General features: G+C 33.7%; 56 protein-coding genes (2 of these 56 cut by a window edge). 26 read left to right on the top strand and 30 right to left on the bottom strand.

Annotated features, from left to right (window positions below; all coding sequences use genetic code 11):
- Nucleotides 1-550, bottom strand: partial view of an ABC transporter ATP-binding protein gene (locus EV143_RS14860; protein ID WP_133508727.1) — the start only. Its footprint begins 1,229 nt before the window's first position; the window shows 550 of its 1,779 coding nt (coding positions 1-550); it begins with the start codon at nucleotides 548-550; its stop codon lies off the left edge, out of view.
- Between the two features lie 86 nt (nucleotides 551-636).
- Here EV143_RS14860 and EV143_RS14865 point away from each other — a divergent pair, with 86 nt between their 5' ends.
- From EV143_RS14865 to EV143_RS14880, 4 genes are all read left to right on the top strand, one after another.
- Nucleotides 637-1,215, top strand: coding sequence for a non-canonical purine NTP diphosphatase (locus EV143_RS14865; protein WP_133508728.1), 579 nt, complete (start codon nucleotides 637-639; stop codon nucleotides 1,213-1,215).
- A 204-nt stretch (nucleotides 1,216-1,419) separates the two neighbouring features.
- A complete protein-coding gene (locus tag EV143_RS14870; RefSeq protein ID WP_133508729.1) occupies nucleotides 1,420-3,348 on the top strand; it encodes a DEAD/DEAH box helicase in 1,929 nt (642 codons plus the stop codon).
- Between the two features lie 88 nt (nucleotides 3,349-3,436).
- Complete coding sequence (locus EV143_RS14875; protein ID WP_133508730.1) at nucleotides 3,437-4,210, top strand: carboxypeptidase-like regulatory domain-containing protein; 774 nt, start codon at nucleotides 3,437-3,439, stop codon at nucleotides 4,208-4,210.
- A 94-nt stretch (nucleotides 4,211-4,304) separates the two neighbouring features.
- Nucleotides 4,305-4,643 (top strand): DHCW motif cupin fold protein, encoded by a 339-nt coding sequence (locus EV143_RS14880; RefSeq protein WP_133508731.1) that lies wholly within the window; start codon nucleotides 4,305-4,307, stop codon nucleotides 4,641-4,643.
- Nucleotides 4,644-4,901: 258 nt separating this feature from the next.
- On the opposite strand, the gene EV143_RS14890 is transcribed toward EV143_RS14880, so the two are convergent.
- Nucleotides 4,902-6,362, bottom strand: a complete 1,461-nt coding sequence (locus tag EV143_RS14890; RefSeq protein ID WP_133508732.1) for an aminoacyl-histidine dipeptidase — start codon at nucleotides 6,360-6,362, stop codon at nucleotides 4,902-4,904.
- Between the two features lie 224 nt (nucleotides 6,363-6,586).
- Here EV143_RS14890 and EV143_RS14895 point away from each other — a divergent pair, with 224 nt between their 5' ends.
- The 3 genes from EV143_RS14895 to EV143_RS14905 all read left to right on the top strand — a co-directional run bounded on the left by EV143_RS14895 (nucleotide 6,587) and on the right by EV143_RS14905 (nucleotide 8,932).
- Nucleotides 6,587-7,648 carry a DUF3810 domain-containing protein gene (locus tag EV143_RS14895; protein ID WP_133508733.1) on the top strand — a complete coding sequence of 354 codons (1,062 nt, stop codon included), beginning with the start codon at nucleotides 6,587-6,589 and terminating at the stop codon, nucleotides 7,646-7,648.
- Nucleotides 7,649-7,796: 148 nt separating this feature from the next.
- Nucleotides 7,797-8,291, top strand: coding sequence for an RNA polymerase sigma factor (locus tag EV143_RS14900; protein ID WP_133508734.1), 495 nt, complete (start codon nucleotides 7,797-7,799; stop codon nucleotides 8,289-8,291).
- An 8-nt stretch (nucleotides 8,292-8,299) separates the two neighbouring features.
- A complete protein-coding gene (locus EV143_RS14905; protein WP_133508735.1) occupies nucleotides 8,300-8,932 on the top strand; it encodes a hypothetical protein in 633 nt (210 codons plus the stop codon).
- Between the two features lie 151 nt (nucleotides 8,933-9,083).
- Here EV143_RS14905 and EV143_RS14910 read toward each other — a convergent pair whose 3' ends face one another.
- Together EV143_RS14910 and EV143_RS14915 are read right to left on the bottom strand one after the other, a co-directional pair.
- On the bottom strand, nucleotides 9,084-9,893 hold the full coding sequence (locus tag EV143_RS14910) for a lysophospholipid acyltransferase family protein (protein ID WP_133508827.1): 810 nt from the start codon (nucleotides 9,891-9,893) through the stop codon (nucleotides 9,084-9,086).
- A 124-nt stretch (nucleotides 9,894-10,017) separates the two neighbouring features.
- Nucleotides 10,018-10,668, bottom strand: coding sequence for an NUDIX hydrolase (locus EV143_RS14915; protein ID WP_133508736.1), 651 nt, complete (start codon nucleotides 10,666-10,668; stop codon nucleotides 10,018-10,020).
- Between the two features lie 91 nt (nucleotides 10,669-10,759).
- Here EV143_RS14915 and EV143_RS14920 point away from each other — a divergent pair, with 91 nt between their 5' ends.
- Complete coding sequence (locus EV143_RS14920; protein WP_133508737.1) at nucleotides 10,760-11,194, top strand: DUF4268 domain-containing protein; 435 nt, start codon at nucleotides 10,760-10,762, stop codon at nucleotides 11,192-11,194.
- A 71-nt stretch (nucleotides 11,195-11,265) separates the two neighbouring features.
- On the opposite strand, the gene EV143_RS14925 is transcribed toward EV143_RS14920, so the two are convergent.
- The 14 genes from EV143_RS14925 to guaA all read right to left on the bottom strand — a co-directional run bounded on the left by EV143_RS14925 (nucleotide 11,266) and on the right by guaA (nucleotide 29,483).
- Nucleotides 11,266-11,448 carry a hypothetical protein gene (locus tag EV143_RS14925; RefSeq protein ID WP_133508738.1) on the bottom strand — a complete coding sequence of 61 codons (183 nt, stop codon included), beginning with the start codon at nucleotides 11,446-11,448 and terminating at the stop codon, nucleotides 11,266-11,268.
- Between the two features lie 161 nt (nucleotides 11,449-11,609).
- Nucleotides 11,610-12,026 carry a hypothetical protein gene (locus EV143_RS14930; protein WP_133508739.1) on the bottom strand — a complete coding sequence of 139 codons (417 nt, stop codon included), beginning with the start codon at nucleotides 12,024-12,026 and terminating at the stop codon, nucleotides 11,610-11,612.
- A gap of 20 nt (nucleotides 12,027-12,046) precedes the next feature.
- Complete coding sequence (locus EV143_RS14935; protein WP_133508740.1) at nucleotides 12,047-12,991, bottom strand: NAD(P)H-dependent flavin oxidoreductase; 945 nt, start codon at nucleotides 12,989-12,991, stop codon at nucleotides 12,047-12,049.
- Nucleotides 12,992-13,001: 10 nt separating this feature from the next.
- Nucleotides 13,002-14,609 carry a S8 family serine peptidase gene (locus EV143_RS14940; RefSeq protein WP_133508741.1) on the bottom strand — a complete coding sequence of 536 codons (1,608 nt, stop codon included), beginning with the start codon at nucleotides 14,607-14,609 and terminating at the stop codon, nucleotides 13,002-13,004.
- A 44-nt stretch (nucleotides 14,610-14,653) separates the two neighbouring features.
- Entirely contained in the window at nucleotides 14,654-15,841 is a 1,188-nt protein-coding gene (gene mnmA, locus EV143_RS14945) for a tRNA 2-thiouridine(34) synthase MnmA (RefSeq protein ID WP_133508742.1), read from the bottom strand.
- 137 nt (nucleotides 15,842-15,978) lie between these two features.
- Entirely contained in the window at nucleotides 15,979-16,698 is a 720-nt protein-coding gene (locus tag EV143_RS14950; protein WP_133508743.1) for a toxin-antitoxin system YwqK family antitoxin, read from the bottom strand.
- Between the two features lie 94 nt (nucleotides 16,699-16,792).
- Entirely contained in the window at nucleotides 16,793-18,703 is a 1,911-nt protein-coding gene (gene yidC / locus EV143_RS14955; RefSeq protein ID WP_133508744.1) for a membrane protein insertase YidC, read from the bottom strand.
- Nucleotides 18,704-18,785: 82 nt separating this feature from the next.
- Nucleotides 18,786-20,399 (bottom strand): CTP synthase, encoded by a 1,614-nt coding sequence (locus EV143_RS14960; RefSeq protein ID WP_133508745.1) that lies wholly within the window; start codon nucleotides 20,397-20,399, stop codon nucleotides 18,786-18,788.
- 237 nt (nucleotides 20,400-20,636) lie between these two features.
- Nucleotides 20,637-20,873: a DUF3820 family protein gene (locus EV143_RS14965; RefSeq protein WP_133508746.1), complete on the bottom strand. Its 237-nt coding sequence runs from the start codon at nucleotides 20,871-20,873 to the stop codon at nucleotides 20,637-20,639.
- Between the two features lie 178 nt (nucleotides 20,874-21,051).
- Nucleotides 21,052-22,980: a glucosamine-6-phosphate deaminase gene (nagB, locus tag EV143_RS14970; protein ID WP_133508747.1), complete on the bottom strand. Its 1,929-nt coding sequence runs from the start codon at nucleotides 22,978-22,980 to the stop codon at nucleotides 21,052-21,054.
- Nucleotides 22,981-23,386: 406 nt separating this feature from the next.
- Nucleotides 23,387-23,788 (bottom strand): OsmC family protein, encoded by a 402-nt coding sequence (locus EV143_RS14975; RefSeq protein WP_133508748.1) that lies wholly within the window; start codon nucleotides 23,786-23,788, stop codon nucleotides 23,387-23,389.
- Nucleotides 23,788-25,881: a PBP1 and LysM peptidoglycan-binding domain-containing protein gene (locus EV143_RS14980; RefSeq protein WP_133508749.1), complete on the bottom strand. Its 2,094-nt coding sequence runs from the start codon at nucleotides 25,879-25,881 to the stop codon at nucleotides 23,788-23,790. The genes EV143_RS14975 and EV143_RS14980 overlap by 1 nt, the downstream gene beginning before the upstream one ends.
- A 95-nt stretch (nucleotides 25,882-25,976) precedes the next feature.
- Nucleotides 25,977-27,893, bottom strand: coding sequence for a LysM peptidoglycan-binding domain-containing protein (locus tag EV143_RS14985; RefSeq protein WP_133508750.1), 1,917 nt, complete (start codon nucleotides 27,891-27,893; stop codon nucleotides 25,977-25,979).
- 60 nt (nucleotides 27,894-27,953) lie between these two features.
- Nucleotides 27,954-29,483 carry a glutamine-hydrolyzing GMP synthase gene (gene guaA / locus EV143_RS14990; protein ID WP_133508751.1) on the bottom strand — a complete coding sequence of 510 codons (1,530 nt, stop codon included), beginning with the start codon at nucleotides 29,481-29,483 and terminating at the stop codon, nucleotides 27,954-27,956.
- Between the two features lie 251 nt (nucleotides 29,484-29,734).
- Here guaA and EV143_RS14995 point away from each other — a divergent pair, with 251 nt between their 5' ends.
- On the top strand, nucleotides 29,735-30,262 hold the full coding sequence (locus EV143_RS14995; RefSeq protein ID WP_133508752.1) for a hypothetical protein: 528 nt from the start codon (nucleotides 29,735-29,737) through the stop codon (nucleotides 30,260-30,262).
- 289 nt (nucleotides 30,263-30,551) lie between these two features.
- Nucleotides 30,552-32,288, top strand: a complete 1,737-nt coding sequence (locus EV143_RS15000; RefSeq protein WP_133508753.1) for a thiamine pyrophosphate-dependent enzyme — start codon at nucleotides 30,552-30,554, stop codon at nucleotides 32,286-32,288.
- Between the two features lie 86 nt (nucleotides 32,289-32,374).
- Here the strand turns inward: EV143_RS15000 and EV143_RS15005 are convergent, their stop codons facing one another.
- The gene (locus EV143_RS15005) at nucleotides 32,375-33,088 is read right to left on the bottom strand and encodes a hypothetical protein (RefSeq protein WP_133508754.1); all 714 of its coding nucleotides are present in this window, start codon (nucleotides 33,086-33,088) and stop codon (nucleotides 32,375-32,377) included.
- 293 nt (nucleotides 33,089-33,381) lie between these two features.
- Between EV143_RS15005 and EV143_RS15010 the strand changes: the two genes are divergently transcribed.
- The 15 genes from EV143_RS15010 to EV143_RS15080 all read left to right on the top strand — a co-directional run bounded on the left by EV143_RS15010 (nucleotide 33,382) and on the right by EV143_RS15080 (nucleotide 46,685).
- On the top strand, nucleotides 33,382-34,293 hold the full coding sequence (locus tag EV143_RS15010; protein WP_133508755.1) for a DnaJ C-terminal domain-containing protein: 912 nt from the start codon (nucleotides 33,382-33,384) through the stop codon (nucleotides 34,291-34,293).
- On the top strand, nucleotides 34,286-34,591 hold the full coding sequence (locus EV143_RS15015; RefSeq protein WP_133508756.1) for a chaperone modulator CbpM: 306 nt from the start codon (nucleotides 34,286-34,288) through the stop codon (nucleotides 34,589-34,591). The genes EV143_RS15010 and EV143_RS15015 overlap by 8 nt, the downstream gene beginning before the upstream one ends.
- 162 nt (nucleotides 34,592-34,753) lie before the next feature.
- Nucleotides 34,754-35,140, top strand: coding sequence for a RidA family protein (locus EV143_RS15020; protein ID WP_133508757.1), 387 nt, complete (start codon nucleotides 34,754-34,756; stop codon nucleotides 35,138-35,140).
- A 216-nt stretch (nucleotides 35,141-35,356) separates the two neighbouring features.
- Nucleotides 35,357-36,601 carry a voltage-gated chloride channel family protein gene (locus EV143_RS15025; protein ID WP_133508758.1) on the top strand — a complete coding sequence of 415 codons (1,245 nt, stop codon included), beginning with the start codon at nucleotides 35,357-35,359 and terminating at the stop codon, nucleotides 36,599-36,601.
- A 253-nt stretch (nucleotides 36,602-36,854) separates the two neighbouring features.
- Nucleotides 36,855-37,859, top strand: a complete 1,005-nt coding sequence (locus EV143_RS15030) for a DHH family phosphoesterase (protein ID WP_133508759.1) — start codon at nucleotides 36,855-36,857, stop codon at nucleotides 37,857-37,859.
- Between the two features lie 5 nt (nucleotides 37,860-37,864).
- Complete coding sequence (gene gldI, locus EV143_RS15035; RefSeq protein ID WP_133508760.1) at nucleotides 37,865-38,572, top strand: gliding motility-associated peptidyl-prolyl isomerase GldI; 708 nt, start codon at nucleotides 37,865-37,867, stop codon at nucleotides 38,570-38,572.
- A 16-nt stretch (nucleotides 38,573-38,588) separates the two neighbouring features.
- A complete protein-coding gene (locus EV143_RS15040) occupies nucleotides 38,589-39,665 on the top strand; it encodes a peptidylprolyl isomerase (protein ID WP_133508761.1) in 1,077 nt (358 codons plus the stop codon).
- Nucleotides 39,666-39,692: 27 nt separating this feature from the next.
- Complete coding sequence (locus EV143_RS15045; protein ID WP_133508762.1) at nucleotides 39,693-40,832, top strand: peptidylprolyl isomerase; 1,140 nt, start codon at nucleotides 39,693-39,695, stop codon at nucleotides 40,830-40,832.
- A 204-nt stretch (nucleotides 40,833-41,036) separates the two neighbouring features.
- Nucleotides 41,037-41,933, top strand: a complete 897-nt coding sequence (locus EV143_RS15050) for an EamA family transporter (RefSeq protein WP_133508763.1) — start codon at nucleotides 41,037-41,039, stop codon at nucleotides 41,931-41,933.
- 87 nt (nucleotides 41,934-42,020) lie between these two features.
- The gene (locus EV143_RS15055; RefSeq protein WP_133508764.1) at nucleotides 42,021-42,377 is read left to right on the top strand and encodes a DoxX family protein; all 357 of its coding nucleotides are present in this window, start codon (nucleotides 42,021-42,023) and stop codon (nucleotides 42,375-42,377) included.
- A 30-nt stretch (nucleotides 42,378-42,407) separates the two neighbouring features.
- Nucleotides 42,408-43,115, top strand: a complete 708-nt coding sequence (aqpZ, locus tag EV143_RS15060) for an aquaporin Z (RefSeq protein WP_133508765.1) — start codon at nucleotides 42,408-42,410, stop codon at nucleotides 43,113-43,115.
- Between the two features lie 31 nt (nucleotides 43,116-43,146).
- On the top strand, nucleotides 43,147-43,386 hold the full coding sequence (locus EV143_RS15065; RefSeq protein WP_133508766.1) for a GlsB/YeaQ/YmgE family stress response membrane protein: 240 nt from the start codon (nucleotides 43,147-43,149) through the stop codon (nucleotides 43,384-43,386).
- A 113-nt stretch (nucleotides 43,387-43,499) separates the two neighbouring features.
- Entirely contained in the window at nucleotides 43,500-44,327 is an 828-nt protein-coding gene (locus tag EV143_RS15070; protein ID WP_133508767.1) for a sterol desaturase family protein, read from the top strand.
- A gap of 122 nt (nucleotides 44,328-44,449) precedes the next feature.
- Nucleotides 44,450-44,728, top strand: a complete 279-nt coding sequence (locus tag EV143_RS15075; protein WP_133508768.1) for a DUF2805 domain-containing protein — start codon at nucleotides 44,450-44,452, stop codon at nucleotides 44,726-44,728.
- A 100-nt stretch (nucleotides 44,729-44,828) separates the two neighbouring features.
- Nucleotides 44,829-46,685 (top strand): M61 family metallopeptidase, encoded by a 1,857-nt coding sequence (locus EV143_RS15080; protein WP_133508769.1) that lies wholly within the window; start codon nucleotides 44,829-44,831, stop codon nucleotides 46,683-46,685.
- A gap of 169 nt (nucleotides 46,686-46,854) precedes the next feature.
- Here the strand turns inward: EV143_RS15080 and EV143_RS15085 are convergent, their stop codons facing one another.
- Both EV143_RS15085 and EV143_RS15090 read right to left on the bottom strand, forming a co-directional pair.
- A complete protein-coding gene (locus EV143_RS15085; protein WP_133508770.1) occupies nucleotides 46,855-47,298 on the bottom strand; it encodes a hypothetical protein in 444 nt (147 codons plus the stop codon).
- A 174-nt stretch (nucleotides 47,299-47,472) separates the two neighbouring features.
- Nucleotides 47,473-49,758 (bottom strand): GH92 family glycosyl hydrolase, encoded by a 2,286-nt coding sequence (locus tag EV143_RS15090; protein ID WP_133508828.1) that lies wholly within the window; start codon nucleotides 49,756-49,758, stop codon nucleotides 47,473-47,475.
- A 191-nt stretch (nucleotides 49,759-49,949) separates the two neighbouring features.
- Here EV143_RS15090 and EV143_RS15095 point away from each other — a divergent pair, with 191 nt between their 5' ends.
- Nucleotides 49,950-50,573, top strand: coding sequence for a M949_RS01915 family surface polysaccharide biosynthesis protein (locus EV143_RS15095; RefSeq protein ID WP_133508771.1), 624 nt, complete (start codon nucleotides 49,950-49,952; stop codon nucleotides 50,571-50,573).
- 44 nt (nucleotides 50,574-50,617) lie between these two features.
- Here EV143_RS15095 and EV143_RS15100 read toward each other — a convergent pair whose 3' ends face one another.
- The 9 genes from EV143_RS15100 to EV143_RS15140 form a co-directional block, all read right to left on the bottom strand.
- On the bottom strand, nucleotides 50,618-51,226 hold the full coding sequence (locus EV143_RS15100; protein WP_133508772.1) for a GNAT family N-acetyltransferase: 609 nt from the start codon (nucleotides 51,224-51,226) through the stop codon (nucleotides 50,618-50,620).
- 120 nt (nucleotides 51,227-51,346) lie between these two features.
- Nucleotides 51,347-51,703: a hypothetical protein gene (locus EV143_RS15105; protein WP_133508773.1), complete on the bottom strand. Its 357-nt coding sequence runs from the start codon at nucleotides 51,701-51,703 to the stop codon at nucleotides 51,347-51,349.
- A gap of 174 nt (nucleotides 51,704-51,877) precedes the next feature.
- Nucleotides 51,878-53,056: an AIR synthase related protein gene (locus EV143_RS15110; protein ID WP_133508774.1), complete on the bottom strand. Its 1,179-nt coding sequence runs from the start codon at nucleotides 53,054-53,056 to the stop codon at nucleotides 51,878-51,880.
- A 152-nt stretch (nucleotides 53,057-53,208) separates the two neighbouring features.
- Nucleotides 53,209-54,693, bottom strand: coding sequence for a carboxypeptidase regulatory-like domain-containing protein (locus EV143_RS15115; protein WP_133508775.1), 1,485 nt, complete (start codon nucleotides 54,691-54,693; stop codon nucleotides 53,209-53,211).
- Nucleotides 54,694-54,750: 57 nt separating this feature from the next.
- Entirely contained in the window at nucleotides 54,751-56,112 is a 1,362-nt protein-coding gene (locus tag EV143_RS15120) for a CsgG/HfaB family protein (protein ID WP_133508776.1), read from the bottom strand.
- Nucleotide 56,113: 1 nt separating this feature from the next.
- The gene (locus tag EV143_RS15125) at nucleotides 56,114-56,518 is read right to left on the bottom strand and encodes a curli production assembly/transport component CsgF (protein WP_133508777.1); all 405 of its coding nucleotides are present in this window, start codon (nucleotides 56,516-56,518) and stop codon (nucleotides 56,114-56,116) included.
- A gap of 16 nt (nucleotides 56,519-56,534) precedes the next feature.
- Nucleotides 56,535-56,891: a CsgE family curli-type amyloid fiber assembly protein gene (locus tag EV143_RS15130; RefSeq protein WP_317128077.1), complete on the bottom strand. Its 357-nt coding sequence runs from the start codon at nucleotides 56,889-56,891 to the stop codon at nucleotides 56,535-56,537.
- Entirely contained in the window at nucleotides 56,861-57,265 is a 405-nt protein-coding gene (locus tag EV143_RS15135; RefSeq protein ID WP_133508779.1) for a hypothetical protein, read from the bottom strand. The genes EV143_RS15130 and EV143_RS15135 overlap by 31 nt, the downstream gene beginning before the upstream one ends.
- Nucleotides 57,266-57,267: 2 nt before the next feature.
- Nucleotides 57,268-57,671, bottom strand: partial view of a hypothetical protein gene (locus tag EV143_RS15140; RefSeq protein WP_133508780.1) — the 3' portion only. The gene runs 118 nt beyond the window's last position; only the last 404 of its 522 coding nucleotides appear in the window; its start codon lies beyond the right edge, outside the window — the gene reads right to left on this strand; the stop codon is at nucleotides 57,268-57,270.

Raw genomic sequence — 57,671 nt, forward strand, 5'->3', positions numbered from 1 at the left:
AAAAATAAATCGGAATGATACACAAACTTACCAAACCTACATATACATTGGCATAAAACATCAAAACCAAAGCCACAAAAGCATTGGTAAACAAAGGCAAAATATCAATAAAGAAATTCTGAACCAGTCTTGTTAAGCTGCTGATTCCTAAATCGATTCTGGTTTGAAGCTTTCCGCTTTCATTTTCGTTTGAAGTATAAAATTCCATTCTGTAACTCAGGATTTTTTCGACAATTGCCTGAGAAATATCACGTGTTATAAAGATACGCAGTTTTTCTCCGTAAAATTTCTGACCAAATTGTACTATCGAATAAACCAGTTCTTTAGAAAGTAAAACAATACTTATGATTTCTAATAAATGAAATCCTTTTGATAATGGTTCACGAGCAACCATTAAATTACTGATAGAATCTACTGTATATTTTAATATTAAAGCATTGACCTGCACTGCAAACGAACCTAAAAAAGTAAGTAATAATGTAGCAATAACCATTTTTTTGTATGGCTTAACAAAAGGCGTTATTTTTTTATAGAGTACGGATATCTGCATTTATTTTGTATTTTTAGGCAACATATCAAATATAAGAATTCTAAATTTGTGTTTCAAATTACTTATACATCTTTAAACTTATCATCATGCAACTTGTTTTCGCATCCAACAATCACAATAAAATAAAAGAAATACAAAGCATTCTAAAAGGATCAATTCAATTATTGAGTCTTGATGAAATTGGCTGTTACGAAGAAATTCCCGAAACAGCAGACACTATTGAAGGAAACGCCATTTTGAAAGCTAATTATGTTACTGAAAAATACGGTTATGATTGTTTTGCTGATGATACAGGTTTAGAAGTTCAGGCACTAAATGGTGAACCAGGCGTGTATTCTGCACGATATGCCGGGGAACAACGCAATGCCGATGATAATATGAATAAGCTTCTTAATGCTTTAGAAGCTCAGAATGATCGCAGCGCACAGTTTAAGACCGTTATTGCATTGAATATTAAAGGAGAACAACATTTATTTACCGGAATTGCAAAGGGAAATATTATTTTAGAAAAAAAAGGAGATCACGGTTTTGGATATGATCCTATTTTTCAGCCCGAAAATTATGAGGAGACATTTGCAGAATTATCTTCAGATATTAAAAATAAAATTAGCCATCGGGCAAAAGCAACTGAGCAACTAATTGATTATCTGAACTCCACAAAATAATTGTTTAAAATAAAACATTTTATAGCCTAAAATTTATATTTCATGACGTTTTTTTTATCGAAATTCCGCAATTTCATCTAAAAATGATTTTGCATTAAACATAACATTTTGAAAATCAAATCATAACAAATACATAATTCTTAAAATAGCATTAGTTTATCTGAATAATTAACAGTAATTTTGCACCCTATTTTAAATACATATATGAATAAATTTGAACAATTAGGATTGAATGAATCGTTACTGAAGGCGATTTTAGATCTAGGATTTGAGAATCCGTCAGAAGTACAGGAAAAAGCGATTCCCCTATTATTGGAAAAAGACACGGATATGGTTGCGTTGGCTCAGACAGGGACAGGGAAAACGGCAGCTTTCGGTTTTCCGCTAATTCAAAAAATTGATGCTGACAACAGGAATACACAAGCATTAGTTTTATCGCCAACACGAGAACTTTGTTTACAGATTACCAACGAACTTAAAAACTACTCAAAATACGAGAAAGGTATTAATGTGGTAGCAGTTTACGGCGGGGCTAGTATTACAGAGCAAGCTAGGGACATTAAAAGAGGAGCACAAATTATTGTAGCAACTCCAGGAAGAATGCAAGACATGATTAACAGAGGTTTAGTAAACATTAAAAATATAGATTACTGTATTCTTGATGAGGCTGACGAAATGTTGAACATGGGATTTTATGAGGATATCGTTTCGATTTTATCAGATACTCCGGATCAAAAAAGTACATGGTTGTTCTCTGCAACTATGCCACAAGAGGTTGCCAGAATTGCAAAACAATTTATGAGCGACCCGGTTGAAATTACTGTTGGAGCTAAGAACTCAGGTTCTGCAACAGTTTCTCACGAATTTTACTTAGTAAACGCTCGTGATCGTTACGAAGCTTTAAAACGTTTAGCCGATGCAAACCCGGATATTTTCTCTGTGGTTTTCTGTCGTACTAAAAGAGATACACAAGCTGTAGCTGAAAAATTAATTGAAGATGGATACAGTGCTGCTGCATTGCACGGAGATTTATCTCAGGCGCAACGTGATGGTGTAATGAAATCTTTCCGTGGAAGACAAATTCAGATGCTTGTTGCTACTGACGTTGCTGCACGTGGTATTGACGTTGATAATATTACTCACGTAGTAAATTACCAACTTCCTGACGAAATTGAAACTTACAATCACCGTTCTGGACGTACTGGTAGAGCTGGAAAATTAGGAACTTCTATTGTAATTGTTACAAAAAGTGAGTTGCGTAAAATTTCTTCTATCGAAAGAATCATCAAACAAAAATTTGAAGAAAAAACGATCCCATCTGGAATCGAAATCTGCGAAATTCAATTATTGCACTTAGCGACTAAAATTAAAGATACTGAAGTTGATCACGAAATTGACAACTATTTACCAGCTATTAACAATGTTCTTGAAGGTTTATCTAAAGAAGAATTGATTAAGAAAATGGTTTCAGTAGAATTTAATCGTTTTATTGCTTACTATAAAAAGAACAGAGATATTTCTAATCAGTCTTCAGGTTCTGAAAGACGTGAAAGAGGTGATTCTGAGCCAAGAGAATTCAATAATAACGGAGCAGTTCGTTATTTCGTAAACATTGGTTCAAGAGACAACTTCGATTGGATGACACTTAAAGATTACTTGAAAGAAACATTAGACTTAGGTCGTGATGACGTTTTCAAAGTAGATGTAAAAGAAGGTTTCTCTTTCTTTAACACTGATCCTGAGCACACTGAAAAAGTAATGGAAGTATTAAACAACGTACAATTAGAAGGACGTCGTATTAATGTTGAAATTTCTAAAAATGATGGTGGCGGAAGACGTGACCATAACGGACGTAGCGGCGGTGGCGCGGGACGTAGTTCTGCACCAAGACGCGAAGGCGGAGGAAGTTTCGGACCAAGACGTGAAGGTTCTGGTGGCGGAGGTTTTAGAAGCGACAGAAACTCTGCTCCTAGAGAAGGTGGTTTCAGAAGTGACAGAAGCTCATCTGCTCCAAAAAGAGAAGGTGGTTTTAGAAGTTCTGCTCCAAGAAGTGAAGGTAGTTCAGAAAGAGCTCCTAGACGTTCAGAAAGCTCTGGTGATTCGCCAAGACCAAGAAGACCAAGAAGAGATTAATCCTCTTTGTTAATTTTCTTATAATTATATTCGAAGACTGCGAAATATTTAATCCCTATTTAGTACTTTTAGTGCTTTAAATCAGGATATGAAATATTTCGCAGTTTTCTTTTTTACCCTACTATCAGCCGTTGGTTTTGCGCAAGACACAGAATCTACTGTTCCGCAAAGAGTTTCTGGTTATATTATTAACGATAATAGTAAACAACCTCTTCCTAACGTAAATATCATCAATACAAACAAAGTTCGCGGCGCCATGTCTGATGCTAAAGGATACTTTGAAATTGATGTTCAGGTCAACGACACTATTCACTTTTCTCTATTAGGATTTCAGTCCTTAAGAATCAGAGTAACAAATGACTGGATAAAAAACAAAATCACAAGAATACAGTTAACTGAAAAAGCAATTGCACTTGAAGAAGTTGTCATTGCTCCTTTTAACTTAACAGGATATCTTGAAGTCGATTCCAAATTAATTCCAACTAAAGAAAATTACCGTTACAGTATTTCAGGCCTTACACAAGGTTATGAAGCTGGTGAATATTCTCCAAATGCGTTTGGAAAAGTATTAGGATCTATCTTTAATCCTGCCGATGTATTATATGGTTTTTTTGGAAAAAATGGTAGAGAACTCAAGAAATTAAAAGAAATGCGAAAGGATGATACTGTTAGAAATCTTTTAGAATCAAAATATGACAGAGAAACGGTTTCTGTTCTTTTAGGTGTAAGTAAAGATGAAATTCCTGAAATCCTGCAGCGTTGTAACTATTCTGACGCTTTTATTCAGGAAGCAAACGATTTACAAATTATGGACGCTATTAGTGCCTGTTATGAACAATACAAAGTCTTGAAACGTAATTAGAATACTTTCAAAAAATATAAAATATTTAAATCCTCAGTTACAATTTGTAAAGAGGATTTTTTTTTAAACCTATTTTAAATAAAAAACAAAAACTATGTCTGGTATACCTTTTCAAACAATTGACTGGAATCAAATTGCAAAAACAGAACATGTAGGAGAAACCGGAATTGCTTATTGGCAAACATTACAATTAGGAGGTTTACGCATTCGAAAAGTTACTTATTCTGAAAATTATAGTGCTGATCATTGGTGCCAAAAAGGACATATTGTGCATTGCCTGGAAGGAGATTTTATAAGTGAATTGGAAAATGGAGAAAAATTCGAACTTTCGAAAGGAATGACTTATGTAGTTTCTGATGATGTAAGCTCTCACCGCTCTATCACTACAAAAGGTGTGACGTTATTAATAATTGATGGAGATTTTTTAAAATAATATTCCAAAAAAATCAAAATATTATATTTACATTTACTTACAAACAAAAAGAAAATAACTAAATTTTAATATCATGGCAAAGAGTCAAGACGCTAAAAAAACGGTAAAAAAAGAACCGTTGAAAACAGCTAAAGAAAAGAAAGAAGAAAAGAGAGAAAAGAAAAATTCTCCTAAAAGAGATTAAAGAAGTAAGCAGTGTTCAGTTTTTTAGTTTTCAGTAAAAACTACCAACTAAAAAAACTGAACACTGAAGTACTGTTATTTAACCGGAATATTCGAAAGAATTTCTAATACGAATTTCCAATATTTTTGAGCTGATGAAATACTTGCTCTTTCATCAGGAGAATGCGCTCCGTGAATCGTTGGTCCAAAAGAAATCATATCCATTTCAGGATAATTTGTTCCTAAAATCCCACATTCTAAACCTGCGTGACAAGCTACAACTTTTGGCTTTTCGTTGTTTTGCTTTTCATAAATTCCAACCAAAGTATCTAAAATTTCAGAATTTACATTTGGTGTCCAACCCGGATAAGATCCTGAAAGTTCTACTTCACAACCTACTAATTCAAAAGCAGAACGCAACGAATTAGCCAAATCAAATTTTGAAGTTTCTACAGAAGAACGTGTTAAACATCCCACTAAAATTTCACCATCCTTTACGATTACACGAGCAATATTGTTTGAAGTTTCTACTAAATCAGCCATGTCAGCACTCATTCTGTACACTCCATTATGTGCCGCATAAATTGCTCTAATGATTCCTTCCTGAACACCAAGATCCATTACTTTTTCCGGTAAATCGCATTTTACGATTTCGATAGTAAGATTTGGTTCTGTTGTTTTGTATTCAGCTTTTATATCGTTGATAATTTCCTGCATATCAAAAATATAAGCCTCATCAAACATTTCTGAAATGATCACTTTTGCAACGCTTTCTCTCGGAATTGCATTTCTCAAACTTCCTCCGTTAATCTCTGCCACTTGCAAACCGAAGTTTTCAAAAGCATCAAATAACAAACGGTTCATGATTTTATTTGCGTTTCCTAATCCTTTATGAATATCCATTCCTGAATGACCTCCATTAAGACCTTTTACGGTAATAATATGCCCCACAGAGCCTTCCGGAACTTCTTCTTCGTGATACGTTCTTGTAGCGGTTACATCGATTCCACCAGCGCAACCAATATCTATTTCATCATCTTCTTCAGTATCCAGATTTAATAAAATCTGACCTTGAAGAATTCCTCCTTTAAGGTTTAAAGCGCCCGTCATTCCAGTTTCTTCATCAATTGTAAACAACGCTTCAATTGCAGGATGCGGAATATCTTTGCTTTCTAAAATAGCCATAATTGTTGCTACTCCAAGTCCGTTATCAGCACCAAGCGTAGTGCCGCGAGCGCGAACCCAGTCACCATCAACATACATATCAATTCCCTGGGTATCGAAATCAAAAACGGTATCAGCATTTTTTTGATGTACCATATCAAGATGTCCTTGAAGTACGATTGCTTTACGGTTTTCCATTCCCGGAGTTGCCGGTTTTCTTATAATTACATTTCGAATATCGTCTTCAAAAGTTTCTAAACCTAAGCTATTTCCAAAGTTTTTCATAAACTCAATTACACGGTCTTCTTTCTTTGACGGACGCGGAACTGCATTTAAATCTGCAAATTTATTCCACAGTGCTTTTGGTTCCAGATTTCTTATTTCCTGACTCATTATATTTTGTTTGAAGTTTAACAATTAAGAGTTCCAAAGTTACAAAGTTTATATTTTTTTTAGCCTTGTAAACGTATTTAAAATTTTTCGCCACGAATTGCAAAAATATTTTCTTTTTTATAACATTAAACAAATTAATAATTAGTGAAAATTCGTGGAATTCGTGGCTAACTTTTTTTATCAATCAATATTGTATTTATATTTACGTAATCAAAATTTAAACTGTGAAATCAAAATACATCTTACCTTTATTATTTCTCGTACAGATTATCATTTTAAAGATTCTACCGTTTTTTCCGGAATTTATAGAACGTTTTTACAGCAACGGATTATATCTAAAAATTTCTCACTTTTCAAGAATAGTTTTAGGCAGAATTCCGTTTTCTGTTGGTGATTGTATTTACTCTATTTTGATTTTATTACTTATACGATGGTTTTGGAAAGTTCGAAAAACATGGAAGCTGGAATGGAAAGATAATATCTTGAGAATTTTAAGTTGTGTTTCTGTATTTTATTTCTTTTTTCATTTATTATGGGCATTCAATTATTACAGAGAACCTCTTTTCGAAAAAATGAAAATTCAAAGAGAATATACTGATGCTGAATTATTAGCTTTCACAAAAAAGTTAATCGTTAAAACAAATGAAATTCAGTTTCAGATAACAAAAAATGACAGCGCTAAAATCGTTTTTCCTTACTCTCAAAACGAAGCTTTCAAAATGAATTTAAACGGATATAATAATCTGGCTAAAGAACAGCCGTATTTTAAATATGAAATTTTAAGCGTTAAAAAATCACTTTTCAGCCTGCCCTTAACTTATATGGGTTTTGGGGGTTATCTAAATCCGTTTACGAATGAAGCTCAGGTAAATGATTTGATGCCAATGTATAATTTTCCACTTACAAGTTGCCATGAAATGGCGCATCAAATAGGATTTGCAAGCGAGAGTGAATGCAATTTTATTGGAGTTTTAGCATCCGTTAAAAACAATAATTTATATTATCAATATTCCGGTTATAGTTTTGCTTTGCGTTATTGTTTGGGAATTTGGCAAATGAAAAATAAGAAAGTTTTCAATCAATTGAAAAAAACGGTTCATGTTGGAATTCTAAAAAACTATCAGGAAAGCCATGATTTCTGGAAGCAATATGACACTTTTATTGACAAAGGATTTCATATTCTCTATGATAACTTTTTAAAAACAAACAATCAAAAGGATGGTATGGAAAGCTACAGCAAATTTGTAGATTTAATGGTGAATTATTATAAGACTCGAAAATTGTAAAGATTTGCCACGAATTGCACCAATTTTCACAAATCCTTTCAAGAAAAGTGCATTACTTTTAAATGTATATAATTAGGCTCAAGTCATAATTCGTGGCTAAAAAAACAATTTATTGTAACAAAATTGCTTTAATTACTACTAATCAATTATGAGCGAAAATCTAGAACAATCGTTTGTTGCGCAATTGCAGGCAAATCAGAATATAATCCACAAGATTTGTAGATTATATACTGCCAGCGAAGATGCTCACAAAGATTTGTTTCAGGAAATAACAATCCAGCTCTGGAAGGCGTATCCAAAATTTAGAGGCGACAGTAAATTTTCGACCTGGACGTATCGCGTCGCTTTAAATACCGCCATTACCTTATACCGAAAAACCAAACGTACCATATCGACAGTAGAATATGAGAGTCATCAGCATTTTGTAAAAGATGTTGATTACAATTATGAAGAAGAAGAACAGATAAAATTGATGTACAAAGCCGTTTATCAGCTTAATGACATCGAAAAAGCATTAGTTTTTATGTATTTAGAAGACAAAGATTATCAAGAAATAGCTGAGACCTTAGGGATCAGCGAAGTGAATGCACGTGTGAAAATGAACAGAATAAAAGGGAAACTTAAAAAGATACTAAATCCTTAAAAATTATTATGAAAGAACTGGATTTACTAAAAAAAGACTGGAAAAAGAACTCGGATTCTTTTGAACAAATTTCTGAAAAAGAGATCTATAAAATGATTCACAAAAAATCATCTTCTATTGTAAAATGGATTTTGATTATTAGCATTTTAGAAATTTTATTTTGGACGGTTTCAAATTTCTTCTTCAGTACAGACGAAATGCTAATTAAGATAAAACATGCAGAAATGATATTTTATCTGGAACTCCTTACCTATTTTAATTATGTGGTAGTTTTGATTTTTGTGTATTTTTTCTATAAAAACTACAAAACCATCTCTACGACAGGATCTACAAAATTATTAATGAGCAGCATTCTTAAAACCAGAAAAACGGTTCAATATTATGTGTGGTATAATTTAGGAATGGCAGTTATAAGCTCGATTATTAGCTTTTTTATCGCCTTTGTCTACAATCCTGAAATGGATTTTTTAAGAAATAAACTAGCTGCAAACGGTAAAGCAATGTTTATTACTGTTGGAATTTTGTTTCTGGTAACATTAGCATTTTTAGGTATATTCTGGTGCTTTTACAGATTATTATACGGAACTCTATTACGCAGATTATATGCTAATTATAAGGAGTTAAAGAAGATAGATTTCTAGTAAAGGTTCAAAGTTGCAGAGCGACAAAGGTTCAAAGGTTTTTTTAAAGCTTTTAAGACTCTGGTTACTAAGTTGCTATGGCATATAAATTCAAATTGAAAAACGTGAAACTTTTTCAAATCTAAAATCTAAAATCAGAAATCTAAAATTTCTAATATTCCCATCTTCTTAACTTATTAAGCTCTTCCTGTATTTTAACTTCTTCGGCAGGGATAACTTTTAAGAATGATGGATGCTGTTCGATGGCGAATTCTACTTTTTCGACGATTTCGTCGATGGTATCGTTTTCATAATCAATATCAAGAGGTTCTTTGATGATAAACGATTGAAGAATTCCTTTCTTCTTCATGCGGAGTCCTTTTTTATCAAACGAGCGGCGGAAACCATCAATTACAATCGGAATTACGATAGGTTTATGTTGTTTGATAATATGTGCAGTTCCTTTACGAACAGGCTTAAATGATTTTGTTGTTCCTTGCGGAAACGTAATTACCCAACCATCTTCAAGTGCCATTTTAATATTTTCTGTATCATTTGGGTTAACGTCACGTTTTTCAGTAACATCAACACCTTTTGCGCGCCAGGTTCTTTCAACAGTAATAGCACCAACATACGCCAGGATTCTTGGCAATAGTCCCGCTTGCATTGTTTCTTTGGCTGCAACATAGTATATGTTCATTTTGGGCTGCCACAAATAACCAATATTTTTAATATTATCCTGACGTCCGCTTAAACTTGCATTAAAAACATGAAACATCGCCACCACATCAGCAAAATAAGTCTGGTGATTCGATATAAACAACACATTATTATCAGGCAATGTTTTAATGATTTCAGATCCTTCAATCTGTAAATCATTAAATCCTCTATACCTTCGGTGCGTCATAGCACCCAAAATACGAATTAACCATTTCTTAATGAATAATATGTGTCCGAAAGGATTTCGCTTAAACAATCCCATAACTTTCTTATTATGTTTTTCCTGAGTCGCAAACATACAAAATTTATTGATTTGCGAGAACTAATAAACAATTTCAAAAAGAAAATGATATCTTAATAAATATCAAATTGTTAATTTTATGTAATTACAACTTTCCGTTAAAAGTAGTTTTTAAAACATCTCTTAATTCGCTTAATATCATTGCTGTTGCTCCCCAAACAATATGATTTTGAATATTGAATGCCGGAACCAGAATATTATTTCCATAAGAAGTCGACAGTGTGGCTTCGATTATAATTTCATCATTCAAAAAAAACGAAAGCGGAAGCTCTATAATATCTGCTACTTCTCTTTCATCTGGATGAAACAAAAGTTCTTCTTTTGAAATTCCCATAAAAGGATGCACTAAAAAGTTACTTGGTGGAATATACATGGGAGTAAACTCTTTAATAACTTCAATTTTTTCAGAAAGGACACCAACTTCTTCTTGTGTTTCGCGTAAAGCGGTATCTTTAAAAGAAGCATCAAATGTCTCATATTTTCCTCCCGGAAAAGCTATTTGCGACGAATGAACGCCATTGTACGCATTTCTGACTATTAAAACTAAATGTGTTTTTCCGTTTTTTGGATAAAACAACATCATAACCGCAGCAATTCTCGGGTTTATAGCTTGTAAATCTAAGTTTTTCAAAGCTTCTGCTCTTTCTTTTGGAGCCATTTTTATATGTGCGGCTTCAGCCGGAAGTTCAACTGGAATTAAATTAGGAACATATTGCAAAAAATCTTGAAAATCCATATTCAAAGTTTATTTTTGTACTTTCAAATAAAATATAAATATAGTCCAGAAAACGCGGTTCTACAAGTTTTCTAAATCTAAAGCCATAAAAATGTATAGTAGAGAAGAATCACAAAAATTAAAAAGAGAATTTTGGGTGGCTTTCGCAGAAAAATATCCACGAAAATGGGTTCTTTATGATACTAAGATTAAAGATTTCTCTTTTAAATTTTATGTTGATAATAAAAAAGCGCAGGTTTTAATTGATATCGAACCTAGCAGCGATGAGAAACGCAATGCTTATTTTGAAAAAATAGAGGCTTTAAAAAATATTCTGGAAGAAGAATTTATTAAAGATTTGGTTTTTGAAAAAAATCACACTTTAGAAAGTGGCAAAACCATTAGTCGCATTTGGGTAGAAAAACAAGGAGTCGGTTTTAGTAATCGAAATAATTGGGATGCTATTTTTGATTTCTTTTTTGAAAAAATGCACGCTCTTGAAATGTTTTATTTAGAGTATGATGAGTTTATAAAGGATATTTCTTAGCCTTAGCTAAAGATGCTAAGTTTCTAAGTCTATTAGTTTGTTATTTAAACCCATTTGAGGGTTACAATTTTTTACCAACCTAGTTTATTGAATAATAAAATTAAAATAAAGATCGTCGCAATTAAGTAATAATTGGTCCAGCCTTCTTTCTTTTTTTGATCAGCAGTAGCACTTTTATTGTATTTATACCACGAATATCCATTAAAGATTAGTAGCAGTACATAAATTACTATTAGTAAATTATTCCAATTCATAATATCTTTTTTTACTATTTTAATTTTATTATTTAATAAATTAACTTTCAAAAACGTGTTGAATTCGAATAAATTAATGCACAAAATTATCTTATTCGAAATGAGTAATACTATTTGTATTCTATAAAACTATAAAACATATCTATAAATTAAAATCATCTTTAAACACTAAAAATATTATAAACAATAATACGATCATCATAATTAATATAAAGCTGCTTGCGATAATCTTGCTTTTTTCGGGTAATTATTGATAGTTTACATTCGTTTCCCTCATTGTCTTTGCATAAAAAAGAATAGGTAATATCAGTATCATTTTCTTCTCTTTCGATATAATTCAGTATCATAAAAAGCTGAATTTCTTGCGAATAAACTACAATTCGGTGTTTATTTGTGTCGAGAATTACCGAAAGATTAACGAGATCAAGAGTCGACCATTCGCCCCACTTTCCTCTTTCATTTTTTTCTAAAACACTAAATCCTGATGTTTTAAACTGATAGGATTGGGCGTAAGTTTGTTGCAAACCCAGCGCTAAAAAAAAGAGTATTATATATATAGAGGTGCGTATGATTTTCATATTGTGATTCTTGCAAACATTTAAAACTCAAATTTAGCCTTTTCCGCGCACGCAATTTCAAAATCTGCAATCATTTCTCGAATAATTTGTTCTGCTGGTAAAATTTCATGAATTAAACCTGAAATTTGCCCTATTTCTAATTCTCCTTCTTCAAGATCACCTTCAAACATTCCTTTTTTAGCTCTTGCTCTTCCTAAAAGCTGCATTAAATCTTCTTTAGATGGTGATTTTTTATATAACGACTGAACATCATGATAGAATTTATTTTTAATTAGTCGTACTGGTGCTAATTCTTTCAAAGTCAAATGAGTCTCTCCTTCTTTTATATTTACTATTGTTTCTTTAAAATTATTGTGTGATGATGATTCTACAGAAGCAGCAAAACGGCTTCCAACCTGAACACCATCGGCACCTAAAATCATTGCAGCCAACATTCCTCTACCTGTTGCAATTCCACCCGCCGCAATAAGCGGAATCTGAATTTTCTCTTTTACCATCGGAATCAAGGTCAATGTAGTTGTTTCTTCACGCCCATTGTGTCCGCCGGCTTCAAAACCTTCAGCAACAACGGCATCAACCCCTGCTTCTTGTGCTTTTAATGCAAATACACTGCTACTCACTACATGAACAACAGTAATTCCTTTCGACTTCAAAAAAGAAGTCCACGTTTTAGGATTTCCAGCTGAAGTAAAAACAATTTTTACGCCCTCATCAACCACAATATTCATAATCTCTTCGATGTTCGGATACAGCATCGGGATATTGACTCCAAAAGGTTTATCAGTTGCTTTTTTGCATTTTTGAATATGTTCGCGTAATACTTCAGGATACATAGATCCTGCGCCTATAAGTCCTAAACCGCCTGCATTACTTACGGCAGATGCCAGTTTATAACCACTATTCCAAATCATTCCTCCCTGAATTATTGGATATTTTATATTAAAAAGCTGAGTTATTTTATTCATTCAAAAAATATTATTGCTTAACAATCTTTCCTGTTTTATGCAAACCTTCGGCATCAAAAGTATAAAAATAGAGCCCGCTTTTTAAGGATTGTAAGGAAAGAGTTGGATTTTGATTTGTAATTTGTTTTTCGATAAGTTTTTGCCCTAAAACAGAATAAATAATTACCGAAGCTGCCTCATTTTGTTCTGAATAAGAAAAAGAAACAGTTGTTTTAGCCGGATTTGGATAGACAGAAAATGATGTGGAATCCTTAAAATTTTCTACTCCTAAAGTTGATCCAAAATTTGGAATTCCATAACCATAATTATTATTTGGAGTTGCAAATTTATCAGATGATTCCAAAATCATTTGTCGAATTTGCTGGTTGGTTTTTGTTGGAAATGCCTGCCATAAGCAAGCAGCCATTCCTGCCATAATAGGGCATGAAAAAGAAGTTCCGTTTGAAGTTCCTATATTTCCATTGGCGTCAGAAACTACTGAAGCAGATCCTTGTGCCATAATATCCGGCTTAATTCTTCCATCATAACTTGGCCCAATTGAACTAAAACTCGATTTCAATTTAGAAGCCGTAACCGATCCAATTGCTAATACCGAAAGTGCATCCGCTGGAGAACCAATATGTTTTTCTACTTCTGTACCTTCATTTCCAGCAGAAGCTAAAACCAATATGCCTTTACTAAAAGCTATTTCTGCACCACGCGAAACAAAATTGGTTGTTCCGTTCATATCACTATAAGTATGATTATATCTTGGTTCATCACGTTGACCGAAATATCCTAATGATGTAGTAATTATATCAACCCCTAATGCATCGGCTCTTTCAGCTGCTTCCACCCAAAGTGATTCTTCGACAGGATTTTCTATCGCATCAATTTCTGTAATAAAAAGATAATAAGAGGCATTTGGAGCTGTTCCTACCAAAGCATTTACCTTGTAACCGCCCATAGTTGAGAGAACTAAAGTTCCGTGATTATCACCGGTATAGAAATTGGTATTTCTTGTAGTAAAGTCGTAACCACCCAGAATTCGATTATTATTTCTAAGATTTTCAAAGGGTTGAGCTGTATTAACACCAGGAAATCCTGCATCTAAAACCGCTATAATTTTTCCTTCACCGGTAAAATTCTGCTTATGTAAAACTTGTCCGTTCAACATCTGAATTTGATTGGCAGAATTACCGTATGAATAATCAATTGTTGTTTTTAGTTTATCCAACGTTTGACTTGTTCTCGTTTCTGAAACCTTTTTTGCTGTTGTATTTAAAGCTTTATCTGCAAAATCTATTTTTTGAACAAATGATAGTATTTTTAAAGCATTGATGTTCGTCTCTGTACCTCGAATATGAAGTGCATTCAACCATTTAGATTGAGCCATTACAGTTATTCCCGCACTGGCTCTAATTTGATCTACAAAAGAAGTTTCCAGAGGCGCATCTGTAAAATCCAAAGTTATATTTTGATTCGTTCTTCGATCTAAAGCTTTTTGAGAAAGTTCTGCTAACGGATTATTAAAGAACTGCTGCGCATTTGGTTTAGCATTAAAATAAACCCAGGCTTCTTGTTGCGAAAATACCGTGAACGAAAGAAGTAATAAAAGAAATGTAAAATTATATTTCATAGTTTACTTTTTTAAAGGCAGAACCTTTGTTAAAAAGTATAAAGCTAAGAAATTACTCCCGAACCAACTAATTCATTATCGAAATACCAGGCTGCGAATTGTCCTTCAGTAATAGCTGATTGAGGTTCATCAAAAGCAACATACATTCCGTCTTCAAATTGATGTAAAACTGCTTTTTGCAAAGGCTGACGGTAACGAATTCTCGCCATTACTTCCATCGTTTCTCCAACTTTCAAAGCTAAATCTGTACGAATCCAATGCACTTCAGATTTTTCGATAAACAATGCTTTTTTGAATAAACCCGGATGTTGGCTTGTTAAACCTGTATAAATAGTATTCGTTTCAACATCTGTAGCGATAATAAACAAAGGATCAGTTGTTCCGCCTACATTTAGTCCTTTTCGTTGTCCTATCGTAAAATAATGAGCACCCTGATGTTTTCCAACGACTTTTCCCATTGTTGGAAGATATTCTCGTTTTTGAGATTCTAATTTTATTTCTTCCTGAAATGATAAACCTTCTGGTTTTTGAATATTATAAATAGGATCGTTTTTATCAATCTGAACGATTTTACCTTCTTTTGGTTGCAATTTTTGTTGCAAAAATTCCGGTAAACGAACTTTTCCGATGAAACATAATCCTTGAGAGTCTTTCTTTTCTGCAGTAACTAAATCCATTTCAGCAGCGATTTCGCGAACTTCCGGTTTGGTTAAAGCTCCAATTGGGAATAATGATTTTGCCAATTGTTCTTGCGATAACTGACATAAAAAATAAGATTGGTCTTTGTTGTTATCTGCTCCTGCAATTAATTGATAAACTGGTTTACCATCAACTTCAATTTCATTTTTTTGGCAATAATGTCCCGTGGCAACATAATCTGCTCCAAGACTTAAGGCAATTTTCATGAAAACATCAAATTTGATTTCGCGGTTGCAAAGAACATCAGGATTTGGAGTTCTCCCTTTTTCATATTCGTTGAACATATAATCAACGATTTTTTCTTTGTATTCTTCGCTTAAATCAACAGTTTGAAACGGTATTCCTAGTTTTTCAGCTACTAGTAATGCATCATTACTATCTTCTAACCAAGGACATTCGTTAGAAATAGTTACTGAATCATCGTGCCAATTTTTCATAAAAAGCCCAATAACCACGTAACCTTGTTGTTGCAATAAATAAGCAGCAACACTAGAATCTACTCCACCGGAAAGTCCAACAACTACACGTTTCATTTTAACTCCTTTATATTTTTATAAGGGTGCAAAGGTAAGTCATATTTTAGGAAATTATAACGGTTTTGATTAGTTTCTCTAATGCCGTTGTAGATAAAACTTATTATTGAATAATGATTTTAAGCTAAATGTGTAAACTATTCCATTTTAGGTTTAGAATCAGCTTTGTAGCTGCTTTTAGGATCACTCATATTAACCTCTTTGGTTAGTTTTCCTTTTAAGTAAAATTGCCACATTCCAGCTTTTTTACCGTTCAGGAATTTTCCTTTTGAAGCTACTACTCCATCAGAATCATAAAAAACAGCATCGCCATTATATTGATCGTTTGCATAAGTAGTTTGCTCTAAAATAATTCCGTTTTGTCCAAACTTCTTATAGATTCCTTCTCTCTTACCGTTTTTATACGTCATTTCTTCAGCAACTTTAGAATTCGGATAATAAACCGTTCTTGGTCCTTCAAGTTTTCCGTTTTTATAGTTTTCGATTGTCATTACAATTTTAGAAGCTTTGTGATAATATTTCCACTCGCCTTCGTAGTTTTTTCCAATAACCTTTCCTTCGCTTACTTTATTTTTACTCTGGTCATAAAAAATATTGTATGCGCTTCCATCGTTAGCTGTAAAATCCCGGGTTGCAATTACATCGCCTTTTTTGGTATCGTCAAAAAATTTAAATACTCCGGTTTCTTTTCCATGACTAAAAGTTCCTTCGTAACGAGGACGTTTAGAAACTTCATAAGTTCCTTTCCACAAACCATCTTTCTTTCCGCTTGCATCCAGTTTATTTATATCCGTTTGAGCAGTTATTATGAAAGCATTCAATAATGCCAGTCCAAAAATTATCTTTTTTAAAATCATTGTATATTCAATTTTAATCTTAAACGAAATTGTGCTTTATAAAGTATTTACAGGTATAAAAAAATCCCGATAAATCGAGATTTTTTTTATTGTATTATTTTTTCTTATTCTGATTTTTTGCAGCTTCCTGTTGCTCCATAACTTCCTGAAGACGTTTTTGAAATTTGCTTTGTTTTTTAGGCTCTTTCAATTTATTCTCCTGAATCTGAGCGTGAATTTTATCCGTATCAACAATATAGTTTTTAATTACGAACATAATTCCGATTGTAATTAAGTTAGATATAAAGTTATATAAACTTAAACCTGCACCATAACTATTGAAGAAAATTAACATCATTAATGGCGAAACATAAATCATGATTTTCATCATTTTTGCCATATCCGGCATACCTTCTTGCTGAGGCGCTGCCATTTGCTGATCTCCAGAAGTCATTTTCATGTAGAAGAAAATCGCGATTGCTGCCAAAATTGGAAACAAACTAATATGATCTCCATATAAAGGAATATGAAATGGTAATTTTACAACAGCATCAAATGAAGATAAATCATTTGCCCAAAGGAAACTTTTTTGTCTTAACTCAAAAGCTGACGGGAAGAACTGGAACGACGCATACATAAACGGAAGCTGAATCAATGCCGGAATACATCCTGCCATTGGGTTTACTCCTGCTTTGTTGTACAATTTCATCGTTTCTTGTTGTTTCTTCATTGGGTCTTTTTTGAATTTCTCTCCCAACTCTGTAATCTCCGGACGTAAAACTTTCATTTTAGCCTGAGACAAGAATGACTTATAGGTGATTGGCGACATCGCCAATTTAATAATAATAGTAAAGATAATAATGGCAATTCCGTAAGCGATATAAGAACTTAAAAATCCGAATAACGGAATAAATACCCATCTATTAATCCAACCAAAAATTCCCCAACCTAATGGAATAATTTTTTCGAAATTTTTATCGTAAGATTTTAAAGTTTTATAATCAGCTGGTCCAAAATACCAACTCATTTTGTAATCAATCTCTCCGTTTGAAAAAGCCAAAGGAACAGTTGCTCTAAATTGTTTGATAAAGGTAGTATCTATTTTTTCATCTTTTACTAAATCGTCAGATTGTAGTTTCGATTTTTCAAATGGTTTATCGGTAGATAAAATAGTAGTGAAAAAGTGTTGCTTAAAGGCTACATAACTTACTTTTTCAGGCGTTTCTTCTTTACCTACTCCACTAGGGTTTACGTAATTGTATTTTTCATCATCGTATTCGTACTGGATTTCAGCAAAACGTTTTTCGATAGAAACACTTTTTTCATTTCTGTACGTTTTCAAATCCCATTGTAAATCTAATGGTTTAGCAGAATTTAAAACTTTATTCAAACCTTGAGAACGAACATCAAAACCAACTAAATAATCATTTGGTTTCAATATGTATTTATATTCTAAAAATTCATTCGCTCCAGCTTTTAAACGCATTGTTAAAACCTGATCACCACCAACTTTTGTTAGTGTTGGTTCGAAATACAAATCTTTAGAGTTTAAAGTTCTGTTATCCGTTGTTTGCAACTGAATATTTAAATTAGAATTATTATCTTTAATCAATTCAACTAATTGTTTCGAACCTTTTTCAAATCTTTCGAATTCTTTAAGAGTAGCTTCAACTATATAACCACCTTTGTTAGCGATTTTAAGTTTTAGTTTTTCGTTTTCAATTGTCGTAAAAGTTTCTTTTGCAGAAGGAAGTGTAGCAGAATATGCGAATCCACCTAATGTTTTTTGCAGTTGAGCCAACTGAACAGTGTCACCCGGAGTTGCCGCAGCAGCAACCGGCAAAACAGCTGTTTTAGTTTTATCAGCTTTAGCTTGAGCTTCTTGTTTCGCAACTAACTCTTTTTTGGCTTTTTCAGCAGCAATCTCTTTGTCAGAAGGCTGATTTTGGTACATAATCCAAATCAAAATTCCAAATATCAATACAAAACCAATGATTGAATTAAGATCAAATTTTTTTTCTTCCATTATTATTTTAAAAAAGTTATTCGTTTAAGGCTATTAGTTACGAGTTTAACTCAAATGTTACAACCTACCGGAATTTTAGTTATTATTTTTTATGCGTATTTACAGCAGCAGCCACAAAGTGTACAAAAATTGGATGTGGATTTGCTACGGTACTTTTATATTCAGGATGGTATTGTACACCAATGAAAAACGGGTGATTTTCTAACTCAATAATTTCTACCAAACCAGTATCAGGATTTACTCCAGAAGCTTTTAAACCGGCTTTTTGCAATTCATCTGCATATTTATTATTGTATTCGTAACGGTGACGGTGACGCTCTGAAATCGTTTTTTGACCGTAGATTTTATGTGCTAAAGTATCTGGCTTAATATCACATTTCCAAGCACCAAGACGCATCGTTCCACCTTTATCTGTAATTGTTTTTTGCGCTTCCATCAAATCTACTACCGGATGTTTTGTTTTTTCATTCATCTCAGTAGAATTCGCTTCTGCATAACCTAAAATATTTCGCGAATACTCAATTACAGACATTTGCATTCCTAAACAAATTCCGAAAAACGGAATATTATTTTCACGTGCAAAACGAACTGCTTCGATTTTTCCTTCAATACCTCTTTCTCCAAAACCAGGCGCAACTAAAACTCCGTCAAGAGGTCCTAATTTTTCTTCAACATTATCACTGGTAATATGTTCTGAATGTATTGAAATTACGTTAACTTTAGTTTCATTTGAAGCTCCTGCATGAATAAACGCCTCTAAAATAGATTTGTAACAATCCTGCATTTCTACATATTTCCCAATCAAACCAATATTTACGGTATGTTTTGGGTTTTTTAATCTGCGTAAAAAAGTATTCCAGTTTTTTAAATCCGGAGCTGCTTTTTTAGGTAAATCTAATTTTTTCAAAGCTACTACATCTAATCCTTCTTCAAGCATTAAATTAGGAACTTCGTATATTGTTGAAGCATCGATCGATTGAATAACAGCTTCTCTTTTTACATTACAAAATAAAGCCAGTTTATTACGCAATTCATCCGAAAGTTCATGCTCTGTTCTGCAAACTAAAATATCAGCTTTAATACCGCTTTCCATTAATGTTTTTACAGAGTGCTGTGTAGGTTTTGTTTTTAATTCACCTGCAGCAGCCAAAAATGGAACTAAAGTTAAATGAATAACAATTCCATTATTTTCTCCCAACTCCCAAACCAACTGACGAACAGATTCAATGTAAGGTAAAGATTCAATATCACCAACAGTTCCTCCAATTTCAGTAATTACAATATCATAATCGCCGGATTTACCCAACAATTGCATTCTGTCTTTAATTTCATTCGTAATATGAGGTACAACCTGAACCGTTTTTCCTAAAAATTCTCCTCTTCTTTCTTTCTCAATAACCGAAAGATAAACTCTTCCTGTAGTAACGTTATTAGCCTGAGAAGTAGGAACGTTCAGAAAACGTTCGTAGTGACCTAAATCTAAATCAGTTTCAGCACCATCATCTGTTACATAACACTCTCCATGCTCGTACGGGTTTAGTGTCCCCGGATCTACATTTATATATGGATCGAATTTTTGAATAGTTGTACGGTAACCTCTTCCTTGTAACAATTTTGCTAAAGATGCTGCGATAATTCCTTTTCCTAAAGAAGAAGTCACACCACCTGTAACAAAAATATATTTTGTTTGATTCATTCTGTTGTTGTTTGTATTGTAGTTGTGTAAAAAACTTGGCAAAAGTACAAATTTAATTGGACAATTTGAATATTAGACTTCTTAGATTTCCAGATTTTTAGATTGCTGGATTATTTGTTTTTTCATATCAAAAAGAAATCCCAATAAGTATTAAATTATCTTTATTCTTTAGCACATTTCAAACTATTATTGAGAAATTTTTATCCAATAATTTAAAATTCTAACAATATATAAAATCTAAGATATTGGCTTCGGATATTGCTTTTTAATATTACGAATCAATTCTTCCAATCCATTTAATTTTAGTTCGTAGATTAATTGTAATTGCTGCCCTAATTCTCCTTTTGGAAAACCTTTATTCTGATACCAAACCACATAATATTCGGGTAAATCAATTAAAAAACGTCCTTCGTATTTCCCGAAAGGCATTTTGGTATGAGCTAATTTTATGAGAAGTTTTTTGTCTTGTTCCATTTTTTAAAGAAAAAGAAGCAAGAGGAAAGAATATAGACTCATTCTTTTCTTCTTGCTTCTAATTGGTACAAAGCTATTCTAATTTTTTATTTTTTCGCCAAGGATTAAAAGATTTTCACAGATTAAGAACTTTGAACCTTTGTTCCTCGAATCTTTGAACCTTAAAAACCTTAGAACCTTAGTAGTGCCATCTCACGAAAGCTTCCATTGCAGCATAAGTAGCCAAGCCTAATTGCTGATATAAAGCAGCTGTTTCATGGTTTCTGTCTTCGGCTCTTTGCCAAAATTCTCTGGCATCAGTTCCCTGAAAAACAACACCGTCTTTTTGAGATTGATGTTTGAAAATTCCGTGACGTTTTGCCAAAACCTGATCAGGACTCATTGGTACCGCCATTTCAACTTCATCAATTCCCCATTCCTGCCAAGCTCCTCTGTATAACCAAAGCCAGCAATCATCCATAAATGGTTTTGGTTTTAAAGCTTTTACCGCTTCAAAAATAGCATCCAGACAAACTTTGTGCGTTCCGTGCGGATCAGCTAAATCTCCTGCTGCGTATATTTGGTGTGGTTTTATTTTTTCGATTAAATCAATCGTTAGCTGAATATCTTCTTGTCCAATTGGTTTTTTCTCAATTTTTCCGGTTTCATAAAACGGTAATTCCATAAAATGAATCTGGTCATCAGATAATCCAACGAAATGACTTGTAGCTCTCGCCTCTCCTTTTCTGATTAATCCTTTTATGTAACGCACTTCCGGAATATCAATTTCACTGTTCTTTTTATTAACTAAAAACGTTTGTGCTTTCTGATAAATGTTATCTGCTTCAGCACTTTTGATTCCGAATTTTTCATTGTAATCAATCACAAATCTTGCAAAACGCAACGCTTCATCATCTGCAACAGCAATATTTCCAGAAGTTTGATATGCGACGTGCACTTCGTGTCCTTGTTCCTGCAAACGCATAAAAGTTCCTCCCATACTGATGATATCGTCATCCGGATGCGGACTAAAAATCAATACTCGTTTTTTAGCTGGCTCTGCTCTTTCAGGACGGTTAGAATCGTCTGCATTTGGTTTTCCGCCTGGCCAGCCTGTAATTGTATTTTGAAGTTTATTGAATATTTTAATATTGATGTCGTACGCCGGACCAGAATCTGCTAATAAATCGCTCATTCCGTTTTCGATATAATCGGCATCGGTAAGCATTAAAATTGGCTTTTTAAGATCTAACGCTAATCCTAAAACTGCTTTTCTGATTAATTTATCAGACCAAATTACTTTTTCTACCAACCAGGGTCTGTTGATTCTCGTTAGTTTTGAAGAAGCTTCTTTATCTAAAACAAAAACCGCATTATTGTGCTCTTGCAAAAACGACGCAGGAATCTGATTCGTTACTTCATCTTCAACCGATTTTTTGATAATATTCGCTTTTCCTTCTCCCCAAGCCATCAAAATAACCTGTTTAGCTTCCATTATTTTTTTAACTCCAAGTGTAATTGCGGTTCTTGGCGTGTTGCTCAATCCAGAAAAATCCTTACTTGCAGCAACTCTCGTAATATGATCTAAAGCGACCAATCTGGTTTTAGAGTTTTGCAGCGAACCCGATTCGTTAAAACCAATATGTCCGTTTCCTCCAATTCCAAGAATCTGCAAATCAATTCCGCCCAAAGCTTCAATTTTAGCTTCATATTCATGGCAGTAATCTGCGATTTGTTCTTTGGTTAAAAGTCCGTCCGGAACATGTGCGTTTTCAGGTAAAATATCTACGTGATCAAACAGTAATTCTTTCATAAAACGAACATAACTGTTGATGGAGTTTGGTTCCATCGGATAATATTCATCCAGATTAAAACTGATTACGTTCTTAAAACTCAATCCTTCTTCTTTATGCAAACGCACTAATTCAGCATATAATCCTTTTGGAGAAGATCCTGTTGCCAAACCCAGAATACACGGTTGGTTTTCTTTTTGTTTTAACTGAATTAATGCTGCGATTTCTTTAGCAACTGCTTTAGAAGCACTAGATGAATTTTCGAAAACAACGGTATTAATGTTCTCAAATCGTTTTTCGAATCCTGTCGCCTTGTCTATTTTACTTTTTAACATAACTATATTTATTTTCTTTTATTTTCAATTTCCTGCTTTATCTCATCTTTTTAAAAGCAAATAATGCAATTAAACCATTAAAAATCAATACAATACAAAGATAAAGAATTTAAAATTACAATATAAAAACCTTCATTTTTCGTTAAACTAAAACTTAGCTAGTGATCGGTGCAAATGATAATTTTGTTTTTGCAATTATTTTGTAAATATATGCATTTTTTTTGCAATAAAAAGAAAATACGACTTAATAACATTTTCTTAACTGTGTGTTACATATCGTTAAATTGTAATATTTATAATGTTTGAAGTTAAATTCCACTATGCGTTTTTTTTGCAGGCATATTTTGCATTAAACAGAAAAAGCCATCAGTTTCCTGATGGCTTTTTCAATATTCTTAGTATTTAGTTACTTCCAGTTAAAAGTAATTCGTTTTTCGATTTCAGTATTTAAACTCAAAAAAACGGGACAAGTCATTCCGGCACGTTCTAAAATAGTCTTTGTCTTTTCATCTACATCACCTTTCATATCAAAAATAATTTCGATTGCACCAATTCTTCTTGGCTCGGCATTCATTATTTTAGTTACTTCAGCTGTCGAATCATTAATATTAACATTCAAATCACGGGCTTTAATTCCCATAATGGTCATCATGCAACTCGCTAAAGCATTGGCAACTGTATCTGTTGGAGAAAACGCTTCTCCTTTTCCGTTATTATCTAATGGTGCATCAGAAATGATTTCACTTCCTGATTGCACATGAATTGATTTTGTTCTTAAATCGCCTAAATAGGTTACTTTGGATGTCATTAATTTGCTACTTTTAAAGTTAAGTCTGAATCGTAATATAAAATGTAAACACCTTTATTAGCGTGTCCGCCATCTTCTTTTTTATAATACTGAAATTTATTATCAACTTGTTCCGTTGTTATTTCGTCTGTCGTTTCCTGATATGTTTTCCCCTGAACCAAACGCATCATGGTATCAAAAGTTACATCGAAACCACGAGTTGCATAAGTGTTAGGATTAACTTTGTTTTTTAATCTGTATTCTTTCTCAAAAATTAAAACAGGCTGTTCACCACTTTCTCGCGTTACAGACGGATACATTAATTTCAATTGTACTAAATTATCAAAATTAATTTCATCTGTATCAAGTGTACTGTTCGGTTCTAAAATCACCAACTGTACCTGACATGATCTTTGTGCATCTAATAAAGCTCTTATTGTCGTTTTAATCATAGCTGTATTACCGGTTTCCATCACGACATAATTCATTCGGTTTGGCAATAATAAACTTTTTAAATTCGCTACATCCAAACCTCCGGTTTCTGACAATGCAGCAAAAACAACTCCTTTTTGATTTTGTTTGATATAACTTATTACCGATTCTTTTTTCTTATCTACAACGGCAACAATGTTTCCGTTTTTAGCACGCATATAATCAAAAACAGCGTTTCTAACTACATCGTTTGTTGGTATCGACTGATATAAATTATCAATAGGATTTGCAGTATCTCTTGATAACGGCGATATCACAGGCACATTATATAAGCGTAATGAATTTGCCGCCACTTCAGCATTACTCTGATAAAATGGTCCGATAACAGCATTAGCATCCTGCAATTTGTTTTGAGAAATTAAACCTGTAACATTAGATGTGTTTTTAGTTTCCTGCGAATCATAAATAGCGACATCAATTGGCAATTTTAAGGCTTTCGCCGAATCTATAGCCATTAATGCACCTGAATAAAAATCAAGTGTCATATTCAAAAACTTATCTTTTTTTAATCGCGTCGCAATACTTGTAGTATCGTTTTGCATTTTAGCTATATTAAAAGGAAGCAATAAAACAACTTTTTTACGCTCGTTCAGTCCTCTCTTTTTGCTTAGCTCCACCACTTCAGGATCTGCAGAAACGGTTTCAGATTTTACTTTTTCAAGAACTTTAATAGATCCTCCACCTATATTTTCTATAGGTTTCTCGGTAGATTTTTCAGCTGTTTGCTGTGGCTGTTGTTGTGGAATAATTGGCACTGGCGCAACAAATCCGGACGGTACTTTTAGAACCATTCCCTCTTTTAATCCTTCAGAAAGTGACGGATTTAAAGCAGCCAATTCATCCTGAGTTAACTGAAATGTACGTGACAAACTATACAATGTTTCTTTCGGTTTTACCTGATAGTCCATATAAGTGGTCCCCTTTTTAACGGCTTCGTTTGTTTTTTTAGTTTCAACCGGTTTTTCTACAGTTGCTGCAACCGAAGTCGAAGCTTCTGTTTTAGGAGCCGTTCCTTTTATGGTCAATCTATATCCAATTGGTAAATTTGCCACTATATCTGGATTGCGTTTTTCTAAATCTTCAACAGTCGTTTTATATTCTTTTGCAATCGAATATTTTGTTTCTTTAGCCACAACATCGTGAAATACATATTTTTCAGAAGCTGTTGATTTTGCAGCTGTTGTTGTAGTTTTTACAGCTGATCCTTTGCTTGGAATAACAAGTGTCTGACCAATTTGCAATCCATTTTCAATTAAAAATGGATTAGCCACTTTTAGAGCTTCATCAGAAACACCATATTTTTTCTCAATTCCAAATAAGGTTTCTTTTGGCTGAACTTCATGTGTAGTTGCTTTTCCTGCTGCAGTATTTTTAACTGTTGCAACGTCTTTTTTTACTGCTTTGCCTGGTGTCGTTGGAATTAGCAAAACAGAATTTGGCACTAATCCGGCACGTGCATCAGGATTTAAAGAGTAAATATCATAAGGCGTAACCTTAAATTTCTCTGCAATCTGATTAACGGTTTCTCCACTTGAAACTTTATACTTTACGACTTTTTCCTGCGAAAAAGCTGCGCTTGTAATTAAAAAGACAAATGACAATAATGCTGAATAATATTTCATAATAAGGCTTAAACAATTAATTTTTTAATTCAAAAACAAGATACTAATTTTTGTCTAAGCAAGATTCAGTCCACTTGTTATTTTTTACTCCATTATTATCGAAGATCGATTTCTGCCTTAGCAATAATGATGTTTTTATATAACTCAACTTCTTCCTTTTTCTTGCATTGATATAAAACTTCTTCCATATTTTGGTACTTATCTGAGTACACATAATAAGAAAGGCTGTTTATATTAAAGAAAAAACTAGCATTAAAATCGCCTGAATCAATAAGTTCCATAATAAACTTATCTCGAGGCGCTGCATCGGTAAATATACCTAAAACTAAGTAATAGCCGTTTGAAACTTCTTTAAGATTATCATAAACTTCAATCTTAATATTTTTTTCGTTTTTAAGCGGATTTTCTTTGAGTTCGCGCTTCATTTCTTCTAAAGAAACAGCTTTAGAAACGACTTCTGAATTTCCTTTATTTTGATTTTTTATAGCTTCATCCTGATATTTTTTAAGTTTTATCAAAGCCACTTTATCATCAAATTTCCTGGCTTCCATACTATAATAAGAAGCTTTACTAATATGTCTTTTTATCTCAATTGTTTTTTGAGTATCGAGCGAATCAATTTTTGCAATCAAGAGTTGATTTTGAACGTCGCCTTGTTCCTGCTCTATTTTATAACGTTTTATTTCTTCTAACGAAAGACGTTGCTGCAATGAAGCAGGGCTGTTTTTCTTTTCGCTTTCGCGGACTTTTTTCTTGTATTCCTGATTTTCTTCGAGAGCAATTCGTTCTACTTTATTCATTAATCCGGCATACGCTTTTCGGTTTTCAGCCAGTTCTTTTTTCAATTGAGAAGATAATTCACTGGTTTTTTCGATACTTTCATACGATTGTTTTTCTAAACGTTTTGATTCGTCAACATTCAAAATATCCATTCTTTTTAAATCGACTAAATCATTATTCATCGTGTTTACCAATGAATCTAATTTTGCCATTAAAATATCCTGTACATTTTTATTCGCTTCTAAAACCAAACGCAGTTTTCCGACCGAGTTGTATTTAGAACCATTCATATCATTCAGATTCAATTGTAAATCATTAATTTTTATAATTTTCTGATTCATTTCTTTCTGAACAACCAATCTGTCTTTTAAATCTTCTAATTCAACCGTTTTGGCTTTTGTTTTTTCAACAATAACTTGTTTTTCGGCCAAAGCCAGCATTAGTTCTTCGCTATCGTTGGTTGGTTTTATTTCTTTTGTATTGATGGCTAATTTGTTACCAATAACTAATCCATTCACAATTTCCGGATTTTGAGATTCTAACTGGTCTATTGAGATAGCGTATTTTTTAGCAATCGAAAACTTAGTTTCTTTAGGTTCAACAACATGAAAAATAGTTTCTCCGTTGATGACGCGAACTCTTCCGTCTAAAGTTTTTCTTTTGTTTGGAATTGCAATTGTCTGACCAATTTGCAAACCGCCAAGAAGTAAATCTTTGTTTAAATTTTCTAAATCCTGTACCGAAACATTATATTGTCTGGCAATACTAAATAAAGATTCCTTAGCAACTACCTGATGTGTTGTTTTTGAAGAAGTTGTATTTTCTGTTTTTGGAAGATTTGAAGTATTTTGCGGAATAACTAATTCCTGACCAATCTGAAGTCCGTTAGCAAGAATTGTTGCATTTGCATTCTGAATAGCTTCAACAGAAACATTATATTGTTTTGATAAACCAAAAAGGGTTTCTTTTGCTCCAACAACATGAGTAATTTGTTGATTTGAATTTTGTTTTCCTCCAGTGTGAACAGGAATTTTAAGAACCTGATTATCTTTGATTCCGCTTTTCGATTCAGGATTGAGATTATAAATTTCATCTACAGAAACCTGATATTTTTGGGCAATAAAATAAGCGGTTTCTCCTTTTTGAATTCTGTATTCAATAATTGAATCTTGCGCAGTTATTTTGTTAAAAGACAAAACAAACACAAGAGAAATCGTTAAAAGTTCTCTCATAAATAGTAGGTTTAAAAATTAAGGCATTACAAATGTAATGCCTTAATTTGAAAAATAATACTATTCCCACTCAATTGTTGCAGGTGGTTTTGAACTTATATCGTAAACTACACGATTCACGCCTTTTACCTTATTGATAATGTCATTAGACACTTTCATTAAGAAGTCATAAGGTAAGTGAACCCAGTCAGCCGTCATCCCATCAGTCGATTCTACAGCTCTAAGTGCTACTACTTTTTCGTACGTACGTTCATCGCCCATCACACCAACAGAATTTACCGGAAGCAAAATTGCCCCAGCCTGCCAAACTTTGTCGTATAATCCCCAAGATTTTAATCCGTCGATAAAAACAGCATCAACATCTTGTAGAATCTGAACTTTCTCCGGAGTAATATCTCCTAAAATTCTAATTGATAATCCTGGTCCCGGGAAAGGGTGTCTTCCTAACAATTCAGGATCTATTCCTAAAGTAGCTCCAACTCTTCGAACTTCGTCTTTAAACAACATTCTAAGCGGTTCTACAATTTTTAATTTCATATAATCCGGCAATCCACCAACATTATGGTGCGATTTAATTGTTGCTGATGGTCCTTTTACCGAAACTGATTCGATAACGTCAGGGTAAATAGTTCCTTGAGCTAACCATTTTACGTCTTCGATCAAGTGTGATTCATCATCGAAAACTTCGATAAATACACGGCCAATTGTTTTACGTTTGGTTTCCGGATCGCTAATTCCGGCTAATTCGCCAAGAAAACGATCTCCGGCATCTACTCCTTTTACGTTTAAACCCATTCCTTTGTATTGATCTAATACATTTTGGAATTCGTTTTTACGAAGCAAACCGTTATTTACGAAAATACAGTATAAGTTTTTGCCAATTGCCTGGTGTAATAAAACCGCAGCCACAGTAGAATCTACTCCGCCAGAAAGTCCTAAAACCACTTTATCATTTCCTAATTTCTCTTTCAATTCTCCCACCATTTCTTCAACGAAAGCATTTGGTGTAAAGTTTTGAGGAACTTCGGCAATGTTTACTAAAAAGTTCTCCAGCATTTTTGATCCATCAGTAGAATGGAAAACTTCCGGGTGATATTGAATGGCATAAGTAGTTTCACCTTCAATTTTATAAGCTGCATATTCTACGTCATGCGTGCTGGCTAATTTTACCGCATTGGTTGGCAAAGCTTTGATACTGTCGCTATGACTCATCCAAACCTGACTGTTTTCAGAAACTCCATTAAAGAAAACTTCATTCTCTTTAATGTATGATAAATTAGCTCTACCATATTCTCTGGTGTTCGAAGCCGCTACTTCACCACCACTAAAGTGTGCTAAATATTGCGCTCCGTAACAAACTGCCAACATAGGTAGTTTGCCTCGAATTTGAGATAAATCAGGATGTGGAGCGTCTTCTGCACGAACAGAAAATGGGCTTCCGCCTAAAATTACGGCTTTATAAGGTGATAAATCACTAGGAAAGTGATTGTAAGGAAAAATTTCGCAGAATATATTTAATTCGCGAACTCTACGCGCAATAAGCTGTGTATATTGCGATCCGAAATCTAAAATAAGTACGTTGTGTTGCATGCGCAAAAATACTTTTTATATTCCAAAATGAAAAATCGGAACGATGAAAAAATATTTTTTTTTCATCGTTCCGATTTTTTAGGTACAAAGGTTCTGAGTTGCAAAGGTTCAAAGGTTTTAAAAAATTAAGTTTTTATTGTTCCTTTTATTCATTTCTTCGTTACTTTGAGCCTCTGAACCTGTGCCACTTTGAAACTCAAAACAAAAATCCAAATGTGGCAAAAAAACGTATTTAAGAAAAAACCATTTATATGAAATCAAAATTAATTGCCCTTACCCTTTTTTTATCATTATTTTTAACTTCTTGTGATGCTGTCGATGATTTGTTGTCTTTTACAATTTCAAATCAGGCATCGATCACAATACAAAGTACTTCACCTATTAATCTACCAACGGAAATTGTTACTCCGGATGTGACTACAAATTCATCATCTGAGTTTAAAAACAATAAGACTGAAGCTGGTTTGGTGAAAGATGTGAAATTAAAATCGCTTAAACTTTCGATTACAAATCCTGACGGAAAGACATTTGCATTTTTAAAATCAATTCACTTATACATTTCCACAACTGATTCTGATGAAATAGAATTGGCTTATCAGGATAATATCAATTCAACAAGCAACACGCTCGATTTAATTAGTACCGATGCCAGATTAGATCAATACATCAAAGCAGATAAATATAAACTTAGAACAAAAGTTACATTGAAAGAAACGCTTACACAAGATGTAACTGTAAAAGCAGATATGAATTTTAGGGTGACTGCGGATCCGTTCTAGTTAAAGTTAGTGAGTTACTAAGGTTCTAAGTTCTTTATTAGAATTAAAGAAAAACTAAGCAACTCAGAATCTTATTCACTTAGTTCCTTTTAAAAAAGGTCCAGAGGTAAACAAAGTGCAAAAACTTTGTTCCTTTGGACCTTTGTTGCTTTGTACCTTTTTTTATATGAACCTTTTTTACTAAATTTATAGAACTGAGTGAAATTCTAATTTCATTTAGAAATAAAACTGCCACAACCAAAACCAATATTATACCATTAAAAATTAGTAATGCTAAAAATAAAATTCGATGAGTAAAATAGTTGCAGAACAATTAGTTGACATGTTGGTAGAGGCTGGAGTAAAACGCGTATATGCTGTTACCGGCGATAGTTTAAATCATTTTAATGATGCAATACGCAGAAATGGAAAAATAAAATGGATTCATGTACGTCATGAAGAAGTTGGTGCGTACGCGGCGGCGGCCGAAGCCGAGTTAGACGGTTTTGCTGTTTGTGCCGGAAGTTGTGGTCCCGGACATGTTCATTTAATTAATGGTTTGTATGATGCACATAAATCACATGTGCCTTTATTAGCGATTGCATCTACCATTAATACAAGTGAAATGGGAATGGACTATTTTCAGGAAACCAATACCATTAAACTTTTCGACGATTGCAGCTACTATAATCAGATGATTATGACAGCCGAGCAAGCACCCCGAATTATACAAACGGCTATTCAACATGCTTTAGGCAAAAAAGGCGTTGCAGTTATTGGTTTACCGGGTGACGTTTCTGAATTAAAAGCGGTTGAAAGTAATATCTCGACTCAGTATTTTCATTGTAATCCTGTTATTCGGCCTTCTGATAATGAATTACAGCAATTAGCAAAAGCTATAAATGAAAGCACAAAAATAACGTTGTTCTGCGGAATTGGAGCTGAAAAAGCACACGATCAGGTCGTACAATTATCGCAGCACATTAAAGCTCCTGTAGGATATTCATTTAGAGGAAAAATGAGCATTCAACCCAACAATCCTAATGAAATAGGAATGACGGGATTACTTGGTCAACCTTCTGCTTATCACAGCATGCACGAATCACATCTGGTTCTTTTGTTAGGAACTGACTTTCCTTATGATAAATTCATGCCTACAGATAACAAAATTATTCAAATAGATACAAGCTCTGAACGTTTAGGACGAAGAGCCAATCTTTATATGGGTTTATGCGGTGATGTAGCCGATACTATCGATGCTTTGCTTCCATTATTAGAAACCAAAACAGATGATAGTTTTTTACAAGCGCAACTTAAACTCTACAGTGCTGTAAAAGAAAACATGAACACTTACATTGACGATAACGGCGGAGAAGACACGATTCAGCCAGAATATCTTGCTCATATAATCGATAAATTAGCTGACAAAAATGCCATTTTTACGGTAGACACAGGAATGACCTGCGTTTGGGGCGCCCGTTTTATAAAAGGAACAGGAGAACGAAAAATGCTGGGTTCTTTTAACCACGGATCGATGGCAAATGCAATGCCAATGGCTATTGGAGCAGCTCTCGCCCATCCTGAAAAACAAGTTATTGCCATGTGCGGCGACGGCGGTTTATCGATGTTATTGGGAGATTTGGCCACCATTAAACAATACAATATTCCGATTAAAATTATAGTTTTCAATAATCGCGCTTTAGGCATGGTAAAACTCGAAATGGAAGTGAATGGCCTACCAGATAATGAAACTGATATGGTGAATCCTGACTTTGGTTTGATTGCACAGGCAATGGGATTTCAGGGTGTAAACGTTCACAAACCTGAAGAAGTTGAAGGAGCAATTGAAAATGCTTTTCGCCACAATGGTCCCGTTTTATTGAATGTCTTTACCAACCCAAATGCACTCGCAATGCCGCCAAAAGTAGAATGGGAACAAGTTGATGGAATGGCAAAATCGATGACACGACTAATGCTTGGCGGAAAAATGGAAGAAGTTTTAGATACGATTAAATCAAATTATAAGCATTTGAAAGAGGGGTTATAAAAGATTAAAAGTTACAGAGGGACAAAGGTTCAGAGGTTTCAAAGCACAACTTTGTACTTCTGAACCTTTGTCGCTTTTACCTAAATCTACTCTTTCGTAGCCACAATCGACGCTTTAAAACCAGCGGCAAGATCATACCAATAATCACTCGCAATCAAATTACCCTGAGCATCATAAACCTGAATTTCGGCAGTATTTCCGCCTAAATCACCTAAATTTAAAGCTACAAAATCTAATTTATTAAAACCACTTACAAGATTAACTTTTATCTGCTTAAAATTACCATCCAATAGAATTTGAGTTGAAATAATTTTATCATTCGAATAAATTGCAACTAAATCACCGTCAACTACACCAAAATCACGGAGCTTTACAATAAAATAATCTGATTTTGTTTTGAAATCTCCAAGAGAAATATTTTTCTTCATTAATGGGCCTCTTCCCTCTTTTAATCCTTCTGCTTTTAAAGCTTTATTCAAATCTTTTTCCATTTTTGCTACATAACGATCGCCCGGATTGGCAAAATCAGTTTCTGTAGACATGGTGAATTTGCTTTTTTCTTCTCCTATCTGAAATTTAGATTTTGGAGTTATGCTGGTATTATCAAAAACATTGGGTGTTTTTATAGCCGGCATATCTAAATTGTCAGCTTGAGGATCTTTGACATCCTTTGCCGGGATTTTTTTAGGTTTTGAGCTAAATTTAGGTGCCGGAATACTCTTGTATTTAGTACTAAATTCAGTTTGGGCTGATACGGTTACAGCAGTAAAAAACAATATGAAAAATAAAAGGTGCTTCATTAAAAATAGTGTTATCGAATCGGCTTTTAAAATTTTTATAAAATCAACAGTAGCATAGCAAAAATAATATAATTTAAATAGGCTCTACAACTTTAAGAGTATTATAACAATATATTAGGCTAATTTTTGGAAAACAAAAAACCTGCCAAAAAATAAAAATTGTAAATTTAACTTATCACTTTTTGAAAGTCATTTTATGAATAGTGCCTAAAAAGAAAACCACTTCACTTTGATAATTAACAGCTTATTCATAACTTCAATATTTTAATTTATATTATTAAAAAACTTGTAAAATGGATTATATAGACTATTATAAAACATTGGATATCAATAAATCAGCAACCGAAGCTGAGATCAAAAAGGCATACCGAAAAGCAGCTCGAAAATATCATCCCGACCTAAATCCGAATGATAAGGAAGCTGAAAAAAAGTTCAAGGAAATAAACGAAGCAAATGAGGTTTTAAGTAATCCTGAAAATCGAAAAAAATACGATAAATACGGAAAAGACTGGAAACATGCCGATGAATTTGAAAAAGCCGGTTACGATCCGAATCAACAACGTTCAAGACAGCAAAGTAGTTCTGACTTTTCCGGTGGAGATTTTTCCGGTTTCCCGGGTGGAGATTTCTCTGATTTCTTTAATTCTATGTATGGTTCAAGAGGTGGCGGTAGAACACAATCGAAATACAGAGGTCAGGATTTTAATGCCGAATTGGAATTAGATTTAGCATCGGCATATACAACTCACAAACGAAATTTATCTGTAAATGGAAAAAATATCCGAATTACAATTCCGGCTGGTGTAGAAAACGGGCAGATTATAAAAATTTCCGGACATGGCGGAGCTGGTGCAAACGGCGGTCCGAATGGCGATTTATATCTAACATTTATAATCTCTAATAATCCTGATTTTAAACGAGAAGGAAATAATCTGTACGCTGATGTTGATATTGACTTATATACCGCAATTTTAGGAGGCGAAATTTATGTGAATACTTTTGATGGAAAAGTAAAAATAAAAGTTGCTGAAGAAACCCAAACCGGAACCAAAGTTAAATTGAAAGGAAAAGGATTTCCAATTTACAAAAAAGACAATCAATTTGGAGATTTATACATTACGTACAATATAAAAACGCCAACAAAACTGTCTCAAAAAGAAAAGGAATTATTTCAGGAATTATCTAAAATAAGAAATCATGAATAGTAAAAATTTAATTCAGATAAAACAATTTTGCCTGTATCACGAAATTGAAAATACCTTTATAACAGAGCTGAATAATTACGGTTTAGTCGAAATTATTGTTCAGGAAGAAGATGAATTTTTGCACACAAAACAATTACCAACAATCGAAAAAATGATTCGGCTGCATTATGATCTCAAAATAAATCTCGAAGGAATTGATGCTATAGCCCATTTATTGAATAAAATTGAGTTATTGCAACAAAATCTGACGGCAACTCAAAACAAACTTCGCCTTTTTGAACAACATCAAATTGAATAGCGGCGCGATGAGATCTTTTCAAAATATCACAAAAAAAGAAATATTTACAACATGATTTCAAAGAAATTTAGCTTCTTTCAGTTTCCGATTTTATAAATTGCAACAGAATTAACTAGCCGGATTTGTTTTAAAATCAATAAACAAATTTAAAAAAATATAAAAATGAAAAGAGAAAACATCTTAACAGGATCGCCTTGGGAGGACAAAATGGGATATTGTCGTGCCGTAAGAATTGGCAATATTATTGAAGTTTCGGGAACTGTGGCTATTGTTGATGGCGAAAAAGTAAAAGCCGATGATGCTTATGCTCAAACATATAATATTCTGGAACGTGTTGAAAAAGTCCTTCAGGATTTGAATGTTGGAATGAAAGACGTGATCAGAACACGAATTTTTACTACCGATATTTCAACTTTTGAAGATGTAGCAAGAGCGCATTCAGCCTTTTTTAAAGATGTAAAACCTACAACGGGTTTTTATGAAATCAGCAAACTTGTTGCTCCGGAATATTTAGTTGAAATTGAATTTACAGCAGTTATTCAAGGATAAAGGGTTTGCCACGAATTACACTAATTTTCACTAATTATTTTTTGCTGCAAACTATTAGTTTGTGAAAATTTGTGCAATTTGTGGTTAAAAACCTTCATTATTATTTACCATATATTAAAAGATTTAAAAGGATTTCTTTTTAAGTTTCTCAGTTAAAAAGCTTATTAATTCGTGAAAATTAGTGAAATTCGTGGCTAAAAAAACTTTTCATAATTAATGGCCTCGCAAAACCTAAAAAAAACACTTCTCTCAATCTTTAAATGGATTTCCATTTGTGTTTTAATAGGCATATTTTCAGGATCTGCATCCGCGTTTTTTTTAGTGTCTCTTGAATTTGTGACGCAATTTAGAATTCAGCACGACTGGATTATTTGGCTTCTGCCTTTCGGCGGATTACTGGTTGGATTCAGCTATTATTATTGGGGAGAATCTGTTGTAAAAGGAAACAATTTGCTCCTCGAAGAATACGAAAATCCCAAGAAAGTCATTCCTTTTAAAATGGCTCCTTTAGTACTTTTAGGAACTTTAATTACGCATTTATTTGGAGGTTCAGCAGGTCGTGAAGGAACGGCAGTACAAATGGGCGGCTCAATTGCAGATCAGTTCACTACATTTTTCAACTTAGATAATTCAGAAAGAAAAATTCTCATTATACTCGGAATCAGTGCGGGTTTTGCTTCAGTTTTTGGAACTCCTTTTGCAGGTGCTATTTTTGCTTTAGAAGTTTTATATTTCAGTAAAATTAACTTTAAAAGCATTGTTTTATCATTTTTAGTAGCTTACACAGCCTATTTTACGGTTGAATTTTGGCAGGTAAAACATACGCATTACAACATTCCGAATATTCCTGAAATCAATTTTGCAACCTTATTTTACACTATAATACTTGGAATTTTATCCGGTTTTGCCGCTTTATTATTTTCCAGAAGCACTCATTTTTGGGGATCACTTTTCTCTAAAAACATTAAATACCCGCCTTTGCGTCCATTTATTGGCGGAATCTTATTAGCTATTGCATTTGCAGGTTTTGGATTTACTAAATTTTCTGGATTAGGCGTTCCGGTTATTGTCGATTCATTTTCGAATGCCAATCCGTGGTATGATTTTTTACTTAAAATTTTATTTACAGGTTTTACTCTAGGCGCCGGTTTTAAAGGTGGCGAAGTAACTCCGTTGTTTTTTGTTGGCGCCACTTTAGGCAGTGCATTATCAGTAATAATTCCGATGCCAATTGCACTTTTAGCCGGCTTGGGATTTGTTGCAGTATTCTCGGGCGCAACCCATACTCCTATCGCCTGCACGGTAATGGGTTTAGAATTATTCGGAATTCAACCCGGAATTTTCATTGCTATTGCCTGTACAATCGCTTACTTTTCTTCAGGTTCCGTAGGCATTTATAAATCGCAAATCGTAAAAGGAGCAAAATATAAATTATATCAGAAATTAAATTCCAATTTTTAAATTCCAAATATCAATTGCAATATTAATATCAATGTCAATTGCAAATAACAAATTTCAAATTACAAAAATCTGCTTAAATCCGCGTTTTCGCTTTAGCGAATCAGTTTCATCAGCGTATAAATCTAAATCCTAAAAGTAAAATTCCAAATTCCAAACCTATCTTTGACATTTTACAATTCACAACCAGCATAAAAGTGTGTTAATCTGCAAAATGATTTCAACATTACATTAAAAAAATGTAAATTCGCACACTATGAAAATACAAGATATTCAGGCAATACAATTGTTGCTTGCAACCCCAAAGAAAATTGCAATAATTCCGCATAGAGGTCCAGATGGCGACGCCATGGGATCTACGCTAGGTTTATATCACTTTTTATTAAAAAACAATCATCATCCAACGGTGATTGCCCCTAATGACTTTCCTGATTTTTTAGCTTGGTTACCGGGCTCTGAAACAGTAAGAATATTCGAAAAAGACACTGAAAATTGTACTAAAATATTAGAAGAGGCCGAATTAATTTTTACACTCGACTTTAATGCCTTTCATCGTACAGGCGAAATGGAACATACTTTAGCAAAACTAACTGCTCCGTTTATCATGATCGATCATCACCAGAAACCTGATGATTATGCGGCTTTTATGTATTCTGATACTACGTTTGGATCGACTTGTGAAATGATTTACAATTTCATTTCATTTTTAGATAAAAAAGCAGATTTAGACAAAACTATCGCAACTTGTATTTATACCGGAATTTTGACTGATTCAGGTTCATTTCGTTTTCCTGGAACAACAGGAAATACACACCGCATCATTGCAGAATTGATTGATTTGGGTGTTGAAAATACTCAAATTCCTGTTCTGTTATTTGATAATAGTTCTTACAGCCGTCTACAATTATTAGGTCGTGCTTTGCAAAACATGAAAGTTTTTGAAGCCTATAAAACCTCTTATACTTCGCTTACACAAGATGAATTGGATGCGTTTCATTATGTAAAAGGTGATACCGAAGGAATTGTTAATTACGGATTAAGTATAAAAGGAATCGATTTTACTGCTATTTTTATAGAAAATAAAGACGAGAAAATCATTAAAATATCGTTCCGCTCACAAGGAGGATTTGATGTAAACCAATTTGCAAGAGATCATTTTAATGGTGGAGGACATAGTAACGCCGCAGGAGGAAGATCTGAAGTTTCAATGGAAGAAACTTTGAAAAAATTTGAAGATTTAGTAACAAAACTAAAAATATAACCCAAATGAACTACTTAAAACTAAGCATTTACACCCTACTTTTTGCTGTTTTATTGGTTGGATGCAAACAACATGAAGATGTTCGAAGACCTATTTCCAGATCTTCAGGAAGTTTCATGAAAAAATCTGCCGATCGAAATAAAAAATTAGTGGCAAGTGAAGAAGATGTTATTAAAAAAATCATCAAAAGTAATCCGAAAATAAAATATTTTGCCACAAGAAAAGGCTACTGGTTATCTTATGATGAGCGAAATACAACAGAAACTTTAACACCTAAAAAAGGAGATATTGCTTATTTTAATTTAGAAATAAAAAATATCAAAGGTCAGGTTATTTATTCAGAATCTGAACTTGGACCACAAACCTATTATGTAGACAAACAAGACATTATGATGGGATTGCGTGACGGTATTAAGTTGATGCATAAAAACGAAACCGTTACTTTCTTGTTTCCATCCCACATTGCATACGGATATCATGGAGACAACAAAAAAATAGGAACCAATGAATCGTTGATGTGCACGGTTACACTTCGAAATTTTGTTCCGGATCCTGCAGCTGTAAAAACCGGAGTAGCGAATCCTGCAACTACAGCGGGAACTACAACAACGAGCGCAACAACAACCGCAGTAAAAACTACAACAGAACAAAGTCCTAAACCAGCAGCTCCAAAAGCTGCAACCCAAACAAAAAAAGACACTTTAAACCCATAAAAACACTATTTTAAAAATGAAAAAAAGTATTCTATTCTTATTATTAGCCGTTTCTTCATTATATTCTTGTAAAGACGAGCACAGCAATTTACCTGATGGTTTATATGCCGATATTGAAACTAACAAAGGACATATTATTGTTGAATTAGATTATAAAAAAGCACCAATTACGGTTGCCAATTTTGTAACCTTAGCCGAAGGAAAAAACGAATTCATAACGAATGAAGATCTTAAAGGCAAACCCTTTTTTGACGGATTAAAATTCCACAGAGTTATTGAAGATTTCATGATTCAAACCGGAGATCCATTAGGAACAGGTTCCGGAGATACAGGATACAAATTTAAAGATGAGTTTACCGATTTAAAATTTGATAAAGCAGGTGTTTTGGCAATGGCAAATAACGGTCCCGGAACCAACAGCAGTCAATTTTTTATTACACATGTTGAAACTCCCTGGTTAAACGGAAAACATACGATTTTTGGTCATGTTGTTGAAAAAGGACAAGAAGTTGTAAACCAGGTAAAACAAGGTGATAACATGGTTTCTGTTACCATTATCAGAAATGGTGAAGCTGCTAAAAAATTCGACGCTGTAAAAGTATTTCACGATTACTTTTCTGAAATAGCAAAAGAAAAAAGCAAATTCGCAGGAGTTCAAAAAGAAAAAGTAGATTATTACGCTGCTTTAAAAGGTAAGGCTACTAAAACTACAACAGGTTTAGAATATGTAATTACTGAAAAAGGAACTGGTAAAAAACCTGCTCCGGGAACGCAGTTGTATATTCATTACGCAGGATTTTTAGAAGACGGAACATTGTTTGATACAAGTATAGAAGATGTAGCAAAAACTTTTGGAAAATTTGATCCGGCAAGAGCTGAGGCAAAAGCTTATCAGCCAATTCCTTTTCAGGCAGGTCGTAAAGACGGTATGATTCCCGGATTTATTGAAGGAATTGAAAAACTTTCTTTTGGAGACAAAGCTGTTATTTTTATTCCATCACATTTGGCTTATGGAGAAGCTGGAGCTGGTGGGGTTATTCCGCCTAACTCTAATATCATTTTTGAAATTCAATTATTAGAAAAACCACAATAATTATCATAGACTTAAATTCGAATTACAATGAAGTTTAAATTTTTAGTTTTAGTTTGCTTTGCAATGCTTAATATGCAGGGGCAAACGACAAAAAAAGCAGCTGCAAAAAAACCAGCCGGAACAAAAACTGCTGTAAAATCGGTTGCTGCTACAAATCCTGCTGAAGGAATTTTTGCAACTATCTCTACTACGAAAGGCGATATTGTATTGACTTTAGAATATGTAAAAGCTCCTGTAACTGTGGCTAACTTTATTTCTTTGGCAGAAGGTAAAAACCCTAATGTAAAAGTGGAAAAGTTAAAAGGAAAACCATTTTATGATGGACTGAAATTTCACAGAGTTATCAATGATTTTATGATTCAGGGTGGAGATCCAGACGGAAATGGTTCCGGAGGTCCGGGATTTTCATTTAAAGATGAATTTGTTGATAATCTTAAATTTGATAAAGGCGGAATTTTAGCAATGGCGAATTCTGGTCCTGCTACAAACGGAAGTCAATTTTTTATTACACATAAAGATACACCTTGGTTAAACGGAAAACATACTATTTTTGGACATGTAGTTTCAGGGATGGACGTTGTGAATAAAATCGTTCAGGATGACGTTATTAAAAAAATCACAATTACCCGTAAAGGTGCTGCAGCTAAAAAGTTTGATGCTGTAAAAGTGATTACTGAGGATGCTAAAAAAGAAGAAGCAAAAAAAGGCGAAAGCCAAAAAATAGCTAGTGCAAAAGCAGCTTATTTTGCAAGTACTAAAGCAACTGCGACAACAACAGAATCTGGCTTAAAATATGTTATTACTAAAAAAGGAACTGGCGTAAAACCGGCAGACGGCACTACTTTCTACTTTCATTATGCTGGATATTTTGAAAATGGAGATCTTTTTGACAGCAGCATGGCCGAAGTTGCAAGAACTTACGGAAAATATGATGCCAGCAGAGATGCTCAAAAAGGATATCAGGCATTTCCTTTTGTAGCGGGTAAAAAAGACGGAATGATTCCTGGTTTTCTTGAAGCTTTAGGGATGATGACGGATGGAGAAAAAGCAATATTTTTTCTTCCTGCAAACCTTGCATACGGAGAAAGAGGTGCCGGAGGTGTAATTCCGCCAAATTCAACTTTGGTTTTCGAAATTGAAACGTATCAAAACCAACCTGTGAAATAATTAATTCCTCAATAATAATAAAAACCATCAAAAGTATATTTTGGTGGTTTTTTCATTTTATACAATTATATCAAATTCATAGTTTTACAATAAAAAAGCAATAGCAAATAACAGCAATAATAACGTTTGTTGTTATTTTCTATTAAATCCTAAACAAAATAACTTACCTTTGCCGGCTTTTATTTTTTATCTAAATAAGTTAGGATGTCACAAAACAACGTATTAAAGGGAGTATTTTTAGTCGCACTTGGAGCTACAAGTTACGGAATGTTAGCCACTTTCGTAAAAATGGCTTACAGCGAAGGATACACAACTGCCGAAGTAACTACATCTCAATTTGTTTTAGGAATTCTTGGTATTTTATTGATTAATGCGTTTCAAAAAATAAAACATAAAGAAAATGTAGTAAAAGCTACATCTAAAAACATATTCCATTTAATGCTTGCCGGAACTTCTTTAGGAATGACAAGTTTGTTTTATTATCTGGCTGTAAAATATATTCCAGTTTCAATTGGTATTGTTTTATTAATGCAAACAGTTTGGATGGGCGTTCTACTCGAAATGATTTTAGAGAAAAAATTACCTTCAAAACAAAAAGTAGTAGCGGTATTAATTGTATTAATCGGAACAGCTTTGGCAACAAATCTTATCAATAATGATATAAAACTGGATTGGCGTGGTATTGCATGGGGCATCTTGGCTGCAGCATCATTCACTACAACCATGTTTACTGCAAATCGTGTGGCAACAGAAATTTCGTCTGCACAACGTAGCTTATACATGCTTTTGGGCGGAGCGATAATCGTGTTTTCATTTGCATTTGCTACTCAAACAACCACTTTTAATCTTGCCATTTTCATGAAATGGGGAATTGTGCTGTCATTATTCGGTACAATTATTCCACCGATGCTTATGAATGCAGGATTTCCGTTAACCGGAATTGGCTTAGGAAGCATTGTTTCTGCACTTGAACTTCCGGTTTCTGTTATGATGGCTTTCATTTTATTAAATGAAAAAGTGATCTTTTTACAATGGTTAGGGATTGTTTTAATCATTGTGGCAATCATTATTATGAATGTCAATTTCAAGCGTAAGAATTAACAAAATTTGTTTTCCAGCAAAAAAACGCACTTGTAATACAATAATTGTTAATTTATTTTATAAATTCGTGATAAATATTAAAATATCATGAATCTACCTTGGCATTTGTACGTAATGGCTGTTTTATATATACTTGCCGGAATCAACCATTTTAAAAATCCGGGAATGTACATCAGGATCATTCCTCCTTTCTTTCCAAACCCCAAATTATTAAATATTTTAAGTGGAGTTGCCGAAATTATTTTAGGTATACTCTTAATAGTTCCTTCTACAACCCATATTGCTGCCTGGGGAATTATAGCATTACTAATTGCTGTATTTCCTGCGAATGTTTATATGTTTTGTAAGAAAAAAGCAGGTTTTTCTTTGTGGAAATTTATTTTATTAATACGTTTGCCCTTACAAATTGTATTGATTTTATGGGCATACTTATATACCCTTTAATAATCAAACTATTAATTAAAATTATTTATTATGAAAAAATTATTTGCTGAGTTCTTCGGGACTTATTGGCTAGTTTTTGGAGGTTGTGGCAGCGCCATTTTTGCTGCCGGATACCCAGAATTAGGAATTGGGTTTGCAGGTGTAGCTTTGGCTTTCGGTTTGACGGTTTTAACAATGGCATATGCTGTTGGACACATTTCCGGCGGGCATTTTAATCCTGCTGTTTCAATTGGTTTATGGGCGGGCGGAAGGTTCGCTGCAAAAGATCTTATACCCTATATTATTGCACAGTGCGTTGGAGCGGTTGCTGCTGCAGGAACTTTGTATACGATTGCTTCAGGAAAAGCAGGCTTTGTAATAGATAATACTAAGGCCGGAGCTTTTGCCTCAAATGGTTTTGGAGCTTTTTCTCCAGATGGATATTCACTACCATCAGCTTTTATTGCTGAATTTGTACTAACCCTGTTTTTCTTACTGATTATTTTAGGAGCTACCGATAAATTTGCAAGTACACCGTTTTGTGGTATTGTAATTGGTCTGGCATTAACCTTAATACACTTAATCAGTATTCCAATTACAAATACTTCTGTAAATCCTGCCAGATCTTTATCTCAGGCTCTTTTTACTGGCGGAGAACCTTTATCACAACTTTGGCTGTTTTGGGTAGCACCTATTCTAGGTGCCATTGTAGCTGGATTCATTTATAAAACATTATTACAAAATCACGCTGAAGCGTAATATTCAAACTAATTAATAACAAAATAAAATTATGGCATTTTTATATTTCTTACTTATAGGGGCAATTTCAGGATGGTTAGCAGGACAAATCTGGAAAGGTGCTGGTTTTGGTATCATTGGTAATATCATCGTTGGAATTATCGGTGGAATCATTGGTGGCTGGATTGCCGGTAAACTTGGTATTGGCGGCGGCGGTCTTCTTTGGCAAATTCTAATTGCTGTTGGTGGTGCTTGGGTTTTACTATTCATCATTAGCCTGATCAAAAAATAATAAATATTTTAACGCTCAAGTTATTTTTTCAAAGAGAAAATCTGATATATTTATATTTGATTTTCTCTTTTTTCGTTATAAACTAAAAAAGATAATATATTAATTTCAATGCTATGAATGATATTATCACTTATTTTAGTACTATTCCTTCTTCTCACCGTAGTCTGATTCTCGTTGGAGGAATTACTTTGTTTTGGCTAATTGAAAACACTTTTCCATTGTTTCAAATGCAATATCGAAAATGGCAGCATGCGGGAATCAATTTCTTCCTGACGTTTACTACAATTATAGTCAATTTTGTATTGGCTTTTATTTTAATCCGAACTGCGGATTGGACAACGCAACATCATTTTGGGATTTTACAATGGTTACCTGAAATACCAATTTGGCTTTATACTATTATCGGATTACTGTTATTAGATTTAATTGGAGCCTATTTAGTACATTTTGTACAACATAAGGTAAAATTCTTATGGAGGTTTCACATCGTTCATCATACTGATACCTGGATCGATACGACAACTGCCAACAGACATCATCCGGGCGAAAGTGTAATTCGATTTTTATTCACTACACTTGGCGTTTTAATTGTAGGAAGTCCCATGTGGATGGTTTTTCTATATCAGTCCTTATCTGTTATAGCTTCACAATTCAATCACGCCAATATTTCTCTGCCAAATAAACTGGATGTTTTTCTAAGCTACTTTATCGTTTCTCCCAATATGCATAAAGTACATCATCATTATGTATTACCTTATACAGACAGTAATTACGGGAATATATTTTCCGTTTGGGATCGTCTTTTTGGCACTTTTACGACATTGCCAAAAGAAGAATTAATTTATGGAGTAGACACTCATATGGTAGCAGAGGAAAACAATAAATTGAAAAATTTATTGAAAATTCCGTTTCAAAAATCAAGATCAATAAAAAACAACTAAAATCATTAAAAAAAACGCACCCGATCGAACCAACTAATTATTTTTTTTATTAATATTGATACATAAATTGAAGATCAATCTATTAATCATTTAACCACTTATTTTGAATTAATTTTCACGTGATGAAAAAGAGTAACCGCAAAGAGTTGAGCTGGGAACAAACCGAAAAACTTGTTTCGCTAGCCTTGGAAGAAAGAAATCCATTTGAAATCATAAAAAAAGAATTTGGATTGGCAGAAAAAGAAATTCTGGAAATCATGAAAAAGAAAATGCCACTTGAAAAATTCGAAATGTGGAAAAAGAAGGCGATTGCGAATAAACCAAAGCCAAAACCCGTTAAAATAGATGATTTTGATGAAGACTTAGATGGAAAATATTATATTAAGAACAAACTTGACTAACATAAACTCCTGTGATTCAGGAGTTTTTTTATATATTTTTATTTTAATGTAACTTTTTGACATTTTGTATGTCAAATACAAAATAACTAAACATAAACAAATGAAAAAAATACTTTACACACTAGCACTTGCAGCCACGTTTTGGAGCTGTAAAACTGGTAGTACCTCAGGAGCTGCAAATAATACCGTATCGGTAAACATTAATCTTGTCGATGTAAAAGACGATAAGGTTTTGGTAACAGTTACGCCTCCGGCGATAAAAACAGACGAAGTTATATATAGCATTCCTAAAACCGTTCCCGGAACTTATTCTACAGATAACTATGGTAAATATTCAGGTGATTTTAAAGCTTTTGATGCTAAAGGAAATGAACTAACCGTAAAAAGAGTAGACGATAATTCATGGTCTATCTCTAACGCAAAAACATTACAAAAAGTAACATATTTAGTAGGTGATACTTTTGATACAGAAAAAGGAACCGGATTTGGTAATGATGATGTGTTTTCGCCAGCGGGAACTAACATCAATGCAGGAATCAACTTTATGGTTAATACACATGGTTTTGTAGGTTATTTTCAGGATAAGTTAAATGTTCCGTATAAAGTTACGATTACACATCCTGAAACACTTTGGGGAGCAACTTCAATGAATGACGAAGATGCAAGCAAAACAAGTGATGTTTTCTCAACGCCGCGTTATGCTATTTTAGTTGAAAATCCGATTATGTATTCTAAACCGGATTATACAACTTTCAACGTAAACGGAATGGATATTTTAATTGCTGTTTATTCTCCAACAGGAAAATTTACTGCTGAAAGTATTACTCCGGAAATGAAAACAATGATGACGGCTCAGAAAAACTTTTTAGGAAAAGTAAATGCTACTAAAAAATATACTGTTTTAGTGTACTTGTCAAGTATGGCAAAAGATGATGCTCACGGTTTTGGAGCTTTAGAGCACCCTACAGCAACTACAGTTGTTTTACCGGAATCTATGCCAAAAGAAAAGTTAGTAGAAACAATGAAAGATGTTGTTTCTCACGAGTTTTTCCACATTGTAACGCCATTAACTATTCACTCAAAAGAAATTCAGTATTTTGATTATAATGCACCAAAAATGTCAGAGCATTTATGGATGTACGAAGGTGTAACAGAATATTTTGCTAACCTTTTTCAAATCAACCAGGGTTTGATCGATGAGGCGGAATTTTATAAGCGTATTGCTGATAAAATCGAACAGGCAAAAGGTTTAAATGATACCATGTCATTTACAACAATGAGTAAAAACGTGTTAGAGCAGCCATATAAAGATCAATACTTAAATGTTTATCAAAAAGGTGCGCTAATCGGAATGTGTATTGATATCATCATCAGAGAAAAAAGCAACGGAGAAAGAGGAATTCTTGATTTAATGCACAAATTAGCAAACGAATATGGCGTTGAAAAACCATTTAATGACAATGAACTTTTTGCTAAAATTACTGAATTAACATATCCTGAAGTTGGGGAATTTTTAAACAAATATGTAGCAGGAACAACTCCAATTCCTTATGATTTTTATTTAGCCAAAGTTGGTGTAACCAAAGCTTCTGAGAAAACTGCAGGATCAATTTTCATCAAAGGACAAAAACCTTACATTGCTGTTGATAAAGCAACTAAGGAAATAAGCGTTCGTCAAGATGTTGAGCCAAATGTGTTTTTTACTACTTTAGGTCTTAAAGCCGGAGATGTAATTACTGCTGTAAATGATAAAGCATATTCGTTAGATAACATTTATGATTTGATTACAGAAAGTGAAAACTGGAAAGAAAACACTCCAATTACTTTAAAAGTAAAACGTGGCGGTAAAGAAGAAACTATAAAAGGGACTGTAAAATTACCATACGAAGAAAAAGAAACTTTTAAAGCTACAGATGCTTCGAAAGAAAAACTTAAAAATGCATGGTTAAAAGGATAATATTTCTCTTTCAAACATAAAAAAAACCGACAAGTGATTGTCGGTTTTTTTGTTTTTTATTGTGTCTGCTTTGTCATCTCGACGAAGGAGAGATCACATAACGGAAATAACACAACGTGATCAGCTTGATGTGATTTCTCCTTCGTCGAAATCACACAAATTGAGTTTACTACTTCTTAACCGGAAATTTCCAGTCAAATTCGTCTTTATCGTTAATGATCGCTCCTACTTCAAACTTCACAACCTCATCAAATTCAGTTTGAAGAATGAACCAATTGTCTTCATTAAAGTAATTCTCGAAAGTATCAAAAGTTTCCTGAGTGTATTTTGTAATTCCTTTTGTCGCCAAATCTTTCTTTACGTCAGCAATTTTTCTTCCGATTAGTTTGAATCCCAAAACTTCTAAATCATTACTCGAAGCCACCAAATAACCTAATTTCAACTCTTCTTCTTCATAAAAAGTCAATCTGATTTTTTGTGCATTGTATACAAAAATTACATTGTCATCTTCGTCTTTATAATTTTTATCAGGTTTTCCTAAAGCAGCCGTTACATCGTTCTGCTTCATTCCGAAAAGCAATTTATCGATTCCTGATTTTAGATTTATTTTCATATTTAATTTTCTTTATTTGAAGTGCAAATTTCGGGAAGTTTTTGGAAACTCAATCACGATTCTATTTTTATTAATTTTTTTGCCACGAATTACACAAATTATCACCAATTTAATATTGCACTTTGTTAAAAAACCTAACAGGTTTTTAAAACCTGTTAGGTTTGCTTATCAATTTTAATAATTCTTCTTATTCGGTTTATTACTCATATAAAAAGTAATTTTTCCACCATTTATAACATCCGAATGTTTCAAGAAAGGTTTGTCTAATTGTTTACCGTTTAAAAGCACTTTAGTCACAAACACATTTTTATCCGATTGATTCATCGTTTCTACTTCGAATGTTTTACCATTTTCTAAATTGAAAACAGCATTTTTTACTAACGGACTTCCCAATGCATATTCATCAGAAGCAGGCGCAACAGGATAAAATCCTAAACTGCTAAAAATATACCAGGCACTCATTTGTCCGAAATCGTCATTTCCACCTAAACCATCAGCACCATTTCGATACATTTTTTTCAGGATCATTCTGATTTTGTCTTGTGCTTTCCAAGGAGAATTTGTCCAGTTGTACAAATAAACTACATGATGCGAAGGTTCATTTCCGTGCACATAATTTCCGATGATTCCGTCTCTGGTAATGTCTTCCGTATTTTCAAAATATTTGTCCGGTAAATGCATGTTGAATAAGGAATCTAAACGGACATTAAATTTCTCATTTCCACCCATCATTTTTATCATTTCAGCCGGATCCTGCGGAACATACAAACTATAATTCCATGAATTTCCTTCAATAAAACCTTGCCCGTGTGTATCTAACGGATCAAATTCTTTTTTGAAAGTTCCATCGTTTAATTTCGGACGCATAAAACCGGTTTTGGCATCGTAAACGTTTTTATAATTTTTAGATCTTTCAATAAATTCATTATAAATTTCCATTTTGCCTAATTTCTTCGCAGCCTGAGCAATGGCCCAATCATCATAAGCGTATTCTAAAGTTTTAGAAACCGAAGCACCGTTTTTATCTTCAGGAACATAGCCCATTTTCATATAATAGTCCAATCCATCATAATAACGGACTTTAGCGGTATTCACACAAGCCTGAAGCGCTTTTTCAGGATCAAAATTTGTATTGCCTTTTACAATCGCATCGGCAACTACAGAAACAGAATGATATCCGATCATACACCAATTTTCATTGGCATAATGCGACCAGATTGGCAACATTTTATGCACGCTTTGATCTGAATGCGCCAGCATCGAACTTATCATATCTGAATTTCTCGAGGGCTGAACAATATTAAATAAGGGATGCAAAGCTCTATAAGTATCCCATAACGAATAACTGGTGTAGTTTTTAAAGTTTTCGGTTTTGTGAACGTTCATATCCAAACCTTTATAATTTCCGTCCAGATCCATATATTCTGTTGGACCTAAAAAGGCGTGATACATGGCAGTATAAAAATTCACTAAATCTTCTTTCTGAATGGTCTCGATTTGAATTTTATTCAATTCTTTATTCCAAACTTCCTGACTTTGTTTTTTCACTTTTTCGAAATCCCAACCCGGAACTTCTTTTTTCATATTCTCTAATGCGCCTGCGGAACTTACCGGCGATAGCGCCATTTTAATTTTGATTTTTTCTCCTTCTTCGGTATTAAAATCAAAGAATAATTTTAGGTTTTGGCCTGCCAGTTCAGGGAAATTTTTGGTTTGATCAAATCTTCCCCAAAAACCTCTGTACACACTTTTTTCCTGCGCTGCCTGTCCGTAGCTTTTTATCGGTTTACTAAATGACATTGCAAAATAAACCGTTCTCGTTCTCGCCCAACCACTTGTCTGGCGGTATCCTGTAATTAAAGTATCGTTTTCAACGCGAACAAATGTCCATACATTCTTTTTATCGTAATTGTAAATTCCAGAAGTTAAATCAAGAATTATATGCGCTTCATCCGACTTTGGAAATGTATACTGATGCATTCCTAAGCGGGTTGTCGCCGTAAGTTCTGCTTTAATTTTATGATCTTCAAGTAAAACGCTGTAATAAGCCGGTTCCACTTTTTCTGTTGAATGCGAAAACGCAGAACGAAAGCCTGATAATGGTTTTGAAGCCACTCCGGGATTCAATTGCAATTTTCCGGTTGTTGGCATAATTAAGAAATCTCCTAAATCAGAATGTCCCGTACCGCTAAAATGAGTGTGGCTAAAACCAACAATTGTTTTATCTTCATATTGATATCCGGCACAATATTTATACACTTCACCATTATATTTTCCGTTTAAGCCATAAGCAATTGTATCGGTTTCAGGACTTAATTGTACACTTCCAAACGGAACTGTTGCGCCTGGATAAGTATGTCCCATTTTGGCCGTACCAATCATTGGATCAACGTACTGAATTAAATTTTTAAGTTTTTTTGTTTTTTCCTGAGCTTCTGTTTTGGTTGAAAAACCAAGCATCAGAATTGATAATCCAAAAAGAAGGCATTTTGTTTTACTACTATTCATCAGTTATTTTTGTTTGCTATTTTATCTGTTATCTGATTTTCGTTAGAAAATTACGATAAAAAACGCTTTTTAAAAAATATAAAAGTTTTTAGTCTGAAAACCTTTGGATATCTTTGATTCTCCCAAAAAACACAATTCGATACATGAAGAATTATATTGTATTCCTGATGCTTTCCTTTCCTGCTTTAGTTTTTTCACAAAAAGTCGAAAGTTATATTTTAGATAAACAACAAATAGCACAGCGAGAACTGAAAAATCTTTCTGATTTTCCTATTTATAAAGCTTACGAATATCAGGATAAAGGCGGGGTTTTTGAATTGCTTTTAACCGAAAACCAAAAAGTCGTTTCTAAAAAAGATACATTAAACACAAAAATTAAAGCTATCTGCGGAATGAACGATCACGGTGGCTTTCTTGAAAAATGGACTATCAATGATTTACTTGAAACTACTGAACCTAAAGAAACTACTATTTGGTTCTGGACAAAATATTGCAATACCAAAGATCTTGATGGCGATGGCTATATTGAGCCTATCATTGTTTACGGAACGAGAAATGAAAACGATGAAATAAGACGCGTGAAAATTATCACGGTTTATAAAAATCAAAAATATGCAATTCGTGCCGTAGAATCTGATTTGGATTATGGTAGAAGTTTTAAAAAGGATAAAAACTGGTCTTTATTACCAAAAAAAATCCAAGTTTATGTGAATCAATTGGTTATTAAAATAAGAAAAGAACAAGATTTACTTTTGAAAGATGGGTAGGAATTAATTGTTAATTGTTGATGGTTGAGAGGGAAGTGATTTTTTTAATTTTTAATTTTTAATTTCAGATTCTCTTTTACCTCATCAAACCATTCGTCTTTAAGAATACTTAATACAATTGAATTGCGACGAACATAGCCTGAAGCTGTTGGCATATGGCTTCTTAGAACGCCTTCGACTTTGCAGCCAATGCTTTTCATGGCGGCAATGCTTCTTTCATTATTATTATCGGCACGGAATTCTACACGCTCCATTCCGAGGGTTTCGAAGGCAAATTGTAGGAGTAGAAATTTACAATGTTTATTCAGTCCGGTTCCTCTAAATGCAGAACCGTACCAGGTATATCCTAATTGCAAAGTTTTGTATGCAAGCTGAATGTCATAAAAACGTGTTGAACCTGCGTATTTTTGAGATTTTTTATCGAAAACTATAAATGGGAATTCTTTTTTGTTTTCTCGTTCTTTTACAGCAGATTTAATGTAGTTGATCAGATTTTCTTTTCCGTCGGCACCAACTAAAGAAAATTTCCAGGTTTCGGGTTCGTTGATGGATATTTCTAATAGATTTTCAACATCTGATTCTTGTAAAGGTCGCAATAAGACCAAATCGTCTTCTAAAATGATATTGTCTGAGAAATTGAAATTTGATGCCATACATTATAAAGTTAGTTTTAGGGAATCTCTGTGAAATCTTTGTGTGACTTTCTGTAATAATTATTTCGCAGAGATTCACAAAGCTACCGCGAAGTTTTACGAAGTGTTTTAGATTAAAATCTACTCACTCATTTCGTCATAACGCTCCGGAATTTGCGGATCGTATAACGGACATTTAAATTCTTCCATGACATCAACTAGTAAATCCATGGTTTTACCTTCGGTTCCGTAACAATCGATTTTGATGCTTTGCGGTGTTGTAATAACCTGAAAAGCTCCTTTTCCTGAATTGTTTTGCCAGCTGTTTTCATCTACTTTTTCCCATTGAGAAAAAACAGAAGCGATTCTGTTTAAAATAACCTGAACAGGAAGCGTTTCAAGACCTTCAACGTGTTCTTTTTCTACAAGAGCTTCATAAACCTCGTGATGGTTTAGGTAAGTTTCTTCTAAATATCTCCAAAAAAGTAATTCGTACATAGCCTTGTGTTTTTAAAACCATATAAGTGATGTAAGAAAATATAATAAAAGAGCGTGTCATCCTGAGCGAAGTCGAAGGTTTTATAGTTGGAATAGACTTCGACTTCGCTCAGCCTGACATTGTATTATGCTCAATATAATAGGAACTTATATTACTTATATGGTGAAATAAAATTAATATTCGAATGTGCCGTATTCGCTTGTAATAGTTAGCTTTTTAGCATCTGCCGCCTCTACTCTACCCACGATTTGCGCATCGACATTGAATGATTTTGAAATCGCAATAATATCTTGTGTAATATTTTCGGGAACATAAATTTCCATACGGTGACCGCAATTGAAAACCTGATACATTTCTTTCCAATCGGTTTTTGATTGTTCCTGAATTAGTTTGAATAATGGCGGAACCGGAAATAAATTATCTTTTATAATGTGTAAATTCTGAACGAAATGTAAAATTTTCGTTTGCGCTCCTCCACTACAGTGCACCATTCCGTGAATATCGCTTGGTGTGTACGTATCTAAAATTTTCTTGATAATTGGTGCGTAAGTTCTTGTTGGTGAAAGTACCAACTGGCCTGCATTTATCGGGCTATTTTCAACCTCATCGGTTAAATTTACCTGACCTGAATAAATTAATTCTTCAGGAACAAGTGCGTCGTAACTTTCAGGATATTTTTTAGCTAAATATTTTCCGAAAACATCATGACGTGCCGATGTTAATCCGTTGCTTCCCATTCCGCCATTATAACCTTTTTCGTAAGTTGCCTGACCAAAAGAAGCCAAACCAACGATTACGTCACCGACTTTAATATTGGCATTATCTACAACATCGCTACGTTTCATACGAGCAGTTACGGTCGAATCTACAATAATCGTACGAACAACATCGCCAACATCGGCAGTTTCTCCTCCGGTGGAATGAATCGTTACTCCGAAAGTTTTTAATTCGTTGATTAATTCTTCGGTTCCGTTGATGATTGCCGAAATAACTTCAGCAGGAATTAAGTTTTTATTTCTTCCGATGGTTGATGAAAGCAAAATATTATCGGTTGCGCCAACACATAATAAATCGTCGATATTCATGATTAATGCATCCTGCGCGATTCCTTTCCAAACAGAAATATCTCCGGTTTCTTTCCAATACATATACGCCAAAGACGATTTTGTACCGGCTCCGTCAGCGTGCATAATTAGGCAATATTCTGAATCCTGGGTAAGATAATCGGGAACTATTTTGCAGAATGCCTGAGGAAATAAACCTTTGTCGATATTTTTTATGGCGTTGTGTACGTCTTCTTTTGATGCCGAAACACCTCTTTGTGCGTACCTTTTGCTAGAATCTGAACTCATGAAAATTTGTTTGTGTTGATGTGGTGCAAAGATAATCCCTTTTTTTAATTCTATCGTTGAATCGATTATAGATTCACAAAAAAAATTCAGCAGGTTTACGACTCCCTGCTGAATTCTCGTATTGAATTTGCTTTTAAATTTGGCTTATAAAATTATTCCCAATCAGGCATAGAAGTTCCGGAGAACAATATCGCTCTGGAATTAGCAACTCCAATACTGGTTTTTACTATGTTTTTTACAGAAATTCCGTCGTTTGATGTATTCATAAAAATTAATTCGGATTCGTTTGGAGAATACCGAACATCTAAATCGTTTGTTCCTGCAACTTTTTCAGTTACAATTTGATAGGATGCAGCCGTTAGAAAACTATATTCGAATATTCTGGAATCTAATTGGCGATAGGTGGCACTTTCAAATCCTGAAACATCTTTGGTGTAGACTAATTTTAATCCGGTAACAGAAAAATTTAAACCTCCTATTGCGCCATTTTCTCCGGCAACAATAGATGTTGTTATTACTCCGGACGGATTGATGACATAAATTTCGGCATTGTATCCGTTTGCATCATTTACTTTTAAGGCAATTTTTGAGCCGTCGGCACTCCAATCGCATTCTGATATAAATTTGCCATTTGGCGTTTGAAATATTTTTGTCAGGCCGCTTCCGTCGCTATTAATTTTATACAGTTTATCAAAATTCGGATAAATGAATTCACTTCCTGAAGCATTCCAGGAATAGCCAATATAATCCGAATTAAATCCGGCAATGGGAACTGAATTTGTGATTTTTTTAATTCCAGTTCCGTCGAAATTCATCGTATAAATATCATTTTGAGAAGCGCTTGTTCCTATAAAGGCAATTTTTTTCGCCTGGTTATTTCTTCTCGGACGCCAGTAATTTTTATCTGAACTTGTTATCTGATATTGTTTTCCGGCATCATCAGCAGTAAAAATCACATTATTGTCATTGATTTTCTTTACAAACAAATACCTTGTTGTCGGGAATGCAATTGTTGTAAAGGAACTTATGGCGCTTAAAACCGGTGTATTAACACCATCATTTACAGTAACCTGCCAATAGTATTTTACGCCAAACAAAAGATCAGTTAGGGTTACTTTTTTTTCTTTTAGCGCATCATACGTTTTTACGTCGCTGTTATTATCATTTCTAAGCGTTACGGTATACGTTAATTCATCACTGTCAGGATCTGTAACGGTCCAGGTTAAATCTAACGAAACGGCCTGCCCTGTACTATTATCTGCGGGACTTACCAATACCGGAACTGTTGGCGGTTTATTATTTGCTGTCGATTTTTTAAGCTCAAAAACAATTTCCGAATTATTATTTGCAGTTACGGTAACGGCTTCAAATTTTACTATGTAACTGTCTTTTTGAGCCTGAAAAGAATATTCGCCCACTTTTATATTCGGAATTGTAAATTTCCCTTCGGCATCTGTAAATACGATACTTGTGGTTGGGCTCGAAAATACTTTTACATTTTCCATAGGTTCAAAAGTATCTGCCATAACAACTCTTCCGGTCACGGTACCAAACTCAGATTCTCCTATTTTTTCTTCACTACATGAAATCAAAAACAATAAAAAAAGTACACTTGTTATTTTGTATAAATACTTCATTATTAAGTTGTTTTTAAATTAAAACTTCATTGTTATTTTTTCAAATATATCTTACGTTTATTTCTTCTTTTTAGCGAAATAATACGTCAATCCTAATCCGAATTTAAAATAATAATCATCCCGGTTTCCGGCTATTATATAATCAACATTATCGCTAAAATTGACATTATGTTCTGCAAATAATTTTATTCCGATTCTGTCTGAAGCAAGATATTCCAGACCAAAACCGTATTGAATTTTACTGTAAGTGTTTTCAAATTTTTTATTCGTTGCGTATCCTCCGCCTCCGAATAAATAAGGCGTAAATTTATCTCGCGGCAGTAAAATATATTCGACGTTAAGATCGTAAGTGATATAACCAACGTCGAGTAAATTTTTGTTGGCAAGATTTACAACATTGGTAGAAGCGCTGACATTAAAACTGGGAGAGATAAAAAACTTTAAAGCGCCACGGCCAAAAGGTCTTAAAAGCGGATCTTTATAATCTCCATCCATCAAGGTTGCTCCTCCCGAAACTTCTATGGCAAATTTACTTCGTCTGTTTTCCATGACCCTGCCGTAAAGACCCGTTACATCGGCGGTTTTGTTTTCTTCATTATAGGCTTTGAGTAAATTATCAACTTGCCATTTTGGTGCGTCTGCTTCCCAAATATTATCTTTAATGCCTTCCAGAACCAAAGATTCTACTGCTTTTTCTATAGCTTCTGTCACCGCCATATGCACGGGTTCGTTGGTTGTATAGCCTGTTTCGACTTCCAAAAGTCTTTTAAAATTGACATATCGAAATAAACTTTCATCAATAGCCTGCGATAAAATGGTTTTAGATATATAAACTGATTTTAAAATTTTTCCGTTTGATGTTGAAATCATTCTCAGATAAACCGTTACACGATCCTGACGGTATTTTACCGAAGCTCCGGCGCCAAAATACCGTGCTCCAAAACCTCCTGTAATAATATTAGAATCGTATGAAACAATTCCGCCTTCGAGTAAAACGCCGGCATATAATAAAGGTGTTAATTGTGGTTCGTTTGGATTGGCATTTTTGACGTATTCTTGTCTCGTTGCCCTGATCAGGTTTCGTTCCTGCAATAAATTGCCAATATTTTCACGTTCAATTGGTATAAACCATTTCGAATCTTCTAATGCTTTTAGTAAAATAGAAGTCGCACCCTGCGTTACGGCGGTGCTAAAACTGCTTCCGTTTTCCTGTGGTTTATATTGTCCGGTCTGGTCTCGAAATTTATAGACCCCAACAACAACCTGTTCTTTGGGTTTAGGCAAATCTTTTAATAGTGATGTTGCAGGAGTTCCTTCTCCTAAAACCGCTTTTTCAACGCCAGTTGGCTGGTTATAATAAGCGCCGCAACCCGACAAAAGAAATCCGAATAAAATGAATAAGTAGTGATGTAACCTCATATTATTGATTTGGGATGATTACCTGTGTTTGTTCTCCTGTATTTGTATCTAAAATATTTAGTGTCAGTCCGTCTGCAGATGGATAAACATCTACAGAATAGCTTCCGAAAGTATAAGAACCTGCCTTAATACCATCTGTACCAAATTGTTGTTTGTAAAGAGAACTGGAAATCTGACTTAGCAATTGGGCATTTAAATTGGCTTTAAATCGTTCTAAGTCGGTTTGTGGTTTGGTTTCGGCTGTTTTATCTTTTTGCTTATTTTGCGCTTCTGCGCTGCTCATAAGCCATTGATAATTAAAAGTATCTCCTCCAAAAGCCGGATTTACGGGCTTATAAACAAATGCCTGAGCTTTTAGTAACGGAGATAGAAATAGCAATAAAACGAAAGTAAAAATAAATTTCATGATGCTAATAATAAAATTAATACTGAGTAAAATATTTGCGCTGTTTTTCTTTTTCTTTAAAATAAGTAAAGGTTGCGTTTACAGATTCTTCTGCAACGGCATCTAAAAATTCGTCATCGGGTCTGGCTAAAAACTCATAAATAACTTCATTATCTATGGTAATCGTTATTGCGGTATTTCTGGCGAAACTATATTCTTCGCCTATGGTGACTATTTTTTCAGCATTTATTCCAATATCATTGTATCTGTAAAAATAACGGTCGTAAAAATCTTTTCCCATTTTGGTTTTGGTATCGTCTGTAATAATTCCTCTTAACTCAAAGCCGTCAACAGGAATAACTATTACATCGTCTTTTTTTTTTCTTCGCCCAATACCACACGATCTTTGGCTATTATTTGTTTATTTTCATCATAAAACAATAATAAAACCACTACTTCATCACCTTCGGCAATATTTACCTGAGAGGTCGACAGTTTTTGTAATTCGTTTGGCTGAAGGGTAAAAATACCAACCTGGTCATTATTCGACTGATTATTACTTTTATTATTATTTTTTATTACAGATAATCTATAAGCAGCACTTCTGAGGACATCAGTAAGATTTTCAGCGGTTCCGGTCACTTTTACGTTTCCTTCTACTTTTTCTATTTCTAATTTTGCTTTTATTTTATCCTGCGGAACTTGTCCGTAAAATAAAGCGAAAACAACTAAAAATAAAACTGTTATGTATCTGTTTAAAAAATGCATTGTTATTTATTTATTAGAATTATTGAGGCTCCGTTTCCTGTTTGAGTGATCTTCATATTTTTAGACAACGAATTGGTTCCGATGTTGTGAATATTTTGATTATTTCCATTTTGAATTAATTCCATATTTACGCTGTAATTCGTACGTAATGTAAAGTCAGAAATGGTATTGTTATTTCCTTGCTGTACAACATTCTGCGTGATGGTTTTAGCATATTTATCTAAAAATAATTCATTTTTGTTTCCGTTTTGTGCCACAGAAACTTGTATTTCATTGGCTTTTAAATTGGCCTTAACTTTATTTAAATCTCCTATTTGCTGGATTTGAACACCAGACTGAATTTTAAGATTTAAATCGTTTTGTGCTTTTTTATCCAAAGAGGAAACAATACTCAACGCCGCTTCTT

This window comes from Flavobacterium chryseum (genome assembly GCF_004362015.1).
Taxonomy (GTDB): Bacteria; Bacteroidota; Bacteroidia; order Flavobacteriales; family Flavobacteriaceae; genus Flavobacterium.

Coding starts and splice junctions, on each gene's coding strand:
- EV143_RS14865 (WP_133508728.1), top strand. CDS start 637: ATGCAACTTGTTTTCGCATCCAACAATCACAATAAAATAAAAGAAATA.
- EV143_RS14870 (WP_133508729.1), top strand. CDS start 1,420: ATGAATAAATTTGAACAATTAGGATTGAATGAATCGTTACTGAAGGCG.
- EV143_RS14875 (WP_133508730.1), top strand. CDS start 3,437: ATGAAATATTTCGCAGTTTTCTTTTTTACCCTACTATCAGCCGTTGGT.
- EV143_RS14880 (WP_133508731.1), top strand. CDS start 4,305: ATGTCTGGTATACCTTTTCAAACAATTGACTGGAATCAAATTGCAAAA.
- EV143_RS14890 (WP_133508732.1), bottom strand. CDS start 6,362: ATGAGTCAGGAAATAAGAAATCTGGAACCAAAAGCACTGTGGAATAAA.
- EV143_RS14900 (WP_133508734.1), top strand. CDS start 7,797: ATGAGCGAAAATCTAGAACAATCGTTTGTTGCGCAATTGCAGGCAAAT.
- EV143_RS14905 (WP_133508735.1), top strand. CDS start 8,300: ATGAAAGAACTGGATTTACTAAAAAAAGACTGGAAAAAGAACTCGGAT.
- EV143_RS14910 (WP_133508827.1), bottom strand. CDS start 9,893: ATGGGATTGTTTAAGCGAAATCCTTTCGGACACATATTATTCATTAAG.
- EV143_RS14915 (WP_133508736.1), bottom strand. CDS start 10,668: ATGGATTTTCAAGATTTTTTGCAATATGTTCCTAATTTAATTCCAGTT.
- EV143_RS14920 (WP_133508737.1), top strand. CDS start 10,760: ATGTATAGTAGAGAAGAATCACAAAAATTAAAAAGAGAATTTTGGGTG.
- EV143_RS14925 (WP_133508738.1), bottom strand. CDS start 11,448: ATGAATTGGAATAATTTACTAATAGTAATTTATGTACTGCTACTAATC.
- EV143_RS14930 (WP_133508739.1), bottom strand. CDS start 12,026: ATGAAAATCATACGCACCTCTATATATATAATACTCTTTTTTTTAGCG.
- EV143_RS14935 (WP_133508740.1), bottom strand. CDS start 12,991: ATGAATAAAATAACTCAGCTTTTTAATATAAAATATCCAATAATTCAG.
- EV143_RS14940 (WP_133508741.1), bottom strand. CDS start 14,609: ATGAAATATAATTTTACATTTCTTTTATTACTTCTTTCGTTCACGGTA.
- mnmA (WP_133508742.1), bottom strand. CDS start 15,841: ATGAAACGTGTAGTTGTTGGACTTTCCGGTGGAGTAGATTCTAGTGTT.
- EV143_RS14950 (WP_133508743.1), bottom strand. CDS start 16,698: ATGATTTTAAAAAAGATAATTTTTGGACTGGCATTATTGAATGCTTTC.
- yidC (WP_133508744.1), bottom strand. CDS start 18,703: ATGGAAGAAAAAAAATTTGATCTTAATTCAATCATTGGTTTTGTATTG.
- EV143_RS14960 (WP_133508745.1), bottom strand. CDS start 20,399: ATGAATCAAACAAAATATATTTTTGTTACAGGTGGTGTGACTTCTTCT.
- EV143_RS14965 (WP_133508746.1), bottom strand. CDS start 20,873: ATGGAACAAGACAAAAAACTTCTCATAAAATTAGCTCATACCAAAATG.
- nagB (WP_133508747.1), bottom strand. CDS start 22,980: ATGTTAAAAAGTAAAATAGACAAGGCGACAGGATTCGAAAAACGATTT.
- EV143_RS14975 (WP_133508748.1), bottom strand. CDS start 23,788: ATGACATCCAAAGTAACCTATTTAGGCGATTTAAGAACAAAATCAATT.
- EV143_RS14980 (WP_133508749.1), bottom strand. CDS start 25,881: ATGAAATATTATTCAGCATTATTGTCATTTGTCTTTTTAATTACAAGC.
- EV143_RS14985 (WP_133508750.1), bottom strand. CDS start 27,893: ATGAGAGAACTTTTAACGATTTCTCTTGTGTTTGTTTTGTCTTTTAAC.
- guaA (WP_133508751.1), bottom strand. CDS start 29,483: ATGCAACACAACGTACTTATTTTAGATTTCGGATCGCAATATACACAG.
- EV143_RS14995 (WP_133508752.1), top strand. CDS start 29,735: ATGAAATCAAAATTAATTGCCCTTACCCTTTTTTTATCATTATTTTTA.
- EV143_RS15000 (WP_133508753.1), top strand. CDS start 30,552: ATGAGTAAAATAGTTGCAGAACAATTAGTTGACATGTTGGTAGAGGCT.
- EV143_RS15005 (WP_133508754.1), bottom strand. CDS start 33,088: ATGAAGCACCTTTTATTTTTCATATTGTTTTTTACTGCTGTAACCGTA.
- EV143_RS15010 (WP_133508755.1), top strand. CDS start 33,382: ATGGATTATATAGACTATTATAAAACATTGGATATCAATAAATCAGCA.
- EV143_RS15015 (WP_133508756.1), top strand. CDS start 34,286: ATGAATAGTAAAAATTTAATTCAGATAAAACAATTTTGCCTGTATCAC.
- EV143_RS15020 (WP_133508757.1), top strand. CDS start 34,754: ATGAAAAGAGAAAACATCTTAACAGGATCGCCTTGGGAGGACAAAATG.
- EV143_RS15025 (WP_133508758.1), top strand. CDS start 35,357: ATGGCCTCGCAAAACCTAAAAAAAACACTTCTCTCAATCTTTAAATGG.
- EV143_RS15030 (WP_133508759.1), top strand. CDS start 36,855: ATGAAAATACAAGATATTCAGGCAATACAATTGTTGCTTGCAACCCCA.
- gldI (WP_133508760.1), top strand. CDS start 37,865: ATGAACTACTTAAAACTAAGCATTTACACCCTACTTTTTGCTGTTTTA.
- EV143_RS15040 (WP_133508761.1), top strand. CDS start 38,589: ATGAAAAAAAGTATTCTATTCTTATTATTAGCCGTTTCTTCATTATAT.
- EV143_RS15045 (WP_133508762.1), top strand. CDS start 39,693: ATGAAGTTTAAATTTTTAGTTTTAGTTTGCTTTGCAATGCTTAATATG.
- EV143_RS15050 (WP_133508763.1), top strand. CDS start 41,037: ATGTCACAAAACAACGTATTAAAGGGAGTATTTTTAGTCGCACTTGGA.
- EV143_RS15055 (WP_133508764.1), top strand. CDS start 42,021: ATGAATCTACCTTGGCATTTGTACGTAATGGCTGTTTTATATATACTT.
- aqpZ (WP_133508765.1), top strand. CDS start 42,408: ATGAAAAAATTATTTGCTGAGTTCTTCGGGACTTATTGGCTAGTTTTT.
- EV143_RS15065 (WP_133508766.1), top strand. CDS start 43,147: ATGGCATTTTTATATTTCTTACTTATAGGGGCAATTTCAGGATGGTTA.
- EV143_RS15070 (WP_133508767.1), top strand. CDS start 43,500: ATGAATGATATTATCACTTATTTTAGTACTATTCCTTCTTCTCACCGT.
- EV143_RS15075 (WP_133508768.1), top strand. CDS start 44,450: ATGAAAAAGAGTAACCGCAAAGAGTTGAGCTGGGAACAAACCGAAAAA.
- EV143_RS15080 (WP_133508769.1), top strand. CDS start 44,829: ATGAAAAAAATACTTTACACACTAGCACTTGCAGCCACGTTTTGGAGC.
- EV143_RS15085 (WP_133508770.1), bottom strand. CDS start 47,298: ATGAAAATAAATCTAAAATCAGGAATCGATAAATTGCTTTTCGGAATG.
- EV143_RS15090 (WP_133508828.1), bottom strand. CDS start 49,758: ATGCTTGGTTTTTCAACCAAAACAGAAGCTCAGGAAAAAACAAAAAAA.
- EV143_RS15095 (WP_133508771.1), top strand. CDS start 49,950: ATGAAGAATTATATTGTATTCCTGATGCTTTCCTTTCCTGCTTTAGTT.
- EV143_RS15100 (WP_133508772.1), bottom strand. CDS start 51,226: ATGGCATCAAATTTCAATTTCTCAGACAATATCATTTTAGAAGACGAT.
- EV143_RS15105 (WP_133508773.1), bottom strand. CDS start 51,703: ATGTACGAATTACTTTTTTGGAGATATTTAGAAGAAACTTACCTAAAC.
- EV143_RS15110 (WP_133508774.1), bottom strand. CDS start 53,056: ATGAGTTCAGATTCTAGCAAAAGGTACGCACAAAGAGGTGTTTCGGCA.
- EV143_RS15115 (WP_133508775.1), bottom strand. CDS start 54,693: ATGAAGTATTTATACAAAATAACAAGTGTACTTTTTTTATTGTTTTTG.
- EV143_RS15120 (WP_133508776.1), bottom strand. CDS start 56,112: ATGAGGTTACATCACTACTTATTCATTTTATTCGGATTTCTTTTGTCG.
- EV143_RS15125 (WP_133508777.1), bottom strand. CDS start 56,518: ATGAAATTTATTTTTACTTTCGTTTTATTGCTATTTCTATCTCCGTTA.
- EV143_RS15135 (WP_133508779.1), bottom strand. CDS start 57,265: ATGCATTTTTTAAACAGATACATAACAGTTTTATTTTTAGTTGTTTTC.